The sequence below is a fragment of the Arthrobacter sp. Leaf234 genome (assembly GCF_001422665.1).
Classification (GTDB): Bacteria; Actinomycetota; Actinomycetes; order Actinomycetales; family Micrococcaceae; genus Arthrobacter_D.
Genome location: NZ_LMLU01000007.1, coordinates 225,117 through 282,787, shown reverse-complemented (window position 1 = coordinate 282,787; position 57,671 = coordinate 225,117). Strand labels below are relative to the sequence as shown.

Here is a 57,671-nt window from a genome sequence, read left to right as displayed (position 1 = left end):
CGTCGCCAACGCACTCGCCGCGGCCGCCCTGGTCCGCGCCGCCGGACTGCCGGCCGCCGCGGTCCGCGACGGCATCCGGGCGTACCAGCCCGGGGAGCACCGCATCCAGGTCGTCGCCAACGAGGGCGGCGTGCTCTGGATCAATGATTCGAAGGCGACCAATCCGCACGCCGCCTCCGCCTCACTGGCGTCCTTCCAGTCGGTCGTGTGGATCGCGGGCGGGCTGTCCAAGGGCGTCTCCTACGACGATCTCGTGACCCGGCATGCGCGGCGGCTGCGCGCCGTCGTCCTCGTGGGACAGGATCCGGCGCCCCTGCAGGCTGCCCTCGCCCGACACGCACCCGATGTTCCGGTGTCCCTCCATCCGAGCCTTCACACTGGACACGGGCACGACGGCGGATCGAGCGATCCGGTCACCGGCGACGCCCTCATGCAGTGGGTCGTCTCCGAAGCAGCGGGGATGGCCCGTGACGGTGACACGGTGCTCCTTGCGCCGGCCGCCGCATCGATGGACCAGTTCTCCTCCTACGCGCACCGGGGGGCCGCCTTCATGGCGGCCGTCCGTGCACGTGGCGATCAGGGGACAACCGCGAAGGAGTCGTAGATGGTGACCACGCCAACCCGTGGAGGCGGACGCAAGCCCTCCGCCCGGGCGGCCCGGCCCACGGACTCGGGACGACCGGGCACGTCGAACGCTCCGACGGGCGCCGCATCCGGTAGCGCACCGGCCGGTCAGCGCGGCACGCGGGGCGGAGCGTCATCCGGCAGCAGATCCGGGACGGGTGCCCGCGCGAAGGCAGGAGCCTCCCTCGGGAGGGCCGCGGCGGCGACCCCGGAGAACGCCACCGAGGCGGACCAGGGCCGCGGGATCCGCGCGCGGCTCCGTCGCGGCTGGCGATTCCTCGAGGGCTCCGACCGGGCGCCCTCCGGCTCGAGCTACTACCTGATCCTCGGCTCGGCCCTCGCGCTGACCGCCATCGGCCTGCTCATGGTGCTCTCGGCGTCATCGGTCGAGGCGATCTCCGACGGCAAGGATTCGTTCGACCTCTTCCTCAAGCAGGCGGTCTGGGCGAGCGCCGGACTCGTCCTGATGCTCGTGCTGTCCCGGCTCGGTCCCCGCGCCTACAAGGCGCTGGCCTGGCCGAGCCTCGCCATCGCCGTCGTGCTGCTCGTGCTGGTGCTCGTCATCGGCGTCGAGATCAACGGCAACAAGAACTGGATCCAGATCGGCAGCCAGACCTTCCAGCCGTCCGAGCCGACCAAGCTGGCCCTCGCGCTCTGGTTCGCCGCCGTCCTCGAGCGCAAGAAGGCCCTCATCCGGGACTGGAAGCACGCGATGATCCCGGCCATCCCGTTCGGTGGACTGCCGATCGGACTCGTCCTGATCGGTGGTGACCTCGGCACCGGCCTCGTCCTCATGATGATCGCCGGAGCCGCCCTGTTCTTCGCCGGTGCTCCGCTGAAGCTCTTCACCTTCGCCGGTCTCGCCGCCCTCGCCGGATCCCTGCTGATGGTCGCCACCAGTTCCAACCGTGGCGGGCGCATCAGCGCGTGGCTGCGGCTGAACTGCGACGACGGCGCCGACCTGTGCCTCCAGTCGGACAACGGGCTCTTCGCCATGGCCTCGGGCGGCTGGTTCGGCGTGGGGATCGGGCAGAGCCGGCAGAAGTGGAACTGGATCCCGGAGGCCCACAACGACTTCATCTTCGCCATCATCGGCGAGGAGTTCGGGCTGCTGGGGACGCTCGTCATCATCCTGCTCTTCGGGATCCTCGCCGTCGCCACCATCCGCGTGGCGCTGCGCTACACCGACCCGTTCGTGCGGATCCTCATGGGGTCGATCCTCGTGTGGCTGATCGGGCAGGCCTTCGTCAACATCGGCATGGTCACCGGCCTGCTGCCCGTCATCGGCGTGCCGCTGCCCTTCATCTCCTACGGCGGTTCGGCGCTCACCTTCACGCTCGCCGCCGTCGGGGTGCTGCTGTCCTTCGCCCGCAAGACCCCGCATCCACCGAACCCCGTCCCGGCGGGCAGCAGTCCCGCCGTATCCACCGCCGGAAGAAGCCACACACCTTCATGACACACCCCTCCACGCCCGGGCGCACGCTGTCCGTGGTCCTCGCCGGCGGTGGCACCGCCGGGCACATCAGCCCCCTGCTGGCCATCGCCGGCGCGATCGTCGACCAGCGGCCGGGCACCCGCATCACCGCCGTGGGGACCGAGGCCGGCATGGAGACGCGGCTCGTCCCGGCGGCCGGCTACACGCTCCGGACCATCGACCGCGTCCCCTTGCCGCGGCGTCCGTCCATCGACCTGGTCAAGCTGCCGGCCCGCCTGCTGCGGGCCGTGCGGCAGGCGCGCGCCATCGTCGCGGAGGCCGGGGCCGACGTCGTCGTCGGGGTGGGCGGATACGTGTCCACGCCCGTCTACCTCGCCGCCTGGTCGCGGCGCGTCCCCGTGGTCATCCACGAGGCGAATGCCCGGCCCGGTATCGCCAACCGGGTGGGCGCCCGGATCGCTGCCACGGTCGCTGTCGCCTTCGAGGGGACGGGGCTGACCGACGCCGTGCTGGTCGGCATGCCGATGCGGCGCAGCATCGCCGACCTGGACCGCACAGCGGAACGGGGGACCGCCCGCGCCTCGCTCGGTCTCGATCCGGACCGGCCCACCCTCATCGTCACCGGCGGTTCCTCGGGAGCCGCAAGCGTCAACCGTGCGGTCGCCGGGGCTGTCCCGGACCTCGTCGCGGCCGGCGTGCAGGTCCTCCACATCACGGGCCGCGGCAAGGCGGTCCTCGGCGACGACGGTGCGCCGATGACGCTCGAGGGCTACCACCAGGTCGAGTTCGTCGACGGGATGGAGCGCGTGTACGCGGCCGCGGACCTCCTCGTCGCGCGTGCCGGGGCCGCGACGGTCAGCGAGGTCAGCGCTGTCGGCGTGCCGGCCGTCCTGGTGCCCCTTCCGCACGGCAACGGCGAGCAGCGGCTCAATGCGGCGGGGCTGGTCGCGGCCGGCGGGGCCCTGCTCGTCGAGGATGCCGACCTCGGCCCGGACTGGATCCGGCGGGAGGCCCTCCCGCTCCTGGCGGATCCCGCGCGGCTCGCCGCGATGTCGGCCGCCTCCCGCGCCCAGGGTGTCCGCGACGGTGACCGGCGGATGGCCGGACTCGTCCTCGCCGCAGCGGAGGACGGACGATGACGCCCGATCCGCACCGGCCGGGAGCGACGGCGGGACGGCACGGCAGCCCTGACAGCATTCCGCCCGCGGGCGGCACCTCGGAAGGATCCGGCATCAGCACGGACGAGACCACGGCATCGACGGGACCGACGGGACCGACGGCACCGACGGCGACATCGCCCGGGGGCGCAGGACAGGGCGGCGACCCCTCGCCGGCCGTGGCCGCTCCCCGGCACGCCGGGGGACTGCAGGAGCCCGTGCACTTCATCGGGATCGGGGGCGCCGGCATGTCCGCCGTCGCCCGCGTGCTCCTCGGCCAGGGGGTTCGCGTGTCCGGTTCGGATGCCGCCGAGTCGAAGGGCCTGCGCGCCCTCGCCGCGCTCGGCGCCGTCGTCCACGCGGGCCACGAGGCGGCGGCGGTTCCGGACCGGGGGACCGTGGTGGTGTCCTCGGCGATCCGCGCGAGCAACCCGGAACTCCAGGAGGCGCGCCGGCGGGGACTTCCCGTCATCCACCGTTCCGAGGCACTCGCCGCGGCGATGACCGGCCGGCGTGTCGTGGCGGTGGCCGGAACGCACGGCAAGACGACGACGACGGCCATGATCACGGTGCTCCTCCGGCAGGCCGGGCTTGCACCCTCCTTCGCCATCGGGGGCGACGTCGCGGCCCTGGGCGTGAACGCCGAGTGGGCCGGCGGGGACGTCTTCGTGGCGGAAGCCGACGAGTCGGACGGCTCGTTCCTGAACTACGACCCGAGTGTCGCGGTCGTGACCAACGCCGAGGCCGACCATCTCGACCACTACGGCACGGCTGAGGCGGTCCACGAGGCGTTCCGCCGGTTCGCGGGGAGGGTGTCCGAGGACGGACTGCTCGTCGCCTGCGCCGACGACCCGGGGTCGGCAGCGCTGGCCGCAGCCGTCCCGACCACGCGACGCGTGCGAACCTACGGCTACGCCGGGACGGCGGACATCAGGATCAGCGACACGAGGGCGCTCGGCAGCACGACGAACAGCATCCTCTCCTTCGCCGTGGACGGCCTCGACGCGCAGCAGGAGCTCCAGCTCGGCGTGCCGGGCCGGCACAACATCCTCAACGCCGCGGCGGCCTTCACGGTGGCCCTGGAGCTGGGCGTCGACCCGGCTGTCGCCGCTGCCGGGCTGTCCCTCTTCTCCGGTGCCGCCCGCCGCTTCGAGGCCCGTGGCGAGGGCGACGGCGTCCGGGTGTTCGACGACTATGCGCACCACCCCACGGAGGTGCACGCGGCCCTCACCGCGGCCCGCACCGTCGCGGGGGAGCGGCGCGTGCACGTCCTGTTCCAGCCGCACCTCTTCTCCCGGACCCGCGAGTTCGCCGCCGGTTTCGCCGACGCCCTCTCGCTGGCCGACACGACGACGGTCCTGCCCGTCTACGCCGCGCGCGAGGACCCGGTGGACGACGTCGGCGGCTGGACCATCACGGAGCGCATGACCGGGGCGGAGGCCGCCTACGTCGCGGATCCGGAGGAGGCGCTCCGGACCGTCGTAGGCCGGGCGGCGGAGGGCGACCTCGTGCTCACCATCGGGGCGGGGGACGTGACCCAGTACGGCGTGCGGCTCGTCAGCCTGCTGCGGGACCGTGCTGCTGCGGCGGGAACCGGTGGGGTGTCCGGATGAAGCCGCGCAGGCCCACGGTGGCGAGGGTCACCACGCCCTCCGGTGGCAGTCCGTCCGGCCGGGGGAAAGTGTCCCTGCTCGAGAAGCCCGACGGCGCGCTTCCGGTGGGGAAGGTGCTCGACTTCCCCGCCCCGCGCCGCTCGCACCGGCTGCGCAACGTCATCCTGGCGGTCACGGCGGCCGCCCTCGTCCTCGGCGGGGTCGTCGCCTACGTCGTGTTCTCGCCGGCCCTCGCGCTCAGGACCGTCGTGGTGGAGGGCAACACGCTGGTGTCGACGGAGGAGATCCACGCCGCGCTCGCCCCGCTCTCGGGGACCTCGCTGACGCAGATCTCACCCGACCGGGTGAGGGGGATGCTCGAGGACAAGGCGCCGATCGAGGACGTCAGGATCGCGGCCGAGCCGCCGTCCACCCTGGTCGTGACGGTGCAGGAGCGGATCCCCGTCGCGGTCCTGCAGAACGGCGCGGACGTGGTACTCATCGACGCCGAGGGCCGCCAGCTCGCACGCGTGGCCGATCGTGCCCAGGTGAAGCTCCCGCTGATCGACGGCGGGACGAACGCCGTCAACTCCGAGGTGTTCTCCTCGATCACCGCAGTCCTCGCCGAGCTCCCGGTGTCGGTGCTCTCGCGACTGAACAGCGCCTCCGCGGCCAGCGTCGACTCCATCAGGCTCTCCCTGACGGGGGACCAGCGCATCTTCTGGGGCAGCTCCGAACGCAGCGCGGAGAAGGCCGAGGTGCTGGAGGCCATGCTGGCGATGCCTGCGAGCGATCCGCCCGTGAAGGAGTTCGACGTGAGCACCCCGGACCGGCCGGTCACCCGCTGAGGGGTCCGGTGAGTCCGGGAGCGGACTGCACGGACGGCTGCTCCGGACACGGCGACACGCCCGACACGCGGAGGCCGGTGGTTGCAACGCGTTGCGCATGCACTAGCGTCGTCCATAGAAGTTACTTGACATAACGTTAACTCTCAACCTGAACGTTAACGTTGTCTCGGGTGAAGGTTGAAGCCGGATCAACGGCAGCCCCCGTACAGCACACAGATTCGAACAAGGGACACAGGACGTGGCAGCACCTCAGAATTACTTGGCCGTCATCAAGGTCGTCGGCATCGGCGGCGGCGGCGTCAACGCCGTCAACCGGATGATCGAGGTCGGGCTCCGCGGCGTGGAGTTCATCGCCATCAACACGGATGCCCAGGCGCTGCTCATGAGCGACGCGGACGTCAAGCTCGACGTCGGACGCGAACTGACGCGTGGGCTCGGCGCCGGAGCGGATCCCGAGGTGGGCCGCCGGGCCGCCGAGGACCACTCCGAGGAGATCGAGGAGGTCCTCCGCGGGGCCGACATGGTGTTCGTCACCGCGGGCGAGGGTGGCGGGACCGGAACCGGTGGAGCGCCGGTCGTCGCGCGCATCGCGCGCTCGCTCGGCGCCCTGACCATCGGCGTGGTCACGCGCCCCTTCACCTTCGAGGGCCGGCGTCGCTCGAACCAGGCCGAGAGCGGCATCGACACCCTCCGCGAGGAGGTCGACACCCTGATCGTCATCCCGAACGATCGCCTGCTCTCCATCAGCGACCGCAACGTGTCGATGCTCGACGCGTTCCGCTCCGCGGATCAGGTGCTCCTCTCGGGTGTCCAGGGCATCACCGACCTCATCACCACCCCGGGCCTGATCAACCTCGACTTCGCGGACGTGAAGTCCGTGATGCAGGGTGCCGGTTCGGCACTCATGGGCATCGGCTCCGCCCGTGGCGAGGACCGTGCCGTCAAGGCCGCGGAGCTCGCCATCGCGTCGCCGCTGCTCGAGGCGTCGATCGACGGCGCACACGGCGTGCTGCTCTCCATCCAGGGTGGATCGGACCTCGGCCTGTTCGAGATCAACGAGGCCGCACGCCTCGTCCAGGAGGTCGCCCACCCCGAGGCGAACATCATCTTCGGTGCCGTGATCGACGACGCCCTCGGCGACGAGGCGCGCGTGACCGTCATCGCCGCCGGCTTCGACCAGGTGGACGCCACCTCCCAGCCTGCTCCCGCCTCCGTGCCGTCCTCACGGCCGGCATCGGCGCCGAGCGTCGGCGGTGATGCGCAGCGCACGTCCGGTGCAGCGACCGCGGGCCTCGGTGCCTGGTCGCAGCAGCGCGCCCAGAGCGTGCAGGCAGTCCCGGCCGACTCCGGTTTCGACGTCGACCTCCCGGCGATCGTCGAGCCCGATATCTCCGCAGGCCGTTCCGACGACCTCGACGTCCCCGACTTCCTCAAGTAGTCCGTGGACAGAACCGTCGATCCCGGCCGGACCTCCCCGTTCCACTGGAACGAGGAGGTCCGGCCGGGGTTACGGGTGGCCTTCACCGCGGTGGGGGCCGGGAATCTCGCGCTGCATGTCGGTGACGACCCCGATGCCGTCCGGCAGAGCCGGCGCCGCCTCGAGGCTGCGCTGGGAGTTCGCCCCGACACGCTGCGCTTCATGAGCCAGACGCACTCCGACCGGGTGGCGCTGCTCGGGGCGTCGGACAGTGCCGAGCGCGTGCCGCCGGACGCGGACGCCATGGTCTCGGCGACGGGCTCCGAGCCCCTCGCGGTCCTCGTGGCCGACTGCGTCCCGATCGTCCTGGCGGACGCGGACCCCGACGACGGCGGCACCGGCGCGACCGCCGTCGTCCATGCCGGCCGCGCAGGCGTCGCGAACGGCATCGTCGTGAAGGCGGTCGAGGAGCTGCGGCGCCGTGGCGCCGCGACGATCACCGCCTGGATCGGCCCGTCGGTCTGCGGATCCTGCTACGAGGTGCCCGACGCCATGATGACCGAGCTCGCGCGGGAGATCCCCGTGGCTGCGTCCCGTACCCCCGCGGGGACGGCAGCGCTGGATCTTCCCGCCGCGGTCCGGCACCAGCTCGCCCAGGGAGGCGTCACCGTCGAGGAGCTGCGGGGTGCCGCGCCGTCCTGTACACAGGAGAACACGGCGCTGTTCTCGCACCGGCGTGAGCCGGGGGCCGGTCGTCTCGCCGGGCTGGTCTGGCGCCCATGACCGGCGACGGACAGGACGGGGACCGCGGATCCGCCCGCGCCCAGGACCTCGAGCAGCGTCTCGCCGCCGTTCGCGCGAGGATCGGAGCTGCCTCCGCGGCAGTCCGGCGCGAGGAGCCGCGCCTGATCGTCGTCACCAAGTACTTCCCCGCCTCCGATGTGCGGATCCTCGCCGGGCTCGGCGTCACCGACGTCGGTGAGAACCGGGACCAGGAGGCGGCCGCCAAGGCGGAGGAGCTCGAGGCGCTCCCGCTCACCTGGCACTTCATCGGACAGCTGCAGACCAACAAGGCCAGGTCAGTCGTCCGCTATGCCCACAGTGTCCACTCGGTGGACCGGGCCACCCTCGTCACGGCCCTCGGCAAGGCCGTCCGGGGAGAGCAGGAGCGCCGTGCGGAGGCGGGGGTCGCGCCGCGGCCGGACCTCGAGTGCTTCCTGCAGTTCACGCTCGAGCCGGACGCCGCACCGGGCGGCAGGGGAGGAGCGCTCCCGGCCGACGCGCACGCGCTGGCGGAGGCCGTCACCGCAGCCGACGGCCTCCGCCTGGCGGGCGTCATGGCCGTCGCCCCGCTGGGCGCGTCGGCGCCCGAGGCCTTCACCCGCCTGCTGGAGATCTCGGCGTCGGTCCGTGCCGTCGACCCTGCGGCGACCGCCGTCTCCGCGGGCATGAGCGGTGATCTCGAGGACGCCGTCGCCGCCGGAGCGACACACCTGAGGATTGGTTCTGATGTCCTCGGTCCGCGTCCGGCCGTGGGGTAGCGTTCGAGCTAGAACGGCGGAATATCAGGCGTCCGGGCCCTGTGCGACGGGCCCCCGGAGCCGCACCTCATCCACTCTCATGACAGGAGCCACCATGGCCGGCGCACTGCGCAAGACGATGATCTACCTTGGGCTCGCCGATGGTGACGAGCACTACGAGCCCGAAACGAAGAATGCGCAGAGCAGGAACGAGGACTACACAGTGGACTACGACCGCGACGAACGACGCCTCGAGCCGGCTCCGGCCGTGAGCCGCGTGGCCCCGGCGGAGGAGTACCGTGCTCCCGTGACCCCGATCAAGCGGGCGCCCTCCTCACGCGAGGACTCCGCCGCCCTGCGGCAGATCACCACGATCCACCCCCGGTCCTACAACGATGCCAAGCTCATCGGCGAGAGTTTCCGCGACGGTATCCCGGTCATCATGAACGTGACGGACATGGGGGAGTCCGACGCCAAGCGCCTCGTCGACTTCTCCGCAGGGCTGGTCTTCGGCCTCCACGGCAGCATCGAACGGGTCACCAATAAGGTGTTCCTGCTGTCGCCGTCGTATATTGAAGTCCTCGGCGAGGATCTGAAGGCAAGCGAAGCACAGACCAGCTTCTTCAACCAGAGCTGAGCCCCGCGGCCGTGACGGTCGCACGAGACCCATCACGGCCCGAAGGACTGGAACAGCCCTGTGAGTTTGGTATTCGCCCTGATCTACCTGGTACTGATGCTGTTCCAGCTCGCCCTGATCCTGCGGATCGTCTACGACGCCGTGCAGGGCTTCGCGCGGGACTGGCGTCCCCAGAAACTGGCACTCGTGCTCGCCACCGGCGTGTACTCGGTCACCGATCCGCCCATCAAGGCGCTGCGCCGACTCATCCCGCCGCTCCGCCTCGGTGGCGTGCAGCTCGACCTCGCGTTCCTGGTGCTCTTCATCCTCGTCCTGATCCTGATGTCCGTGTCCAGGAGCCTCGCCGCATAGCGCCGAGTCCGTTTCGTGATGGACTTCCCGACCGGATACGCTGGTCCACAGTTCGACGCGAGCCCCGCCGGTCGCGTCCGCAATCCGGTACCGCAGCACTGTCCGCCTCTTCGGCGGGCCGGCATCTACCAGTATGAGGTGACCCCATGGCCCTGACGCCAGATGACGTTGTCAACAAGAGGTTCCAGCCCACCAAGTTCCGTGAGGGCTACGACCAGGACGAGGTCGACGACTTCCTCGACGAGATCGTCGTCGAACTCCGCCGCCTGAACCAGGAGAACGAGGACCTCCGCCGCAAGCTCGCTGACGGTCCGTCGGACACCCCGCAGGCCACGACCGTGCCGGCCCCCGTCGCCGCGAGCTCGCACACCGAGGACGCCGGAGCCGAGGGCACGACGCCGGACAGTGTCCCCGCCGAGGTCGCCGCGGACGTCGAGGAGCCGAACCCCGCTCCAGCACCGGCGGCGCCCGCCGCCGCAGCACCCGCCGCCTCGACCGCCAGCGCGGAGTCCGCCGCTGGCGTCCTCGCCATGGCGCAGCGCCTGCACGACGAGTACGTGAACGCCGGCGTGGAGCAGCGTGACAAGATCATCGCCGAGGCCCAGATCGAAGCCAACGGCCTCGTCAACGATGCGCAGGAGAAGAGCCGCAAGACGCTCGGGGATCTCGAGGAGCAGAAGACGGTGCTCGAGCGCAAGGTCGAGCAGCTGCGCGGCTTCGAGCGCGACTACCGTGCACGCCTCAAGGCCTACATCGAGGGCCAGTTGCGCGATCTCGACTCCCGCGGATCGCTGGCGTCGGACGCTCCGGCCTCCTAGCAGGACCGTCGGCCCGATCGCGGGCCGCCGGGTGAAGGGCCGGTGACCGGGGCATGGACCCCGGGAGCCGGCCCTTCGCCGTCCGGGCCGCCGTCCCAGGTGGCCGTCGTCGCACCTAACCCCTGGATGGACCGTGAACGAGCACCAGCCGATCGACCCCGCTGCCGAGATGACGCCCTCCGGGGAGCGCGACACGGCAGGCCAGCACGGGGCCGCGCAGGGCGCCGACTCCCGCCACGCCCGGCAGGTCCCGTGGCGCTACGGCGTCGTGATGCTGCTGTGCACGCTGGTGGCGTACACGCTCGATCAGCTCACCAAGTGGTGGGTCGTGTCGACGATGAGCGAGGGCCAGGTGACGCCCGTGATCCCGCCGGTCCTCTCCTGGCGCTTCATCCGCAATCCCGGCGCGGCGTTCTCGATCGGCACCGACTACACGTGGGTGTTCACCATCATCATGGTGGTCGTCGCGACGGCCATCGTGCTGCAGGTCCGCAAGGTCGCCTCGTGGGGCTGGTCGGTGGCCCTGGGGCTGGTCCTCGGCGGCGCGCTCGGCAACCTGACCGACCGGCTCTTCCGTGAACCGTCCTTCGGGCAGGGGCACGTCGTCGACTTCATCGCCCTGCCGAACTTCGCCATCTTCAACATCGCGGATTCCGCCGTGGTCAGCGGCGTGGTGCTGATCTGCCTCCTGACGCTGCGCGGTATCGGCATGGACGGTCGCCGCACCTCCGACGACGCCCCGGATGCCTCGGACGTGTCGGACACTCCGGCCGACGCGGCGACCGCCGGGTCGGAGCCCGCGACAGATCCGGGCACGACGCCGGGCACGACGTCAGGGTCGACCCCGGGCACCACGTCAGGTCCGACGCCGGAGCAGGCGACCCCGGGTGCGAAGCCGGCCCCGGAGACGACGTCGGGCACGACGACGACCGGCACTAGCCCACAGGACACCGACGACGACGGCGCCGGCCGTGGCCGCTGAGCACCGCGACGTCGTCGTGCCGGCGGACGAGGCCGGCGCCCGCGCCGATGCCGCCCTGTCCCGGCTCCTCGACGTCTCCCGTTCCGCCGTCGCGCAGTGGTCCGCCGACGGTCGGATCCTGCGCGGAGGGGTGCGGCTGGCGAAGTCGGACCGCGTGCACGAGGGTGACGTCGTGGCAGTCGATCTCCCTGATCCGGACGATCGCCACAGGATCATCCCCGAGGCCGTGGACGGCATGGGGATCCTGCTCGACGACGAGGATTTCGTGGTCGTCGACAAGCCCGTCGGCGTGGCAGCGCATCCATCGCCGGGATGGGTGGGGCCGACGGTCGTCGGGGCTCTGGCGGCTGCCGGGTACCGCATCTCGACCTCGGGCGCACCCGAGCGCGTCGGGATCGTCCACCGGCTCGACGTCGGGACCTCCGGCGCCATGGTCGTCGCCAAGACGGAGCCCGCCTACACCGCCCTGAAGCGCGCCTTCAAGGAGCGCACCGTGGAGAAGGTCTACCACGCCGTGGTCCAGGGCCTGCCGGAGCCGCTCAAGGGCACGATCGACGCGCCCATCGGTCGGCACCCGCACCACGAGTGGCGCTTCGCGGTGATGGAGGACGGACGGGACTCGGTGACGCACTACGACGTGCTCGAGGCGTTCGGCAGGGCGAGCCTCGTCGAGGTGCATCTCGAGACCGGGCGGACGCACCAGATCCGCGTGCACTTCTCGGCCCTGCGGCATCCCTGCGCGGGAGACCTGACCTACGGCGCGGACCCGCGCCTGGCTGCCGAGCTGGGCCTCACCCGCCAGTGGCTGCACGCACACCGGCTCGGCTTCGCGCACCCGAGGACCGGGGAGCCGGTCCTCGTCACGAGCCCCTATCCCGTGGACCTGGCCTACGCCCTGACGGCGCTGCAGGACGGCCTGGTCTGACACACCGGGACGGCGCGGTGTGACACGCCGTCGAGCTCTGCCCCGACACGCCGGAACGGCCCGGTGCGGCACGCCGGGACGGCTTCGCGTGACACGCCGGAACGACCTCGCGCGATGCTGCCGGAGGCGGTCCGGACCCCCGTCCGCCACTAGACTCGGACGGTGGCTACTCCTGCATCGACCGATTCGTTCGTCCATCTCCACAACCACACCGAGTACTCGATGCTCGACGGCGCGGCCCGCCTGACGGACCTCTTCAGCCATACCGAGGAACTCGGGATGAAGGCCCTCGCGACCACCGACCACGGCTTCGTGTTCGGGGCCTTCGACTTCTGGAGCAAGGCCAACAGCGCCGGCATCAAGCCGATCATCGGCGTCGAGGCGTACCTGACGCCGGGGACCGCACGCAACGACCGCACGCGCGTCCAGTGGGGCGGCGGCGGGCGCGACGACGTCTCCGGTGCCGGTGCGTACACCCACATGACCCTGTGGTCCGAGACCACCGAGGGCATGCACAACCTGTTCAGGATGTCCTCGCTGGCCTCCCTCGAGGGCTATCTCTACAAGCCCCGCATGGACCGCGACCTCCTGCAGACGTACGGCAAGGGCCTGATCGCGACCACCGGCTGCCCGTCCGGCGAGGTGCAGACCAAGCTCCGGCTCGGCCTCTACGACGAGGCGCGGCAGGCGGCGTCGGACTTCCGGGACATCTTCGGTGCGGAGAACTACTTCTGCGAGCTGATGGACCACGGCCTCGACATCGAGCGGAACGTGAAGGCCGACCTCATCCGGCTCGCCAAGGATCTCGGCCTGCCGCTCGTCGCCACCAACGACCTCCACTACACGCACGCCGAGGACTCCAAGGCCCACGCCGCGCTGCTCTGCGTCCAGTCCGGCTCCACCCTGGCCGATCCGAAGCGGTTCAAGTTCGACGCGGACGAGTTCTACCTGAAGTCGCCCGCCGAGATGCGCGCCATCTTCCGGGACTACCCGGAGGCGTGCGACAACACCCTGCTGATCGCCGAGCGGTGCGAGGTCGAGTTCAACACCAAGGCGAACTACATGCCGCGGTTCCCCGTCCCGGACGGGGAGAACGAACAGTCCTGGTTCGTCAAGGAGGTCGAGACAGGCCTGCAGTTCCGCTACCCGGCAGGCGTGCCCGACGACGTCCGGAAGCAGGCCGAGTTCGAGGTCGGCGTCATCACCCAGATGGGCTTCCCCGGCTACTTCCTCGTCGTCGCCGACTTCATCAACTGGGCCAAGAACAACGGCATCAGGGTGGGCCCGGGCCGTGGCTCGGGTGCCGGGTCGATGGTCGCCTACGCGATGCGCATCACCGATCTGGACCCGCTCAAGCACGGCCTCATCTTCGAGCGGTTCCTCAACCCGGAACGCGTCTCCATGCCCGACTTCGACGTCGACTTCGATGATCGTCGCCGGTCCGAGGTGATCCGGTACGTCACCGAGAAGTACGGCGACGAGCGCGTGGCCATGATCGTCACCTACGGCACCATCAAGGCCAAGCAGGCGCTGAAGGACTCCTCCCGCGTCATGGGGTATCCCTTCTCCACGGGGGAGCGCCTCACCAAGGCCATGCCGCCGGACGTCATGGGCAAGGGCCTCGCCCTGGCGGACGTCCACAACAAGGGCGCGAAGCGCTACTCGGAAGCCGAGGAGCTCCGCGAGCTGCTGAAGACCGACGCCGACTCCGAGAAGGTCTTCGAGACCGCCCTCGGGCTCGAGGGACTCAAGCGCCAGTGGGGCGTGCACGCCGCCGGTGTCATCATGTCCTCGGACCCCCTGATCGACATCATCCCGATCATGCGCCGTGAGCAGGACGGCCAGATCATCACGCAGTTCGACTACCCCACGTGCGAGGGTCTCGGGCTGATCAAGATGGACTTCCTCGGCCTGAGGAACCTGACGATCATCACGGACGCCGTGGAGAACATCAAGGCCAACAAAGACACCGATCTGGTCCTCGAGGACCTGGAGCTCGACGACAAGGACTCCTACGAGCTCCTGGCGCGGGGCGACACCCTGGGCGTCTTCCAGCTCGACGGCGGTCCCATGCGGTCACTGCTGAAGCTCATGCGTCCCGACAACTTCGAGGACATCTCGGCGGTGCTGGCGCTCTACCGGCCGGGCCCCATGGGCGTGAACTCGCACACGAACTACGCGCTGCGGAAGAACGGGCTGCAGGAGATCGAGCCCATCCACCCCGAGCTCGAGGGTCCGCTCGAGGAGATCCTCGGCGGCACCTACGGCCTGATCGTGTACCAGGAGCAGGTGATGAGCGCCGCGCAGAAGCTGGCGAACTTCACGCTCGGCCAGGCGGACATGCTCCGACGCGCGATGGGCAAGAAGAAGAAGTCCGAGCTGGACAAGCAGCAGGCCGACTTCTTCGCGGGGATGAAGGCCAACGGCTACTCCCAGGCGGCCATGGACAAGCTGTGGACCGTCCTCGAGTCCTTCTCCGACTACGCGTTCAACAAGGCGCACACCGCGGCCTACGGGCTCGTGTCCTACTGGACGGCCTACCTGAAGGCGCACTACCCGGCCGAGTACATGGCCGCCCTCCTGACGAGCGTCGGCGACGACAAGGACAAGCTCGCCATCTACCTGAACGAGTGCCGGCGCATGGGGATCACGGTGCTGCCGCCCGACGTCAACGAGTCGAGCGTCAACTTCACCCCGGTCGGCAAGGACATCCGCTTCGGCATGGGGGCCATCCGGAACGTCGGCGCGAACGTCGTGGGAGCCATGGTGGGCGCGCGCGAGGAGAAGGGCGCCTTCTCCTCGTTCAGCGACTTCCTGCAGAAGGTCCCCGCCGTCGTCTGCAACAAGCGGACCATCGAGTCGCTCATCAAGGCGGGCGCCTTCGACTCGCTGAAGCATCCGCGCCGGGCGCTGGCGATGATCCACGAGGAGGCCGTCGACTCCGTGATCGTCCTCAAGCGCAACGAGGCGGCGAACCAGTTCGACCTCTTCAGCGCGTTCGACGACGACGGCGGCGGGCTGGGCGCGGGCGGACTGTCCGTGGAGGTGCCGGACCTGCCCGAGTGGGACAAGAAGGACAAGCTGTCCTTCGAACGGGACATGCTCGGGCTCTACGTCTCGGACCATCCGCTCCAGGGGCTCGAGGGCATCCTGAGCAACCATGCGGACTCCTCGATCCCCTCGATCATCAGCGAGGAGGGCCCGGCCGACGGTGCGATCGTGACGATCGCCGGCATGATCACGTCCCTGCAGCGCAGGATCGCCAAGAACAGCGGCAACGCCTACGCGCGCGCCGAGGTGGAGGACCTCGCCGGATCCATGGAGGTCATGTTCTTCGGCCAGGTCTACGGGCCGATCTCGGGTGTCCTCGCGGAGGACCTGATCGTCGTCGTGCGCGGGCGCCTGCAGCGCAGGGACGACGGCGCCGTCATGCTGAACGCACAGGAGCTCTCCGTTCCTGACCTCAGCGAGGGCCACTCGGGGCCCGTGGTCATCTCGATGCTGCAGCACAAGGCCACCGAGACGGCGGTGACGGCCCTCGGTGACGTCCTGCGGACGCACCCGGGGACCAGTGAGGTCCTGATCCGGCTGAACGGTTCACGCAAGGTGGAGGTCATGAAGCTCGGGGTCGACCTCAGGGTGAATCCGACCCCGGGCCTGTTCGGCGACCTCAAGGTCCTGTTCGGACCGGCCTGCCTCGATGCCTGAGCCGCATCCGCATCAGATGACGTAGTCGGTGGCCGTCGGGGTCCCGTAGCTGCCGCCGTGGTAGAGCAGGGGGGCGCCGTCGGCGCCGATGCTGCCAGCGACCACCTCGGCGACCACCACGGCGTTGTTCTCGAACGAGAGCCGCATGCTGATGCGGCCCACGAGCCACCCGGCCACGTCCCTGAGGATGGGGACCCCCTCGGGTCCGGGCTCCCAGTGGTCGCCGGTGAACCGGTCCTTCGTGCGCGCGAACCGGTTCGCCAGGCCCTCGTTCTCGGTGCTGAGCATGTGCACGCCCACGAAGTTCGTGTTGGCGACCGCGGGCCACGAGGAGGACGTCCGTGCCATGTTGAACGAGAACCGTGGCGGCTCGGCCGAGAGCGACGCGACGGAGGTGGCGGTGAAGCCGAACGGTACGCCGTCGTACGTGGCGGTGATGATGGCCACTCCGGCGGCGTGCCGGCGGAACACCTCCCGGAAGGACTCGGCGTGGGGTTCGGCGACGGCGGGCAGGCCCGCCGCTGTACTCGGGTTGGTCACGTGGTTCCTCCGGGGTTCGACGGCGGGGACGGCACGGGTGCTGATGGTCCCGCCGCGGAGGCGGGTACGTCGCGCTGCCACCACCACCCTAGGCGCGGTCCCCGGCGGCGGGAGGGTTTGTTAATGTAGAAGTCATGCGCGCCAGCCAGGGACCGGATACGGGTTCGAGCAGTTACCCTCCTCCCGTCTACGCGGTCGCCGAGGACCGGCGGTCGGTACCGCCCGCGGGAGTCTTCTGGTGGCTCGGTTCGACGATCCTGCTCGGAGCGGTCCTCGGCGCGGCCTGGTGGCTGCTCGCTCCGACGGGGCGCCTCTTTGGTGATCCCGAGGACGCCCAGCAGTGGGTGCTGCGCGATCTGACCCTTGCGGGACTGCAACTCCTGGCCGGCATCGCCGTCGGGACCGTCGTCGCCGTCCGGCTCCGGTTGCCGGGCGTGGTCGCGCGGATCCTCGCTGCCGTCGGCGGCTCCGTCCTCGGGTCGCTGCTGGCCCTCGGCGTGGGGGAGGGACTGGCGCTGATGCTGGGACCCCACGGCCGGGAGGATCTCCCCGGGTCCGCCTTCATGCTGCACTCCTACGGAGCGCTGGCGCTCTGGCCGGCCGTCGCCGCCGTCATCATCTTCGTGACGGCGCTGATCGGGCTCGCGCGCCGGAAGGCCTGACCACCGGCTCCGCCGCGCCGCGCCGCCACCGCTCCCGATAGACTTCACGGGTGACTTCCGCGCCCAACACCCCGACCACCGTCGCCTTCCGCACCATCGATCTCCGCGGCCGGGCGCTCAGCCCGGGGGAGCTGAAGAACGCCATGCCACGGGCCGCCGCCAACGCCTCATCCTCCGAGAGTGCCGTCCAGGCCATCATCGACGACGTGCGCGCCCGGGGTCTCGAGGCGCTGCGCGACTTCGCGCTCCGCTTCGACGGCGTCGAGCAGGACCACCCGCGCGTGCCCGCCCATGTGGTCGAGGCGGCCGTCGCAGGCCTCGACGACGACGTCAGGATCGCCCTGCAGGAAGCCATCCGCCGCGCACGGATCTTCGCGAAGGCCCAGGTGCCCGCGGACGTGGAGGTCGCGATCGCGCCCGGCGCGACCCTCAGGTCCCGGTGGGTCCCCGTCGACCGCGTCGGTCTGTATGTCCCCGGTGGCCTCGCGGCGTATCCGTCCTCCGTGGTGATGAACGTCGTGCCGGCCCAGGCCGCCGGCGTCGGCTCGATCGCCCTCGCCTCGCCGCCGCAGAAGGAGTTCGGCGGCTGGCCGCACCCCGTCATCCTCGCAGCGGCGTCCATGCTCGGCGTCACCGAGGTGTACGCCATGGGAGGGGCCCAGGCCGTCGCGGCCCTGGCCTACGGGGTTTCCGGAGTACCCGGCCTCCCCGACGGGTCGGACGCGAGCGTGGCCGGCTCCGGGGCGATCGACCCCGTGAACGTCATCACCGGCCCCGGCAACGTCTTCGTCGCGACGGCCAAGCGCCTCGTCCTCGGCGCGGTGGGCATCGATTCCGAGGCCGGTACCACCGAGATCGCCATCCTGGCGGACGCGGGTGCGGATGCCGGCCTCGTGGCCGCGGACCTGGTGAGCCAGGCCGAGCACGACCCCCAGGCGGCATCGGTCCTCGTGACGGACTCGGAGGACCTGGCGACGGCGGTGGTCGAGGCCCTGCAGGTGCGGGCCGCTGCCACCCGGCACGCCGATCGGGTGAGGGCCGCCCTCTCGGGGCAGCAGTCCGGCGTGATCCTGGTCGACGACGTCGAGCACGGCATCGCGGTCTGCGACGCCTACGCGGCGGAGCACCTCGAGATCCAGACCACGGACGCCGCGCGGGTCGCCGACCGGATCCGGAACGCCGGTGCCATCTTCGTCGGTGCCTACAGCCCCGTGAGCCTCGGCGACTACTGCGCCGGTTCCAATCACGTCCTGCCGACCAGTGGCACGGCGTCCTTCGCGTCCGGGCTCAACGTCACCACGTTCCTGAAGGTCGTGCAGATCGTCCACTACGACAGGGACGCGCTCCGCGAGGTGTCGGCGTCCATCCTGTCCCTCGCCGAGGCCGAGAACCTGCCGGCGCACGGCGAGGCCGTCTCGGCGCGCTTCCCGGCGGCGGATGGGGCGGTCTAGAACCCTGCCCACGGTGCAGCTGCCACTACATGTGGTAATGACACGGTTGTAGTTTCCCCACATCTAGTCCTAGACTGATCCGGTCGAGCGTCGACGAGAGGAAAGGGGAGCCGTGTACTGTCCGTACTGCCGCAACCCGGACTCCCGCGTCGTCGACAGCCGACTGGCCGACGACGGGTCGGCGATCCGCAGGCGTCGCCAGTGCCCGCAGTGCGGCCGCCGCTTCAGCACGGTCGAGACCACGAGCCTCAGCGTGATCAAGCGTTCCGGCGCCGGCGAGCCCTTCAGCCGCTCGAAGATCATCAACGGCGTCCGGAAGGCGTGCCAGGGCAGGCCCGTGACGGAGGACGATCTCGCCCTGCTCGCCCAGGAGGTCGAAGAGAGCGTCCGCGCCAGCGGCGTGGCGGAGATCGACGCCCATGAGGTGGGGCTCGCCATCCTCGAACCGCTGCGCAAGCTGGATCAGATCGCCTACCTGCGCTTCGCCAGCGTCTATCAGGGCTTCGAGTCCCTCGAGGACTTCGAGGAGGCCATCGGTACCCTCCGCCAGCAGGCGAAGGACAACGCGCGCGTCCCCTCGGGAGCGCAGAGGCCGTTGACGGCGCAGTAGCGCCCATCAGACCCCGGTGGTGGCTGCGGAGGGGAAGCCGACGCCACCACCGGTTCCACGTCCGGTTCCGCCCCTCCAGGCGGCGGACGCACAGGAGCCCGGTACGGATCACGTCCGTACCGGGCTCCTGTGCTGTCGGGCAGGGTCCTCCATGCCGTTCCTGCCCGCGCAGGCAGGAACGGGGCTCAGGCCTTCGGCGTGAAGAGCAGTGCCGCCTGGAGGGCGCCGCCCACGATCCCTGCGTGGTTCTTCAGCTGTGCGGGGATGATCGGGGTCCGGAGCTCGAGCGAGGGCAGGTACTCGCTGCTGCGCTTGGAGATCCCGCCGCCGACGATGAACAGCTCGGGGGAGAAGAGGAACTCGACGTGCGAGAAATAGCGCTGGAGCCGCACCGCGTACTCGTCCCAGTCGATGCCGTCCCGCTCGCGGGCGACGGCGGACGCCTTCGTCTCGGCGTCGTGGCCGTCGATCTCCAGGTGACCGAGTTCCGCGTTCGGCACGAGCTTGCCGTCGAAGATGAAGGCCGAGCCGATGCCGGTGCCGAGCGTGATCACCAGGACCGTGCCCATCTTGCCCTTGCCCGCACCGTACCGGACCTCCGCGAGTCCGGCCGCGTCGGCGTCGTTGATGACGTGCACGTCGCGTCCGAGGACCCTCGTGAAGAGGGCGTCGACGTCGGTGTCGACCCAGCTCTTGTCGACGTTCGCGGCGGAGCGGGCCACGCCGTGCTGGATGATCGCCGGGAAGGTCACGCCGACCGGGACCTCCGCCGCCGGTCCCTCGGGGCGCGAGGACAGCTCCGTGACGATCTGCGCGACGACGTCGGCGACGGCTTCGGGAGTGGAGGGCTTGGGTGTCGGGATACGGTACCGCTCGCCGACGATCACGCCCTTCTCGAGGTCGACGATGCCGCCCTTGATCCCGGTCCCGCCGATGTCGACGCCGATGACGGTCGCGGGGAGCTTCTTCGACTTCTTCTTCTCGATGTCCTTGGCCATGATTCTCCGTTGAGGTGGTTCGGCGCGAGCCGGAGGGGTGGGGTACAGCGTGCAAGCAGGACCAGCGGTGCGGCTGCGCTAGGGCAGGGTGAGGATCTCCGCACCGCGGTCGGTGACAACGAGCGTGTGCTCAAACTGCGCTGTCCTCTTCCGGTCCTTCGTGACCACGGTCCAGTCGTCCGCCCACATGGTCCAGTCGATGGTCCCGAGGGTGAGCATCGGCTCGATGGTGAAGACCATGCCGGGCTCGATGACGCGGTTGTAGGCGGGAGCGGCGTCGTAGTGCGGGATGATCAGGCCCGTGTGGAACGCTTCTCCGACGCCGTGCCCGGTGAAGTCACGGACAACACCATAACCGAAGCGCTTCGCGTAGGACTGGATGGTCCGGCCGATGACGTTGATCTCGCGCCCGGGAGCGACGGCCCGGATGGCCCGCGCGAGCGACTCCCGGGTGCGCTCCACCAGGAGGCGCGACTCCTCGTCGACGTCCCCGATGCAGAACGTGTGGTTGGTGTCCCCGTGGACGCCGTCCTTGTAGGCGGTGATGTCGATGTTGAGGATGTCCCCGTCCCGGAGCTCCGTGGAGTCGGGGATGCCGTGGCAGATGACCTCGTTCAGCGAGGAGCACAGGGACTTCGGGAACCCCCGGTAGCCCAGCGTCGACGGATAGGCACCGTGGTCGAGGATGAATTCGTGCCCGATCCGGTCGAGGAAGTCGGTGGTGACGCCGGGCTTCGCATGCCTGCCGACCTCGACGATCGCCTGGGCGGCGATCCTGCCGGCCGTACGGATCTTCTCGATGACCTCGGCGGTCTTCACCTCGGAACCGGTGAACGGGGCGGGTGCTGCCCGGCCCACGTATTCGGGCCGTGCGATGCCCGGCGGGACGGGGCGCTGCAGCGAGACCGTACCGGGCGTCAGGGTCCCGAGGGGAGCGGTGACGGAAGACTGGGGCATACCCTTGATCCTATAGCGGGCCCGTCGGGACGGCCGCCCCGACAGGTGGTGCGGCACGGTCACTGGGCATCCCGGCGCCGGGGCCGCGACGCCGCACACCGATCCGGACCAGCGATGGCCGGGGAGAGCAGGAGGTCGACATGACGGAGTACTGGTTCAACGTCCGCACCCGCGAGGTGGAGGAGGACCGGCAGTCGGACTGGTCCCAGCTCATCGGGCCCTACGCGACGCGCGCCGACGCCGAGAAGGCGCTCGAGAAGGTGCAGCAGCGCAACGACGCCTGGGATCGGGACGACGAGTAGTCCGGGAGGCCGCGCCTAGAAGGTGTGCTCGGGCCCGGGGAACGTCCCCGAGCGCACGTCGTCCGCGTAGGAGCGGGCCGCATCGGTCAGGACGCGGCGCACGTCGGCGTACTGCCTGACGAATCTCGCCTGCCGCCCGCCGCGGAGTCCGGCCATGTCCTGCCACACCAGCACCTGGCCGGTGGTCCCCGGTCCGGCCCCGATGCCGATCGTCGGGACCCGCACCGCGGCGTCCACGGCGTCGGCGGTGGCGGCGGGCACCATCTCCATCAGGACGCAGAAGGCACCCGCCTCGGCGAGGGCGACGGCGTCGTCCACGATCCGCTGCGAGGCGTCGCCCCGGCCCTGCACGCGGTACCCGCCGAGCGCGTGCTCGCTCTGCGGGGTGAAGCCGATGTGCGCCATGACGGGGATGCCGGCGCGCACCAGTGCCCGGACGGTCCCGGCGTAGTCGGCGCCGCCTTCCATCTTCACGGCGTGCACGAGCCCCTCCTTGAGCAGCCGTACCGAGGATTCGACGGCCTGCTGCGGGGAGACCTCGTAGCTGCCGAAGGGCAGGTCCGCGACGACGAGTGCGCGCCGGGCGGCCCGGCTCACGGCGCGGCTGAAGAGGATCATCTCGTCCAGGGTGATGGGCAGGGTCGTGGCGTGTCCGAGCACGTTGTTGGCCGCTGAGTCGCCGACGAGGAGGACCTCGATGCCGGCCTCGTCGAACACCTGGGCGGCGTACTGGTCGTACGCCGTGAGCATCGCGAAACGCGTGCCCTGCTCCTTGGCCTGCTGCAGGTGGTGGATCCGGACCCTGCCGGGCGCCTTCGGCCCGCCGACGGGACCAGCAGGCGCGGCAGGTGCAGGCGCGGCAGCAACGCCTTCTCCGTAGGGTGCTGGCAGTTCGGCGGATGTCATGCCACGAGACTAGCGGACCCCTGCCGCCGCTTCCCTCCGCCCATCCGCCGGTGGAAACCCCGTGTTAATACCGGCACGCCACACTGGGCAGGGCCGCACCTGATCTGTGCGACCGTGTCAGTAGAGTATTCACGGTGGTCCGCGCACCGGCGTCCCGGTCTCCGCACGGGCCGCACGCGCACGACGCCGGACAGGGACAGCCCGCCGCCCATCGGGGCGGCCCGGGCAACGAGGCAAGGAATGAGGGTGGTCATGGACCGGCAGCAGGAGTTCGTACTGCGCACCATCGAGGAGCGCGACGTGCGCTATGTGCGCCTCTGGTTCACCGACGTCGTCGGTTCGCTGAAGTCCGTCGCCCTCGCCCCGGCCGAAGTGGAGGGCGCCTTCGAGGAGGGCCTCGGCTTCGACGGCTCGTCGATCGAGGGCCTGGCCCGGGTCTACGAGTCCGACATGCTGGCGCAGCCGGATCCCTCGACGTTCCAGATCCTGCCCTGGCGCGGCGATAAGGAGCAGACGTCGCGCATGTTCTGCGACATCCTGACACCCGACGGGCAGCCCTCCACCGCCGATCCCCGCGGGGTACTGAAGAAGACCCTGGCCAAGGCGGCCGACATGGGCTTCACCTGCTACACGCATCCGGAGATCGAGTTCTACCTGCTGAAGTCCGCTGAGGTCGGTGCGGACGGCCAGCCCGTCCCCGTCGATCAGGCCGGCTACTTCGACCACGTACCGGGCGGCGTCGCCCAGGACTTCCGCCGCACCGCCGTCGCGATGCTCGAGTCCGTGGGGATCTCCGTGGAGTTCAGCCACCACGAGGCGGGGCCGGGCCAGAACGAGATCGACCTGCGCTACGCGGACGCGCTGCAGACCGCCGACAACATCATGACGTTCCGCACGATCATCAAGGAGGTCGCGCTCACATCCGGCAGCTACGCGACCTTCATGCCGAAGCCCTTCTCGGAGCACCCGGGCTCGGGCATGCACACGCACTTCTCGCTGTTCGAGGGTGACACCAACGCGTTCTACGAGGCGGGCGCGGAGTTCCAGCTGTCGCAGACCGCACGCCACTTCATCGCGGGCATCCTCCGGCACGCGCCCGAGTTCACCGCCGTCACCAACCAGTTCGTGAACTCGTACAAGCGCCTGTGGGGAGGCGGGGAGGCCCCGAGCCACCTCGCCTGGGGCCACAACAACCGCTCGGCGCTGGTCCGCGTGCCCCTGTACAAGCCGAACAAGGGGCAGTCCGCCCGCATCGAGTACCGGGGCATCGACTCCGCCAGCAACCCCTACCTGGCCTACTCCGTGCTGCTCGGCGCCGGGCTGAAAGGCATCGAGGAAGGCTACGAGCTGCCGCCCGCGGCCGAGGACGACGTCTGGAGCCTCACCGCGGCCGAGCGGCGCGCGATGGGCCACGACCCCCTGCCGGCCAGCCTGCACGATGCCATCCGTGTCATGGAGGACTCGGAGCTGGTGGCCGACATCCTGGGCGAGCAGGTCTTCGAGAACTTCCTGCGCAACAAGCGCGCGGAGTGGCACGACTACCGCATCCAGGTCACGCCCTACGAGCTGCGACGGAACCTCAACATCCTCTAGGTGCCGACGGGCCGTCGCTGCGTGGCTAGTGTTGCCTCATGAGCCTCAACCGCAAGCTGATCAGTCACGGGTTCGCGGACCTCGAGAAAAGCCGGCGGTTCCTCGACGCGCCGGAGCTGCAGGGGCTCAACGACGACGCCCTGTTCGCGGGCCTCGCGGTCGCCGCGAATCCGGATCTCGCACTCCAGTCCTTCGTCCGCCTCCTGGCTGCGCGCCGGACCCCGGTCGAGGCGACCTTCGCCGACGAGGGCAGGCGGTCGGCACTGTTCCGGCTGCTCGGAGCCTCCGAGGCACTCGGCGAGTTCCTCATGCGCCATCCCGAGCACCTCGATGTCGTCGTGCCCGGTTCGGCCACGCCCCGCGTCGTGGAGGCCTCGGACCTCCGGACAGTCCTCCTCCGGGCGGTCCAGGCGGACCCGGGGGAGGACAACCCGGTCGCAGGGGTCACCGGGGTGGACGCCCACCGTGCACTCAGGATCGCCTACCGGCGGCAGCTGACCGACCTCGCCGTCCGCGATCTCGGCCACTGCGCGCCGGTCGACTACCTGCCCGTCGTCGCGCGTGAACTGGCCGATCTCGCCGCTGCGGCGCTCGAGGCGTCGCTGGCCGTCGCCCGGGCCGAGCTCGAGGAGGTCCACGGGTCCGATGTCGTCCGGCGCGTACGCCTCGCCGTCATCGCCATGGGCAAGTGCGGTGCCCGTGAACTGAACTACATCTCCGACGTCGACGTCGTCTACGTGGTGGAGGGCGACGACCTCGACGACACGACACTGACCCGGATCGGGACCGGTCTGGCCTCCGGCATGTCCCGCGGTGTCTACTCGCCCGGCCCGGAACCGGCGCTGTGGGAGGTCGACGCGAACCTCCGTCCGGAGGGCAAGGACGGCCAGCTCGTCCGCACCCTCGAGTCCCACGTGTCCTACTACCGTCGATGGGCGAAGACCTGGGAGTTCCAGGCGCTGCTGAAGGCGCGCGCGGTGGCGGGCGATCTCGAGCTCGGCCGCCGCTACGAGGAGGCGATCGCGCCCTTCGTGTGGGCGTCCTCGCAGCGCGAGGGCTTCGTCGAGGCCGTGCGTGCCATGCGGCGCCGGGTGACCGACAACATCCCGCGGGAGGAGGAGGCCCGCCAGCTCAAGCTCGGCCCGGGCGGACTGCGCGACGTCGAGTTCACGGTGCAGCTCCTGCAACTGGTGCACGGCCGGCTCGACGATTCGCTCCGCGTCCGGGACACGGTCTCGGCGATCGCCGCGCTCAGCGCCGCCGGCTACATCGGGCGGTCCGATGCGCTGGACCTCGACGACGCCTACCGGTACCTGCGCGTGCTCGAGCACCGGATCCAGCTGGTCCAGATGCGCCGCACCCACCTGATGCCGGAGGACGAGACAGCGCTGCGCTCCCTCGCCCGGTCGTCGGAGGGGTGCATGGTGACGGTCCGGCCCAGCGCCCAGAGCCTGCACGAGAAGTGGCAGCGGACGCGGCGGCTCGTGAAGCGGCTGCACGAAGCCATCTTCTACCGGCCGCTGCTCAACAACGCGGCCACGCTCCGGCCGGAGGACGTCCAGCTGACGGCCGAGGCGGCACAGGCGCGCCTGGCCGCGCTCGGGTACCAGGATCCGCGCGGCGCCATGCGGCACATCGAAGCGCTCACGGGCGGCCTGCGCCGGCGGGCGATGCTGCAGAAGCAGTTGCTGCCCATCCTCCTGGCCTGGTTCGCCGACGGCGTCGATCCCGACGCCGGGCTCCTCGGCTTCCGGCGGCTCAGCGAATCGCTCGGTGAGAGCCACTGGTATCTGGGGATGCTGCGCGACTCCAACGCCGCCGCCGAGCGGCTCTGTGCCGTCCTGTCGAGCAGCAGGTTCATCACGGACCTCCTCGAGGTGTCGCCGGAGTCCACCCAGTGGCTCGGCTCGGACAGCGCGCTGGTACCCGACACCTTCGAGGCGCAGTGGCAGGAGATCCAGTCCAAGATGTCCCGGCATCCGGAGCCGGGCGAGGCGATCCGGCTGATCCGGCTGATCCGGCGGCGTGAGCTCCTGCGCATCGCCATCGCCGACAGCTCCAGCCTCCTCACCCAGGCGCAGGTCGGGGAGGCCCTGGCCGATACCGATCGCGCCGCCGTCCTCGGCGCGCTGCACGTCGCCGAGAAGGAGCTCACGGCCCGCGGTGAACCGCGGCTCACCGACGTCGTCGTCATGGCTATGGGACGGCAGGGCGGCAGGGAGATCACCTACGGGTCCGATGCGGACGTCATCTACGTCCACCGACCCCTCGAGGGCGCGGACGCGGCAGCCGCGCAGCGGCAGGCCGAGGGGATCGTGGCCCGGCTGGCCGCCCTCCTCACGCAGCCGTGCAAACCTCCCGTGCTGGCCGAGCGCGTGCTGGAGATCGACACGGCGCTCCGCCCCGAGGGCAAGCAGGGCGCGATGGTGCGGTCCATCGACAGCTACCGCGAGTACTACCGCCGGTGGTCGCTCGTGTGGGAGGCGCAGGCCCTGCTGCGGGCGAGGCCGCTCGCCGGCGACGACGGACTCGCTGCCGAGTTCGTGGCCCTCATCGACCCCGTGCGCTACCCGCAGGACCTCGGCGAGACGGAGGTGCGGGAGATCCGGCGCGTGAAGGCCCGGGTGGAGGCGGAGCGGCTCCCGCGCGGGGCCGACCCGTCGCGGCACCTCAAGCTGGGCAGGGGAGCCCTCAGCGACGTCGAATGGCTCGTGCAGCTGCTGCAGCTGCAGCACGCACACGCGGTACCGGGCCTGCGCGTGCAGTCCACCCTCGCAGCCCTGGACGTCATCGCCGCGGAAGGACTCCTGCCCGCTGACGACGTCGACACCCTCCGTGCCGGCTGGAACCTCGCCACGCGCATCCGCGCGGCGAACGTCATCTGGAGCGGCCGCGGCTCAGACCTCCTCCCGTCCCCGCGCCGCGACCTCGAGGCGGTGGCGCGCTGGTGCGGGTACGGTCCGGGCAGCGGCTCGGACCTCGAGGAGGACTACCTGCGGATGACACGGCGCAGCCGGGCCATCTTCGAGCGGCACTTCTACGGGTACTGAGTAGCACTGCCCGGACACGACGACGGCGGCTCCCGTCCGGGAGCCGCCGTCGCGGTCGATCAGGTGGTGCGGCGCGGATCAGACGCCGTAGTAGAGCTCGAACTCGTAGGGGTTCGGGCGGAGCGAGAGCGGCTTGATCTCCATCTCGCGCTTGTAGTCGATCCAGGTGTCGATCAGGTCCTGCGTGAAGACGTCTCCGGCCTGGAGGAACTCGTTGTCGGCCTCGAGGGCCAGCAGTGCCTCCTCGAGGGACCCCGGCGCCTTCTGGATGTCCTTGGCCTCCTCGGCAGGGAGCTCGTAGAGGTCCTTGTCGATCGGCTCGGCCGGCTCGATGCGGTTCTTGATGCCGTCGAGGCCGGCCATGAGCTGCGCGGCGAAGGCGAGGTACGGGTTCGACGAGGGGTCCGGCGCGCGGAACTCGATGCGCTTGGCCTTCGGGTTCGAGCCCGTGATGGGGATGCGGATGCCGGCGGAGCGGTTGCCCTGCGAGTACACCATGTTGACCGGGGCCTCGAAGCCCTTCACGAGGCGGCGGTAGGAGTTGACCGTCGGGTTGGTGAAGGCGAGGACGGCGGAGGCATGCTTGAGCAGGCCGCCGATGTACCAGCGGGCCGTGTCCGAGAGCCCGGCGTAGCCGCGCTCGTCGTAGAACAGGGGCTGGCCGTCAGCCCACAGCGACTGGTGGCAGTGCATGCCGGAGCCGTTGTCGCCGAAGATGGGCTTCGGCATGAAGGTTGCCGACTTGCCCCACGCGTTGGAGACGTTCTTGACGATGTACTTGAACTTCTGCAGGTCGTCGGCTGCATGTGTCATGGTCGTGAACTTGTAGTTGATCTCGGCCTGCCCGGCACCGCCCACCTCATGGTGCGAGCGCTCGACCTCGAGGCCTGCCTTGTCCAGTTCCACGCAGATGGCGTCGCGGAGGTCGGCCTGCTTGTCGACGGGGGAGACGGGGAAGTACCCGCCCTTGAAGGGGGTCTTGTTGCCCAGGTTTCCACCGACCTCCTCGCGCCCGGAGTTCCACGGTGCCTCGATGGAGTCGACCTTGTAGAAGCTGCCCTGGGGGGAGGACTCGTACTGCACGTTGTCGAAGATGAAGAACTCGGCCTCGGGTGCGAAGAACGCCGTATCCGCGATACCGGTGGAGGACAGGTACGCCTCGGCGCGCTCGGCCACGCTGCGGGGGTCGCGGTGGTAGGGGTCACCCGTACGGGGGTTCACGATCGAGAAGTTCAGGGCGAGGGTCTTCTCGGTCCGGAACGGATCGACGAATGCTGTCGTCACGTCCGGGATGAGCTGCATGTCCGATTCCGCGATGCCCTGGAAACCACGGATGGAGGAGCCGTCGAAGAGCTGACCGTGGATGAAGAAGTCAGCATCGACCGACTTGGCGGGGACGTTGAAGTGCTGCTGCACCCCCGGAAGATCGGTGAAACGGACATCGACGAACTTGATGTCTTCATCGGCGATGAACTTGAGGACCTCGTCCGCATTCTTAAACATCGATTCATGCTCCTAACGCATGGCTGGGGTGGAATCCGGCGCCAGCGCGTGTCCCTGCACCGCACGGGAAGTCACGGGCTCTGGCAGGATGGAACGCTGCCGCCGACTCGTCACAACTGTAGGAGCGGGCAGTTTCTCGCTGGTATCGCTCGTGTTTCCGGGACGTTACGTGACAGGAACTGCGCTCCCCACCCTAGCGTCTCCGGTGCGGCAGGAGCATAATACGCCCCGCGCGGGACCGGTACGCTGGGGACGTGGTGAACAGACGAGACCTCGGTTCGTGGATGGAGGGGCCCTCGCCCTCCGGCAATCAGCAGTGGCCAGGGCAGCGCCTCGGGCGACCCGAATCCGGCCCGGGCTCCATCGCGCGGTTCGCCCCGCGGGCAGCGGCGCTCCTGATCGACTGGGTGCTCTGTTCCCTCCTGTCGGCTGCGTTCTTCGGCTACGACGGAGTCGCCACGCTGTACATCTTCCTGGTCGAGCAGGTCCTCCTGGTCGGGTTCTTCGGCTACAGCATCGGGCACCGGATCCTGCGGATGCAGGTGCAGACACTGGACGGGCAGCCGGCCGGGTATCTGACGGCACTGATCCGCAGCGTCCTGCTGTGCCTCGTCATCCCGGCACTGATCATCGACGTCGACCAGCGCGGCCTGCACGATCGCGCCCGTACCACGGGTCTCTTCCGGATTTGATCCATTGCGTCACCTCGGGCATCCGGCGCAGCCCGGGCGCAAAGCCGGATGTCGGTGCCGTGCCCGGCCCCCGATGCCCTGCGTGCGGCACAGGAAAAGCCCCTCCCGTTTCCGGGAGGGGCTTCCTCTGTCGTCAGGCGCGGGGTGCTCAGCGGCCGCGCATGGCCTTACGGTCCGGGCGAGCCTTGAAGGGGTCCACGCCCTTGGGGATGGGAAGCTTCGTGCCGAGGGCCGTCAGTCGCTTGTCCACGGCGTAGACCTCCTGCTTGGTCAGCGTCTTCTTCAGTTTCTGGACGGCCTTGGGGACCTTTGAGAGCGGCACCTGGCGCTCATCCCGCCCTGTCTCGATGACATGGACCGGGACGTTGGGGATGATGCGGGCCATTTTCCGCTTCTCCCCGTCCACGAGCTGCTTCACTCGCGTCGACGGACCTTCGGACACGAGGATCACTCCGGGCCGGCCGATGACACGGAAGACGGCATCCTGCGTGCGGGGATTCACCGCGACCGGCTGCTCCTGCAGGATCCAGCCTCTCCGGAGCACGCTGAGAGCCGCCCCTGCCGCCCCCGGGCGTCCTTCGATCTGCGAGAAAGCCGCCCTCTCGGCCCGCCTGGAGAGGATGAAGATCGCGGCGAGGAACGCCAGCGGCACCGCGATGATCATCAGCGTGATGACGTTGTTGATGAGCAGGCCGACGAGGAGGCCGACGGCGATGATGCCGATGAAGGCCAGCAGCATGAACCAGACGACGCTCGGGTCGTTGCGGCGGGTCATCGCGAAGACCTCGCGGATCTGCTTCATCCGCCCGGGCTTCTTCGGCCCCTTGTCCGCCTTCGGCTTGCGGGAGAACAGACGGCGCTTGGGCGTAGGTGAGCCTGAGGGATCGATCGCGTGTGACATAGTCCCTCGATTCTACGGGATGGGCGGCGCGCTCACCCCGACGCGCACGGACACGGGCACGGATCGGGTGTCACCCGGCGAGGAGAGAGGATGCTTCCTGCATCGCCGAGCCCGAATCGTCGAGGTGCGCGAGCTCGGCAGGGAGCTCGAGTCCCTTCCTGCGCATGGCACGCGCCCAGAGGCGGCCTGCCCGATAGGACGAACGGACGAGGGGTCCGCTCATCACCCCGAGGAAACCGATCTCCTCGGCCTCCTCGCTCAGCTCGACGAACTCACCGGGCTTCACCCAGCGGTCGACGGGCAGGTGGCGCTCGCTCGGTCGGAGATACTGCGTGATGGTGATGAGATCGCAGCCGGCGTCGTGCAGGTCACGCAGGGCTTCCGAGATCTCCTCGCGCGTCTCGCCCATGCCGAGGATGAGATTCGACTTCGTGACCATGCCGCGGTCCCGGCCCTGCGTGATGACGTCCAGCGAGCGCTCGTACCGGAAGGCCGGCCGGATGCGCTTGAAGATGCGGGGTACTGTCTCGACGTTGTGGGCGAAGACCTCCGGCGCCGCGTCGCAGATGGCGGCGATGTGCTCGGGCTTGCCGGAGAAGTCGGGAATGAGGATCTCCACACCCGTGCCGGGGTTCATGCTGTGGATCTGGCGGATGGTCTCCGCATAGAGCCATACGCCCTCGTCCGCGAGATCGTCACGGGCAACCCCGGTCACCGTCGCGTAGCGCAGGTTCATCGACCGCACGGACTGCGCCACCTTGAAGGGCTCGCTGCGATCCAGCGGCTGCGGCTTGCCCGTGTCGATCTGGCAGAAGTCGCAGCGCCGCGTGCACTCGGACCCTCCGATGAGGAAGGTCGCCTCGCGGTCCTCCCAGCACTCGAAGATGTTCGGGCACCCGGCCTCCTCGCAGACGGTGTGCAGCCCTTCCTTCTTCACCAGGTTCTTCATGGCGACGAACTCGGGGCCGATGTTCACCTTGGCCTTGATCCAGTCCGGCTTGCGTTCTACCGGCGTCTCGGCGTTACGCGCCTCGATGCGCAGCATGCGGCGGCCCTCGGGTGCAAGGCTCACAGTGAAGCTCCTTCTGGCTGGGTGTGACGGGCACGACCGATCGTGTCGGGGCCCGCTGTGTCTGCCGTCCCGGCGATCACGCCGGGGGTCGATCCGGATGGCTCGATGGCATCGTCGCCTACGAGCACCGCCTCATTCTTGCGCAGTTCGGCCTCGATGAGTGAAACGACGTCCGAGGGCTCGACGGGCCGTCCGCATTCCGCCGAGATCGAGGTGACCCCGGCGTCATTGATGCCACAGGGGACGATCTGCTGGAAGGGAGCGAGATCGTTGCTGCAGTTGACGGCGAAGCCGTGCATCGTCACGCGATCCTTGACCCGGATGCCGATCGCCGCGATCTTCCGGGCGGGCATCGTAGCGGACGCCGGCAGCCAGACGCCGGATCGGCCGGCGATCCGGACACCCTCGATGCCGAAGTGGGCGAGGGCGGAGATGATGACCTGCTCGAGGACGTCGACATAGTCGGCGATCCTCGCTGGATCACGCAACGCGAGGATGGGATAGCCGACGAGCTGACCCGGCCCGTGCCACGTGAGCTTGCCGCCGCGATCGACGGGGATGACAGGGGTTCCGTCGAAGGGCCGCTCGTGATCCTCGGTCCGTTTCCCGGCGGTGTAGACGGGGGTGTGTTCGAGCAGCAGTACGGTACTGGGTGCAGCGCCGGCGACGACGTCCGCGTGCAGCGCCTTCTGGATCTCCCAGCCCTGCGTGTACTCGATGTAGTCGGGAGCGAGGCCGACGCGCGACAGGACGAGAGTCATGACGCAAGCCTAGTCCTGTGCGGTGACACGAGTGCCGGGGTTCGAACGGCACAGCATCATTCCGGGACGGAGAAGGTCAACGCCAGGCGCGCCAGCCGCCATTCGTGCCCGGCGCTCCGCACCTCGAAATGCAGGAGGGGCCCGGCGGGGTTCGTCTGTGCGCCGAAGCGCCAGAAGTGCGCCGTCAACTCCCGCACGGGCGACGATCCGACGGCATCCGGGCCGAGGACCGGCAGTGCGCGCCAGGTCGTCCAGTGACGGGTGACTCCGATGACCCACCACTCCGAACCACGCCAGAGGATCCGTTCCGGTCGCTTCTCGCCATCGACCTGCGAGAAGTGCAGGACGAGGGGGTCGTCGAGCGCTCTCCAGGTCATCCCGCTCTCGGTGGTGCTGTTCCGCATGACGTCCCTGTCCCGATCGCCGGATGTATGTTAAAAATAGAACACATGTTCTATTCGGGCAAGCTCCGCAGATGGGCGAGGCCGGGAAGGCTGTGGATAACCTCCGGAACGACGCCGTGATCGCCTAGAACAGATGGATGGATGACCCCACCTCCTGCCCTCCCTCCCCGGACCCGGATGCAGACGATACCGCCCGGTTGCGCCAGGACGACCCGTGGCCGCACGACGAGCCCGCGCGTCCCGTGGTGGCGGGACTGTCGGTAGGACGCCTGCTCGGGCGGGGAGGCGCCTCCGTGGTGTGGCAGGTCACCGACGCCGCCGGCCTGAGCTTCGCCCTCAAGGTGCCGATGACGCCGTCGGATGTGGGTGAGCCGTCCCGCACGAGCCCCTGTCCGGAGGACGCCGGCGCGGCCGTGGAGGCTGGAGGAGGCCGGCGCGGCGAACGCCCGAACCGACGGGCGCGAGCTGGAAGCGGCGGATCGGCCGGCCTCCCACCCCGTTCTCTCGTGGGCGATGCCGCCGCGCCGAGCGCGTCGTCGTCCCCCGCCCGGCGCGGACGTCGCTCTGCCGGGACATCGCCCTCGATCTCCGCTGTGCGGAGGGCGCCGGCACCCGCGGAGCTGCCCACTTCAGTGTCAGAAGAGCCGACCAAGCTCTTCGGACGTGCGACGGAGGCGCCGTCGGCCCGGCGGATGGCGGGGACGCCTCCGGGGGCGGACGGGCTCGCGCGTGAGCTCGCCCTGCTGCAGCGCTTCACCCACGACCACCTCCTGCGCGTGCACCGGATCGTCCCGACGGACCAGGGCCCGGCCCTGCTGGCCGAGCTTGCGGCAGGGGGATCGATCCTCGCCCTGGTGGCGGGCCGGGGTCCGCTGCCCATCCCCGAGGTCGTGACGTCGCTGGTCCCCATCGCGCACGTCCTGCAGTACCTGCACGACGCCGGTGCTGTGCACGGCGACGTGACACCGGGGAACATCCTCTTCAGCCACGAGGGGAGGCCTATCCTCGCTGATCTCGGGACGGGTCAGCTGCTCGGAACGGATGCGTCGAGGTCCCGGGGGACGCCCGGTTTCATCGATCCCTCGGGTGGTGGCGGGTTCGACCCGGGAGCCGACGTCTTCGCCCTGGCTGCGGTGTCCTGGTTCGCCATGACCGGACGCGTCTCCGGCCCCACGGAGCAGCGACCTCCGCTCTCGCTGATGGTGCCCGAGGTCCCGGCGCCGCTCATGCACCTCATCGAGGACGGCCTGAGCGCTGATCGCCGACGCCGCCCGACCGCCGAGCAGTTCGCCCGGACCCTCCTCTCGAGTGCGGCGGCCCGACCGGTCGACCTGGTGCCCGCCGTGCACCCCAGTGTCCTTCCCGAACTCCTGACCCGCCGTGCGTCCGTCCCGTCGGACAGAAAGCCGACGGGCTGGCGGCGCCTGGTGGCGGTCCTGCGCCCGGCGTGGCGACGTGGGGCTCCGCAGGCAGATGCACGGCGCGCGCCCGGAGAAGAGCAGCGGATCGCCGGGCCAGGCACTCCGCGTCCCGGATCCGGCAGGGCGCCGATCAGGGCCCCGCGTGCCCGAGCAGGGGAGCGCGCCGCGGTGGCGGTCCGCCCCGGTTCCCTGATCGCCCCGGGCGTGGCCTCAGGCGCACGCGGTGGTGCGGCGCTGGTCGGCAGGCCCGCCACCGGCTCCCTCGGCTCCCTCCGGTCGCGTCCGCGCGATGGGCGGGACGGGATCCTGCGCGGCCGTGCCGCCCTGGTGGCGGGAGTACTCGCCCTGGCCCTGCTGGTTGCCGGGCTGGCACTGACCGTGAGCGGTCCGCTGCGTCCGGGCGTTCTGTCCGCGCCCGTAACGGTGACGGCGGACACACCGGGACGGGGCGGCGGCGAGGCGCGGACGAAGGATGGTCCGGAGGCCGGCGGGTCGGGGCGGAGTCCGGGGACGGGGGCGACGCGGGAGGACGGAGGCGCCCCGGCGACCGGCTCCGATCAGGGGCGGGAGGAGGGCGCGGATGAGGAGGAGATCGACGACCAGGTGGGGGAGGGCGATCCGGGTCGGGGGGTCCTGGAAGCAGCCGATCCGCGGGTGCCCGGCCGCGACGGTCCCGCCGGCGAGGACCCGCTGATCGCGCTCGGTGACCTCGCGAATCTGCGGGCGGAGGCCTTCGCGACCGCGGACCCGTCCCTGTTGTCGAGGATCGATGTGGAGGGATCTCCGGCGATGACGGCAGACCGCGAGGCGTTGGAGTCGTTGGCGACGTCCGGAATCACGTTCCCGGGCCTGACGATCAGCATCAGGGAGCCCCGGGCCCTCACCGGTGACGAGCAAGCAGCCATGACGGCGCTCGCGGACTCGCCGGCGGTCGGCGATGCTCCGTCGGGCACGACCGTGTCCCTGGTGCGGGCCACCGCGGCGCTGTCCTCCTACACCGAGGAACGAACCGTCCCGGCCGACGAACGCGGATCACCGTCGCTGATGGCGGCCGGCCGTCAGGACATGATCTTCGTCCTGTGGAATTCGGGCGGGGGCTGGCGGATCCACTCCACGATCGAGCCCCCTGCCTGAAGGATCCCGCTACTGCTTCGATCCGACGTTCCGACGGACCCAGGCGGCGAGCGCCTCCGGGGTCGGTTCGTCGAACGAGAAGCCCGACGCCGTGAGGGCGCGCGGCTGCATCCGGGTACTCACGAGGAGGAGCTCATAGCCGAGTTGTCCGATGGCCGCTGTGAGGATGAAGGCGGGGGCCCGCAGCCACACCGGTCGGTGGAAAGCCTTCCCCAGCTGCAGCGCGATGGTGTCGAGGGTCGCGGGCGTCGGGGCGCTCAGGTTGACGGGCCCCGCCAGGTCAGCCGTGAGGAGGAACTCGATGGCACGTATCTCGTCATTCAAGCTGATCCAGGGCCACCACTGGCGGCCGGACCCGAGCGAAGCCCCGATGAACGCCCGGATCGGGATCAGGAGGTTGGGCAGCGCGCCCCCCTCCGTGGCCATGACGATGCCGGTGCGGGGGAGGACCACCCGCACGGAGGAGGGAGCGGCGAGTGCCTCCGCCTCCCACCGACGGCAGATGTCCGCGAGCAGCGTCTCGCCCGAGGAGGCCTCCTCCGTCAGCACGTCGTCACCGCGGTCGCCGTAGTAACCGGACGCCGACTGGCTGATGAAGACCTCCGGCGGGTGGGCCGCCTGCCGCATCGCCCGCACCAGGGTCCTCGTGGGCATGATCCGGGAGGAGTACAGGGTCTCCTTGTAGCTCCGCGTCCACAGACCGCCGGCAATTCCCGCCCCGGACAGGTTGATCACGGCGTCGGCCTGCTCCACGGCAGCGACGTCCAGTTCACCCCGTGCAGGGTCCCAGCGGACCTCCCCGGCCCCCTTGGGAGCGCGCCGCACGAGGCGTGTCACCTCGTGGTTCTTCTCGAGCTGACGGACGAGGGCTGTGCCGATGGTCCCGGACGCGCCGGCGAGAAGGATACGCATGCTCCCATCGAACCACTTGTGCGCGACGAAAGGTATCGGGCCCCCAAGCGGACGCGGTGACGCCGCAACGCGGCGCACGGTGTCGGTCCCGCGCTGATGCGGTGACCCCGCAACGCGGCGAACGGTGTCGGCCCCCGCGCTGATGCGGTGACGCCGCAACGCGGCGCACGGTGTCGTGCACCGCGAACGCTCTGGCGTCCCGGCGTGGCGGGGCGTCATCGGCCTCACCGACCGCCGACGTCGCGCAGGTCGTACCACGGCGGACGAATCGACTCCGAACATGCGGGAGGCCCCCGAACGAATCCGGAGGCCTCCTCGTGCGGCCCGTGAGCGGACCTGTGAGCGGTCCTGGACCCGATGCGGGGCCGGACCGCCCGGGGTCAGCTGTGCAGTGTCGCCGTCAGGGAGATGTCCTTCACTCCGGCCAGCGCCTGGGACACGGGGCAGCCTTCCTTCGCGGCCTGCGCGACACGCTGGAAGTCCTCCTCGGAGAGATCCGGGACGGTGGCGTCGAGCGTGAGGCGGATCGCGGTGATCCCGGTGCCGGGCTGGAAGTCGACCTCGGCCTTGGTCTCGACGCGGTCGGGCGTCTTGCCCTCCTCGCCGAGCGCGTGGCTGAAGGCCATGGAGAAGCAGGCGGAGTGTGCGGCGGCAATGAGCTCCTCGGGGCTGGTCTTGCCCTCCGACTGCTCTGCACGGGCCTTCCAGGTCACGTCGTAGGTTCCGAGGCCGGAGGAATCCAGTGTGACCTGCCCCGAGCCCGAGGGCAGATCCCCGCTCCAGATGGTGTGGGCTGTGCGAACGGTAGCCATGGTTCTCCTTGCTGTCCGTCCGGACGCGGAGGTCGCGTCCGGTACTTCCCTCCCATCCTAGGAGCAGATCCGCGTCCTGCCCCGCCCCACCTGCGCCGGGCTGCGGGCTGCACCGGAGATGACGGCGGACGGGTACCCCGGGACGACGGAAGCCGCCTCCCCGGGGGGAAGCGGCTTCCGTGCGGACGCGACGGCCCGGGTTGCTGCTAGAGGCCGAGATCGGCCTCGAAGGCGCCGCCTTCCAGGCGAGCCTTGAGCGTCTGCAGGAAGCGTCCCGCATCCGCGCCGTCGACCAGTCGGTGGTCGTAGGTCAGGCTCAGGTACATCATCGACCGGATGGCGATGGTGTCGTCGCCGTCCGCACCCGTGATCACCACCGGGCGCTTGACGATGATGCCCGTGCCGAGGATGCCGACCTGCGGCTGGTTGATGATCGGCGTGTCGAACAGAGCACCGGCGGAGCCGATGTTCGTGATCGTGAACGTGCCGCCGGAGAGCTCGTCGGGACCGATCTGGCCGTTACGGGTCCGGGATCCGACATCGGCGATCTTCTTGGCGAGACCACCGAGGTTGAGGTTCCCGGCGTCCTTGATGACGGGGACGAGCAGGCCCTTCTCGGTGTCCACCGCGATCGCCAGGTGCTCGGCGTCGTGGTAGGTCACTTCCTTCTTCTCCTCGTCGAAGGAGGCGTTCAGCTTCGGGTGCTGCTTCAGGGCCTCGGTGACGGCCTTCGAGATGAAGGGGAGGAACGTGAGCTTCGCGCCGTTCTGCGCGAGGAAGGTGTCCTTCGACGCGGTCCGCAGCTTGGCGATCCGGGTCATGTCGACCTCGATCACCTGGGTCAGCTGCGCCGAGACCTCGAGGGACTCCCGCATGCGCTTGGCGATGGTCTGGCGGATGCGCGGGGCCTTCTCCACGGTGCCGCGCAGCTTCGAGGGCTCGACGGCTGGCGCCGCGGGCTTCGACGGCGCTGCGCCTCCAGCGGGAGCGGCGGGCGCCGGCGCGGCCTGCTGAGCGGGCTCCGCCTGCGCCGCCTTCCGGGCCTCGGCGGCGTCGAGGACGTCCTGCTTACGGATACGCCCTCCCACCCCGGTGCCCTTGACCGTGGACAGGTCGACGTCGTTCTGGTTCGCGAGGCGTCGCACGAGCGGGGTCACGTACGCGGACGCATCCGAACCGCTGGAGTCGGACGCCGTCCCGGCAGGCTTGTCCGCGGACTTCTCTGCGGGCTTCTCCACCGGCTTCTCAGCGGGCTTCTCAGCAGCGGCGGGCTGCGGAGCCGATGCGCCGCTCGCGTCGTCGTCGGGCTCCGACGTACCGGAGGCCCGCTCGGCCTCGTGGTGCGAGCCGGGCTTCTCCGTGGGGGCGTCCTCGCGCTCCTCGGCGGGCGCGGCCACGAGCGGCTCACCCGACGCGGCCTCGACCTTCTGGGGGGCGGAGGCCCCGGCACCGATGACGGCGAGGACCGCGCCGACCTCGGCGGTCTCGTCCTCGTTGACGCGGATCTCCTGCAGGGTGCCGGCCACGGGCGAGGGGATCTCCGTGTCGACCTTGTCCGTCGAGACTTCGAGGAGGGGCTCGTCGACCTCGACCTCGTCGCCGATGGCCTTCAGCCAGCGGGTGACGGTGCCCTCGGTGACGCTCTCGCCCAGGGCGGGAAGGGTGACCTCGGTGCCTTCGCCCGATCCGGCGTCATCGCTCCCTGCGCCGGTCCCACCGTCGGAGGACGAGGCCTCCGCCTGCGGTGCCTCCGATGTATCGGGCTGCGAGGCCTCGGCCGGTGCGGAGTCCTCGGCCGGAGCGGCATCTCCGGAATCGCTGCTGCCCGATCCGTCGCCGATCCGGACGAGCGGTGCGCCGACCTCGGCGGTCTCGTCCTCGGCCACCAGGATCTCCTCGATGACGCCGGCGATGGGCGACGGGATCTCGGTGTCGACCTTGTCGGTGGAGACCTCGAGGAGCGGCTCGTCCACCTCGACACGGTCACCGACCTGCTTGAGCCAGCGGGTGACGGTGCCTTCGGTGACGCTTTCACCGAGAGCGGGCAAGTTCACGGATTCAGACATAATGCGCCCGTTTCTCCTTCGTAGATCGTTCCTGACAGCTGATCGACGAGCGGGGCCCGCTCAGCTGGACGTGCGTGAGATTCCTGGTTCCGAGCTTAGTCCACGCCTCCGGGGCGTGGACCAGGCTCGTGGGACCGTGTGACGGCTCCCGGACGGGCGTCAGCCGTGCAGCGGCTTGCCCGCCAGCGCGAGGTGCGCCTCGCCGAGCGCCTCGTTCTGCGTGGGGTGTGCGTGGATCAGCGGGGCGACGTCCTCCGGGTAGGCCTCCCAGTTGACGATCAGCTGTGCCTCGCCGATCTGCTCGCCCATGCGGCTGCCGAGCATGTGGACACCGACGATGGGGCCGTCCTTCTCCCGGACGAGCTTGACGATGCCGCCGGTGCCGATGATCGAGCTCTTGCCGTTGCCGGCGAGGTTGTACTCGTGGGTCAGCACGTTCTCGTCACCGAACTTCTCGCGGGCGGCCTTCTCGGTGTAGCCGACCGAGGCGATCTCCGGATCACTGTAGGTGACCTTGGGGATGTTGAGATCGGCGACGACGACGGGCTTCAGGCCCGCGATCTCCTCCGCCACGAAGATGCCCTGCTGGAAGCCGCGGTGGGCCAGCTGCAGGCCGGGGACGATGTCGCCGATCGCGTAGATGGTGCCGACACCGGTGTGGAGGCGCTCGTTGGTGATGACGAAGCCGCGGTCCATGGTGAGGCCTGCCTCCTCGTAGCCGAGGTTCTGCGTGACCGGTCCGCGGCCGACGGCGACGAGCATGAGGTCCGCTTCGAAGGTCTTGCCGTCCTCGAGCGAGACGACGACGCCGTCGTCGTTCTGCTCGACCGACTTGAAGCGGGTACCGGTGTTGAACTTGATGCCGCGCTTCTTGAAGGCGCGCTCGAAGTTCTTGACGATCGACGCGTCCTCGTTGGGCACGAGCGAGGGCAGCGCCTCGACGATCGTGACGTCGACGCCGAAGGACTTCCACACGGAGGCGAACTCGCAGCCGATGACGCCGCCGCCGAGGATGATGACCGACTTCGGCACGAAGTCCATCGTCAGGGCCTGGTCCGAGGTGATGACCTTGCCGCCGATCTCGAGGCCGGGGAGGCTGCGGGAGAAGGACCCGGTGGCGAGGATGATGTGCTTTCCGGTGTAGACGGTGCCGTCGACGTCGATGGTGTTCTCCGACGCCAGCTTGCCCGATCCTTCGATCACGGTGATGCCCTTGGACTTGATGAGTCCCTGCAGGCCGCGGTACTTACCGGCGATGATGCCGTCCTTGTAGGCGTTGACCGCGTTCATGTCGATCGACTCGAACGTCGCCTTCACGCCGTACTTCTCGGCGTCGCGGGCGCCGTCGGCGATCTCCGCGGAGTGGAGGAGGGCCTTGGTGGGGATGCAGCCGTTGTGCAGGCAGGTGCCCCCGAGCTTGCCCTTCTCGATGAGCCCCACCGTGAAGCCCAGCTGCACGGCACGGAGTGCGGCGGCGTATCCGCCACTTCCTCCGCCGAGTACCAGGATGTCGAATTCTTGCGCAGTTGCCGATGCGGCCACTTGAACGCTCCCTCGCGTGGTCTGGGACGCGCCCTGCGCGTCGGTTGGTGGATCGTTTGCTCATGCGGTCGCGATGCGGTCGCTGATCGTTCGTGTGCTTTGTTTTTCACCCTATCCCCACGGTGCATCCGGCTTCTACTCGAAGTCGGCGCCGGACGCACCGTGGGGTCGTGATGTGCGCTTTCTCACGCGCCGGAGGGGCCGCCCGCCGGACGGACCCCCGGTCAGACCGTGCGGGCGAGGGTGTCCTCGACGTAGGCGAGGAGCGTGCGGACGCCGACGCCGGTGCCCGCCTTGGGCGTGTAGCCGTAGGGCGCACCCTCGTTGAAGGCGGGACCCGCGATGTCGAGGTGCGCCCAGGGGATCTTCTCGCCGTCGACCTGGCCGACGAACTCCCGCAGGAACACGGCTGCGGTCATCATGCCGCCGTTCCGCTCGCCGATGTTCGCGATGTCGGCGACCTGGGACTCGAGGCTCGGCCGCAGCTCCTCGGGGAGCGGCATCGGCCAGAACTGCTCGCCCGCGCGGTCTGCTGCGGCCTTGACGGCGTCACGTACGCCGTCGTCGCCCATGACGCCCGAGACCCGCGTGCCCAGGGCGATCATCTGCGCACCCGTGAGCGTGGCGATGTCGATGATCGCATCGGGTGCCTCCTCGCTCGCGGCGGCGAGGCCGTCGGCCATCACGAGCCGGCCCTCGGCGTCGGTGTTGAGGACCTCGACGGTGCGTCCGCCGTAGATGGACAGGACGTCCTCGGGGCGCTGCGCGGTACCCGAGGGCATGTTCTCGGCGAGGCAGAGCCAGGCCGTGACCTTGGCGGGAAGGCCCAGTTCGGCGACGGCCAGGAGGGTGCTGAGGACGACGGCGGCACCGGCCATGTCGAGCTTCATGGTCTGCATGCCCGCAGCGGGCTTCAGCGAGAGTCCACCGGAGTCGAAGGTGATGCCCTTGCCCACGAGGGCCAGGTGCACGGCGGGCCTGGCGGGGGAGTACTCGACCTTCACCATGCGCGGGGGACGCGACGAACCCTTGCCGACGCCCAGGATCCCGCCGTAGCCGTCCCGCTCGAGGCGCTTCTCGTCCATGACCGTGACCTTGATCGGCAGACCCCGCGTCAGGTCCTTGGCCGCCTGGGCGAAGGTCTCCGGGTACAGGTGGCTGGGCGGCTGGTTGACGAGGGAGCGCGTGGTGTTGACGTTCTTCCCGAGGATGGTGGCCCGCCGGAGGGCGGGAGCCAGCTGAGCGTCGTCGGCCACGGCCGTGTGGACGACGACGTTGCGCACGGCCGCTCGGTCGGTCGCCGGGGCGATCGTCCCGTCGGCCTTCATGCCCGACTTGTGGCCCTCGTAGCTGTAGGCGCCGAAGGCGGCGCCTTCCGCGACGGCTGTCGCCGCAGCCACCGTCGTGGCGGGGAGTGCGATGACCACGGTGTCGAGCCCGGTGAGCTGGCGGACCGCGGCTCCCGCCGCGCGGCGCAGGGTCTCGGCGGGCACCTCGGCGTCCGCGGACACCGGACCGACGCCGGACAGGACGAGCGAGTCCGCGCTGGTCTCCGGGAGGCCGGGGAGCCTGCGCACCTCGTCCGCCGCCCCGGTGATCCCGAGCACCTGCAGCGAGTCACCGAGGGCGCGCGCAGCCTTGGCGGGAAGAGGGTTCTCGAGCAGGACCGGTCCGTCCGTCCCCTTGGCGACCGCGATCACGAGCGCGTCGCTCGGGATCTTCTTGATGTCCTTCGCGGAAGCCGTCAGGTGTAGTTCGCTCGTCTTGATCACGGAATCTGTCTCCTCGTGTCCGGATGGGTTGTCCAGATGCTGCATGCTGCGTGGTTCCGGTATCTGGTGGTCCGGGAACCGTCCTGACGATCGTAGTCTCTGTGCCGCGGGTGCCCCGCAGCCGTTCGCAGGACGCATACCGCGCGATCCGCATCCGCCGCTTGCCGCCCGGCCCCGCGGTCCCCATCCTCCCGCTCCCCGGAATGAAGCCGGTCCGGGTGGCGTTGACGCCTGCAGGACCACGGAGCAAGGAGAGAGCCATGCTGGATCCAGGAACCCTCTACAACATCAACACCGACGTCTTCGACGACCCCGCGACCAAGGGCCTCCCGCTGCTCATGAGCCTCACCGGCTTCATGGACGCCGGCCAGGTGGTGTCCCAGGTCAGCGAGGAGCTGATGGAGGTGCTGGAGCACGAGCCCGTCGCCGAGTTCGATGCCGACCAGCTCATCGACTACCGCGGGCGGCGTCCGAGGATCACCTTCGTCGAGGACCACCTGACGGACTACCGGCCGCATCGCCTCGGCCTCCACCGCCTGTACGACGGCCTCGGCGAGCCGTTCCTCCTGTTGACCGGACTCGAGCCCGACCTGCAGTGGGAGCGTTTCTCGAGCGCCGTCGTCGGCCTGGTGAAGGACCTCGAGGTCTCGATCGTCTCCTGGGTGCACGCCATCCCCATGCCCGTCCCGCACACGCGCCCCCTCGGCGTGACCGTGCACGGCAACCGTCCCGACCTCATCGACGGCATGAGCGCGTGGCGGCCGACGGCGGAGTTCCAGGCGTCGATCGGGCACGTCCTCGAGATGCGGCTCATCGAGGCCGGGAACGACGTCGTCGGGCACGTCATCCACGTCCCGCACTACCTCGCCGAGGCGGAGTACCCGCCCGCTGCCGTCGCCGGACTCGAGTACCTCGGCGCGTCGGCGCGGCTCGTCCTGCCGACGGACAGGCTGCGCGAGACGGGCCGCGACGTCGAGCGGCAGATCGCCCGGCAGGTGGGGAACTCCACCGAGGTGCAGTCCGTGGTCACGTCCCTCGAGCAGCGGTACGACGAGTACGCCGACGGGGCGGCCCGCCGGTCGCTGCTCGTCAAGGAGAACAGCGAACTGGCGAGCGCCGACGAACTCGGTGCCGCCGTCGAGGCCTATCTCGCCAGCCCCCAGGCGGAGGAGGAGTCGACGCTGCTGTGGGACACGGAGTTCCTGGGGACGACGCCCATCGACTACGGCTCGCACGGCAGCGCTCCGGATGGAGCGGTATCGGGCGAGTCCGGTGCTGCGGGCGGGTCCGACGCCGCCGACGGGTCCGGGATCGGGGCTCCGGGGTCGACGGACGACGACGGCCCGTCCGGCACCCGCCCGCCCTCCTGAGCTGCCGCACGCGTCCCCGCGCCTCGATCCGGCGACCGGATCCCGCCTGATCCCCGCGGCCGGAACCCTGTCGGACAGACCGGTACCGCGCCGCCGATGCCCATCCGCCGACCAGGCGGGTGGGCATCGTCATAGGCGGCAGAGCCGCAGGACGGCGGTAGCGCAGGGGACGTCACGGGATAATGGGCAGCGTGATCTTCTCGAGAGCCGGACTGGTGTGGGCGGCGGGCGTGCTGGCGTACCTGGTGGCCGTGACGCAGCGCACCACGTTCGGGGTGGCAGGGCTCGAAGCGACGGACCGGTTCGGCGCGACGGCGTCCCAGCTGTCCGTCTTCACCGTGGTGCAGCTGCTCGTCTACGCGGGCCTGCAGGTCCCCGTGGGTGTCCTCGTGGACCGGTGGGGGCCGCGTACGCTGATCGTGGCCGGTGGCGTGCTGATGGCGCTCGGCCAGGCCCAGCTGGCCTTCGCGGACTCGGTCGGCGCCGGCATCGTCGGACGGTTGTTCGTCGGCGCCGGTGACGCGACGACGTTCATCAGTGTCCTGCGACTCCTCCCCGCCTGGTTCGAGCCACGGCGCATCCCGGTGCTCACCCAGTGGACCGGGATCATCGGGCAGCTCGGGCAGGTGGTGTCCGTCATCCCGTTCGTCGCCCTCCTGTCGGGCGTCGGCTGGCAGCCCGCGTTCCTGTCCGCTGCCGCGCTGTCGGTGGTCGCCGTCGTGCTGTCCGTCAGTGTGATCCGCGATTCCCCCGTCGCGGGCAGCGAACGACGATCCCAGACCCTCCGGGAGACCGGGACGTCGCTCGCCGAGGCCTGGAAGCAGCCGGGGACCCGGCTGGGACTGTGGTCCCACTTCACCATCCAGTTCCCCGGGACCGTCTTCGTGCTCATGTGGGGCTACCCGTACCTCGTCCGTGCGGAGAAGGTCGGTGAAGGCGCCGCGTCCGCGCTCATGACGTTGTTCGTGGCCGTGGGTATCGCCTGCGGGCCGCTCCTCGGGCGCTACGTGGGCCGCCACCCGCTCCGCCGCTCCACCATGGTGCTCTCCATCGCCGGCCTGATGGCGGCTGCCTGGCTCGCCGTCCTGCTCTATCCCGGGCCCGCACCCCTGCCTCTGCTGACCCTCCTGGTGGTGGCGCTCGCCGTCGGCGGACCCGGATCGATGATCGCCTTCGACTTCGCGCGCACCTTCAACCCCGCGGCCCGCATGGGCACTGCGACCGGGATCGTCAACATCGGCGGCTTCATGGCGTCGCTCCTGACGATGTTCGTGATCGGGATCGTGCTCGACCTCCTCCTCGCGGGTGGGTACTCGCGCGGCGACCTCTACGCCCTGACCTCCTTCCGCCTCGCGATGGCCGTCCAGCTCGTGGTGCTGGCCACCGGCGCGACGGCGGTGGTCATCGCTCGCGGGAGGGTGCGACGGCGGATGGCCGAGCAGGGCGTCGTGGTCCCGCCCCTGCGGGACGCGCTCGCCCGGGAGCGGCGGCTGCGCCGCCAGCGGAAGGCCGCCCGGAGGCAGGACGGCTAGGTCCGTCGGCGGGCCCGACCCGTTGTCCACATACCAGCGCATCCTCGCGCGTGGAGGCGCACACGCCACGAGGCTGGACCGCATGTCCTCCTCCACGAGCCCCGCAGCGGGCAGCCACGCGTCCCCGGCCTATGCCGTCACCTCGCCCGCCGACATCCTGTCCTACGTACCCCATGCCCTCGGATTCATGCCCGAGGAGAGCCTCGTCGTCCTGACCACCTCGGAGCGGCGACTCGGCGCCACGCTCCGGGTCGACCTCCCGTGCTCCGGCACGGACCGGCTGACCTTCGCGGAGGGTGTCCTGTCCTTCCTCGAGGGCGACACGGAGGCGGACGGCACGCTGGTCCTCGTGTATGCGGGCCAGGAGTGGCAGCGGCTCACCGCCCCGCCGGCGTCCGACACGGTGCGCGCCCTCGAGACCGTGCTCGGAGCTGCCGGTCTGCCCGTCCGCGCGGGCTGGCACGTGTCCCACGAGGCGTGGCGGGACTACTTCTGCCGCGACGAGGAGTGCTGCCCCTGGCCGGGCCGGCCGCTCGACACCGTGACAGACAGTGCTCTCAACGCGGAACTCGTCTACGGCGGCAGCGCCTTCGACGCGTCCGCTCCCGCCGCGGTGGAGCGGGCCACACCGTTTCTCCGGTCGGGGTCCGCGGGGACGGACGGGGCCCGCCCGGACATCGAGGAGGCCCGGGCCCGCGCCGGCGTCCGGTGTGCAGGCCGATGGGCGGACGAGGGCCGGTTCCGGGCGACGTCAGCGATGTGGGATGCCGTGCTCGAGGGCACTCCCGGAATCGACGTCGCCGCCGACGCGGGGCTCGCAGGCTTCCTGCTCGCCACCGTCGAGTCGAGGACGGTGCGCGACTTCCTCCTGGTCAGCGCGTGCCTGGGGTCCGCCGCAGCCCTGCAGGGCGTCGCGGCCTCCGGCCTGCTCCGACCGTCGCGGAGCCCGGGGGCGATGGCCCCTGCGGCGTCCCCTGCGGCGTCCCCTGCGGCGTCCCCTCGCGACGCCGGTCCGGCGCAGGTGCCGGAGCGCGTCGACCTTCCCGAGGCGCTCCGGGCGGCGCTGGATCACGGAGCGACGTCCTCGGCATCCGTGTCGGTCGGGCAGGAGGAGGATCCCGGCTCCCTCGGCCATCTCCTCGACGAGGCAGCCCGGCTGTACGGCGATCTCCTCGCCGGGCGCTACGCGGGGACCATCCAGTGGGCACGCGTCGATGCGATGAGCCATGTGCTCGGTCGCCTCCCTCTGGTCGGCGAGGGGGAGTCGAGGGCCGCCGCGCTGACGATGGCCGGCTGGTTCGACTACGCGCGGGGCAGGGGATCACGGGCGGCCGTCTACCTGGACGCCGCCGAGCAGGCGGTGCCGGGGTATCGTCTCGCCCGCCTGCTCCACGAACTCCTCCGGCGCGGTGGGATGCCCGCCTGGGCCAGGACCCGAAGGACGGCATGGACGGCGACGGCCGGGCAGGGTCGTGGGACCGCTGCGTGACGGGCACTCACGGGGGTAACGGGTGCATCCTGCCGCGCCCGTGGGTACCGACGGAAATTTCCGGCGCGACGGTCGGTCGTGAGACAATGAAATTTGAGACCCGGTTGGGTCCGTGCACCAGAACTCCATCGAGCATGCCCGTCCGTGCAAGGCCGCAAGGCACACGCCGGCAGGGAATAGCTCGGTCGGCGGAACCGTTCTCCAGGGAACGGACTCCGTCGGTATCGTCTGGGATCAGCGCGGACTTGACAGGGTCATAGTGGTGTTGTCCGTCTGATGACATCACACACCGCCGTATGAAAGGTCCCCTGTGCCGGTCAAGAAGACAGCAGCTCCGGCGTCGACAGACGCTGGTACCACCACTACCAAGCGACGGGTAGCGGCCAAGAAGCCCGCCACGAAGGCTGCTTCCTCCGCTGCGGCGGCGAAGGCCTCCGCCGCGCAGGGTTCGGTGGACACGCTCGAGCCGACGGATCCGGCCATCGAGGTCGCCGTCGACACTGACTCCGAGGACGCCAAGCCCGAGGCGGCCGAGGTCGGCACCACCACCGGTTTCGTCTACTCCGATGCGGACGACGACGACGCCCCCGCGCAGCAGGTCGTGTCGGCCGGCGCGACGGCCGACCCCGTCAAGGACTACCTCAAGCAGATTGGCAAGGTCGCGCTGCTCAACGCCGAGCAGGAAGTCGACCTCGCGCTGCGTATCGAGGCCGGCCTGTTCGCCGAGGAGAAGATCGCCGCCGATCCGGACATGGATCCGAAGCTGAAGCGCGAGCTCGAGTTCGTGATCCATGACGGCAAGCGCGCCAAGAACCACCTCCTCGAGGCGAACCTCCGCCTGGTCGTCTCGCTGGCCAAGCGCTACACCGGCCGTGGCATGCTCTTCCTCGACCTCATCCAGGAGGGCAACCTCGGCCTCATCCGCGCCGTCGAGAAGTTCGACTACACCAAGGGCTTCAAGTTCTCGACCTACGCCACCTGGTGGATCCGCCAGGCCATCACGCGGGCCATGGCGGACCAGGCCCGCACCATCCGTATCCCCGTCCACATGGTCGAGGTCATCAACAAGCTGGCTCGTGTCCAGCGACAGATGCTGCAGGACCTCGGCCGCGAGCCCACTCCGGAGGAGCTGGCCCTCGAACTCGACATGACGCCGGAGAAGGTCGTCGAGGTACAGAAGTACGGCCGCGAGCCCATCTCGCTGCACACGCCGCTCGGCGAGGACGGCGACTCCGAGTTCGGCGACCTGATCGAGGATTCCGAGGCCGTCGTGCCCGCGGATGCCGTCAGCTTCACCCTCCTGCAGGAGCAGCTGCACTCCGTCCTCGACACCCTGTCCGAGCGTGAGGCCGGCGTCGTCGCCATGCGCTTCGGCCTGACCGACGGGCAGCCGAAGACGCTGGACGAGATCGGCAAGGTCTACGGCGTGACCCGCGAGCGGATCCGCCAGATCGAATCCAAGACGATGTCCAAGCTGCGCCACCCCTCGCGCTCCCAGGTGCTGCGCGACTACCTCGACTGATCAGCGACGCCGGCATTGCCGGTCCTGCTCGGTCGACACAGGGCCCCTCCCTCGGGAGGGGCCCTGTGTCGTTCGAGCACGGCACCGGGCGTCCCGTCGGCTCCCGTGCCGTCACGCCTGCAACGCGCAGCAGCTCGCCCTGCGGAGGTGATGGCTGGGCCCGCACGCCAGGTGGCTCGTCCAGAAGCAGGAAAGGCCCCCTCCGATGGAGGGGGCCTTTCCTTGTCAGCTCCCTGTACACGGGGGGAGCCGGTGTCGTACGTCGGATGGGGCGGGATGATCCCGGTCAGTCGGCCGCGACGACGGGCTTCTCATGAAGCCGCTGGGTCTCGTCCTGCCACTCGGATGTGAGCGGCTTCAGGTTTGCTTCGACTGCACGCGCGTGGTGGCCGCAGAACAGAAGCTCTCCACCGGAGGACTGAAGGACCGCCCGCACGTAGGCCTGGGCGCCGCATCGGTCACAGCGGTCCAGGGCAGTGAGTTCGCGAGTTGCTACTGCAGTGGTCATGAATGCCTCCTCATGTGGATCGTGTACTCATATAACCACTATTCGTCGCAGCCTCTTCGCAGGCTGGGCCTCCTTTCGCTCCGGGCGTACCGGGGGTATGGGAGGCAGTCGCCGAGCCCCGGAACCAGGCCCCGATCGCGCCCTTCCGGCCGGTGTCGGTCACCCGTAATAAACTGACGGAGAGCCATCCCCACCATCACCCTCCTGACTCCTGTCCTGGATCGTGCCGTCCCGCCAAGGAGACCCCCGCACCGTGACACCTCCCACTTCGGACTACACAGCCCGGCACCTCTCGGTGCTCGAGGGACTCGAAGCAGTCCGCAAGCGCCCCGGCATGTACATCGGGTCGACGGACTCGCGGGGCCTCATGCACTGCCTCTGGGAGATCATCGACAACTCGGTTGACGAAGCCCTGGCCGGGCACGGACAGAGCATCACCGTCATCCTGCACGCCGACGGGTCCGTCGAGATCCACGACGACGGGCGTGGTATCCCGGTGGACATCGAACCCAAGACCGGTCTGACCGGGGTCGAGGTCGTCTTCACGAAACTCCATGCCGGAGGCAAGTTCGGTGGCGGCTCCTACACCGCCTCCGGCGGGTTGCACGGTGTCGGGGCCAGTGTGGTCAATGCCCTCTCCTCGAGGCTGGACGCCTTCGTGGACCGCGGCGGCAAGACGTACACCATGTCCTTCCGCCGCGGTGAACCCGGCACCTTCAAGGACGCGAGGACGCCGTCGCCCACATCCGCCTTCGAGCCGTTCCTCGACGGATCGCGCCTCGACGTGGTCGGGACGGCGAAACGGGGTGTCACCGGGACGCGCATCAGGTACTGGGCGGACCGCCAGATCTTCACCGCCGATGCGACCTTCTCCTACGAGGAGCTCCAGACGCGGGCACGACAGACGTCCTTCCTGGTCCCGGGACTCCGCATCGTGCTGCGCGACGAGCGGAGGATGCCGGGTACGCCCGGTGAGTCCGGGCCGGTGGAAGAGGTCTTCCAGCACGACGGCGGCATCTCGGAGTACGCCGAGTTCCTGGCCCTCGATGCCGCCGTAACGGACGTCTGGCGGATCCAGGGGTCGGGTCGGTTCAAGGAGTCGGTCCCCGTCCTCGACGAGCGGGGACACAGCAGGATGGCCGAGGTCGAGCGCGACTGCGACGTCGACATCGCCCTGCGCTGGGGCATCGGCTACGAGACCACCGTGCGCAGCTACGTCAACATCATCGCGACGCCGAAGGGCGGGACGCACCAGAGCGGCTTCGAAGGGGCCCTCCTGAAGACGTTCCGCAAGGTCATCGGGGACAACGCCCGCAAGCTGAAGGCCGGCAGCGACAAGATCGAGAAGGACGACGTCTTCGCGGGGCTCACCGCCGTGCTCACCGTGCGGCTCGCCGAGCCCCAGTTCGAGGGCCAGACGAAGGAGATCCTCGGCACGTCGGCGGTGAAGGCCATCGTGACGAAGGTCGTCGAGAAGGAGCTGCAGGCGCGGCTGACCTCCTCGGCGCGCAACGACAAGACGCAGTCCACGCTCCTCCTCGAGAAGGTCGTGGCGGAGATGAAGTCGCGCATCTCGGCGCGTGTCCACAAGGAGACCCAGCGCCGGAAGAACGCCCTGGAGACCTCGACCATGCCCGCGAAGCTCGCCGATTGCCGCATCGACGACCAGGAGCGTTCCGAGCTGTTCATCGTCGAGGGGGACAGCGCTCTCGGGACGGCCAAGAACGCACGGTCCTCCGACTACCAGGCGCTGCTTCCCATCCGGGGCAAGATCCTGAACGTGCAGAAGGCCTCGGTCGGCGACATGCTGTCGAACGCCGAGTGTGCTGCCCTTATCCAGGTCATCGGCGCCGGGTCCGGACGGAGCTTCCAGCTCGATGCCCGGAGGTACGGCAAGGTCATCCTGATGACGGACGCCGACGTCGACGGCGCGCACATCCGCACGCTCCTGCTCACGCTGTTCTTCCGCTACATGCGGCCGCTGGTGGAGGACGGGCGTGTGTATGCCGCGGTCCCGCCCCTGCACCGGGTCGAGGTGATCAACGGCGGGTCGAAGGCGAACGAGATGATCTACACGTACTCGGAGGCGGAACTCAACCGCCTGCTCGCGGCGATGGAGAAGCAGGGCAAGCGCTACAAGTCGCCCATCCAGCGGTACAAGGGATTGGGGGAGATGGACGCCGACCAGCTGGCCGAGACCACCATGGATCCGCGGCACCGTACGCTGCGGCGTGTGCGGATCCAGGAGGCGGAGTCCGCCGAGCGCGTGTTCAACCTCCTCATGGGGAGTGATGTCGCTCCGCGGAAGGACTTCATCGTGGCCGGAGCGTCGTCGCTCGACCGGGACCGCATCGACGCCTGAGACGTCTCTTCAGGAGACGCGAAGCCGCGGTCACGGCTCAGCCGAGCAGTTCCGGTGCCACCAGCAGGACGGGCGGGACCACGAGCAGCAGGCCGGCCGTCGAGAGGGCCAGACCCTGCTGGAATCTGCTCAGTGGTGGAAGCGGTGTGAGCAGCCGGCTCAGGCGGTGCGCCGTGGACCGCGTGTCGGCCGTCCCGCCGGTCACCTCGGCACCTGCACTCGTGTCGCGTCCGGGGTCGTCGGCAAGGGGGTCGTCCAGGACGTCCTCCGCCCGGGGGAGCGCCCCCGAGCCGACGATGGCGATCGCCCGCACGAGGGTGGGCTCGTCCACATGGCGCAGAGCCTCGTCGTCGGCGAGCATCTCGATGAGCTCACTCACGGCCCGCTGGGCGAGCCGTGACGTCGGAAGCCAGGGGAGCGCGGAGCGCCAGGCCGCGAACGCCCACAGCAGCAGGTGGTGGCGCTGGTGCAGGTGGGCGCTCTCGTGCGTCAGCACGGCGTCGAGTTCGGCGCGGGTCAGCAGGTCCATGAGGCCGTCGGACATGACGGTGACCGACCGGGCGCCACCGGGCAGGCAGTAGGCGACCGGAGCGGGATGGTTGATCACGAGCGTTGCGGGCTGATCCGCCGCAGGCGAACTCAGCAGGTTCAGCATGTCGCGGTGCCGGCGGCGCTGGCGCCGGATGCGCATGAAGGTCAGGACCAGGGTGCTGACCAGATGGGCGAACAGCAGGGTCGCCGCGCTGATGGCGAAGACGTGGACGACACCGAGTGTCTCAGCGGATTCGTCGTCGATCAGGATGTCGAGGAAACCCACGGAGGCGGAGACGAGGTTGTCCCCCAGGGGTTCGAGACCCCAGACGAGCATCGCCCCGATCATCGACAGGCCACCCGCCAGTGCAATCGACTGCCAGAGCACCATCGCCGTGAACGGCGCCCGGGCCGGCCAGGACGCACGTGACAGCGCGATCGGCGCAGGCCACGCGAGGATGATCGCGAGAGCCGCCAGGAGATAGGAGGCCCAGAACATCGGAGGGTCAGCTGCCGCCGAGCAGCTTGCGGAGGGTCTGCGCCTCGGTCTCCGAGACGCTGCCGATGAAGCGGGCGAGCACGGCCTCGCGGTCGGGGGCCGTCACGAGGACCTCGTGCATCAGCTCTGCCGTGTGGTCCTCGCGGCTGGTCACCGACCTGTACCGATGAGGGCGGCTGTCGCGCTCCCGCTCCACCAGGCCCTTCTTCTCGAGCCGGGACAGGACCGTCAGCACCGTCGTCACGGCCAGTTCACGTCCCACTTCTCCCGACGGTGCCTCGGCGATGGCGTCCCGCAGTTCATTGGCGGTGGCCGCCTCCGGCGTCGCCCACAGCAGATCCATCACCGTGCGTTCGAGGTCTCCGAGCGTTGCCATGTTCTTCCTTCAGTCATTCCGCGATCCCGGCCCGCCTCGGACGGGGATCCGCTCCCGGCAGGGAGCGATGAGGCGTGGTGCATCTAACGTACAGCGTCGAGCCGCACATTTCTACTCCACGTAGAAGTGCAGTCGGAATCGTTCTACACTGTGTAGAAGAACTCTTCTACACGCCGTAGAAGTCCCGTCCGGAGCGACGGTGGGCACAGCTGAGAGGGTCTCATGGAAGCCTTGGAGATCGCCAGGTGGCAATTCGGGATCACGACCGTCTACCACTTCGTCATGGTGCCCCTGACGATCGGTCTCGGGCTCCTGGTGGCGATGATGCAGACCATGTGGCATCGCACCGGTCATGAGCAGTATCTGCGCATGACCAAGTTCTGGGGGAAGCTCTTCCTCATCAACTTCATCGTCGGGGTGGCCACGGGACTTGTGCAGGAGTTCCAGTTCGGCATGGCGTGGAGTGAGTACAGTCGTTTCGTCGGTGACGTCTTCGGCGCCCCGCTGGCCATGGAGGCGCTGCTCGCCTTCTTCGTCGAGTCCACCTTCCTGGGCCTTTGGATCTTCGGCTGGGGCCGCCTGCCGAAGCGGCTGCACCTCATGTCGCTCTGGGCGGCGGTCCTCGCCTCGGTGTTCTCCGCCTACTTCATCCTGGTGGCGAACTCCTGGATGCAGCACCCCGTGGGCGTCGAGATGGTCGACGGCAGGCCGGTGATGACGGACGCGTGGGCCGTCTTCACCAACAACACGGCGCTCGTCGCCTTCCCCCACACGCTCTTCGGATGCCTCGCCGTCGCCGGGGCATTCCTCCTCGGCATCAGCTGGTACCACCTGTGGAGGCGTCGCCACGACGGGATCGACGCCGTCGGTGCGGACGGCAGGGTCGTCGTCGGCGCACGGACGGGGTCCCGGGACGCCGTCGACCACGCCGTGTGGCTGCGCTCGGCGCGCGCCGGGGCCGTCGTCGCGATGATCGCGTTCGCGGGTACCGGGATCACCGGCGACCTCCAGGGCAAGCTGATGTTCGACCAGCAGCCCATGAAGATGGCCGCGGCCGAGGCTGCCTGCCACGACGGCACCGGATTCTCCATCCTGTCCGTCGGCAACCTCGGGGCGCAGAGCTGCGACGACATCACCGCCGTGATCGAGGTCCCGGGGGTGCTCTCCTTCCTCGCCAATGGCGACTTCACCACCGAGGTCAAGGGTGTGAACACCCTCCTCCCGGAGTACCAGGAGAAGTACGGCACGAATCTGCCCGACGACCCCCGGTACGGCGACCTCGCCGGCACCGAGATCGACTACCTGCCCGTCATGGAGGTCACCTACTGGGGCTTCCGCATCATGATCGGCTTCGGTGCGATCGCGGCCGCTGCAGCCGCAGCCGCCCTGTGGGTCCTGCGCAGGGGCACCGTCCCGGAGTCGCGCTGGCTCATGCGCCTGGCGGTGTTCGGCATCCTCGCGCCCTTCGGCGCGAACATCGCGGGCTGGGTGTTCACCGAGATGGGCCGCCAGCCCTTCGTCGTCGCCCCCAACCCGGATCCGACCGGCGTCGACGGAGTCTTCATGTTCACCGCGGCAGCCGTGTCACCCGGAGTGTCCCTCGCCGAACTCGTCACCTCCCTCGTGCTGTTCACCGCCGTCTACGCCGTGCTCCTCGTCGTCGAGGTGAGGCTCCTCGTGACCTACGTCCGGGGTGGCACCGCATCCGCCATGCCCGAACTCGCCCACACCGACGACGACGAAGACCCGCGGAGCGGCAGGAAGGACGACGGCGATGTCCTCGCGTTCGCGTACTGACCGGCCCTTCGATCCTCGCGGGACCGCCATCGGTGCCCGTGCACCCCACCCGTCCGCACCCCGAAAGGCACCACGATGACCGAGGCCCTGCCCACCGTGTGGTTCGTCCTCATCGCCCTGCTCTGGGCCGGCTACCTCTTCCTCGAGGGTTTCGACCTCGGCGTCGGCATGCTCATGAAGCTCATGGCGCGAAGCGACACCCAGCGGCGCGTCCTGCTCAACACCGTGGGGCCGGTCTGGGACGGCAACGAGGTCTGGCTCGTGACCGCCGTCGGTGCAACCTTCGCCGCGTTCCCCCTCTGGTACGCCTCCCTCCTGTCCGCGCTCTATCTGCCGTTCATGCTCGTGCTCCTCGGACTGATCTTCCGGGCCGTGGCCTTCGAGTGGAGGGGCAAGCGTGACAGCGACGCCTGGCGCAACCGGTGGGACTGGGCCATCGCCCTCGGCTCCTTCACCGCGGCAGCAGGCATCGGGGCGGCCCTCGCCCTGACCACCACGGGACTGCCGCTCGACGCGAACGGCGACCGGGTCGGCGGGGCGTTCGCCTGGGCCACGCCACCGGCACTCCTCGGAGCGGTCGCCGTCGTGCTCTTCTGCCTCGTGCACGCGGCGGCGTTCGTGGCACTCAAGACCGAGGGTGGCGTCCGCCGCCAGGCTGATCGCCTGTTCCGGCGGCTGCTGCCGGTCGCCATGATCCCGTTCGTCGGGTGGGCGCTCCTCGTCCAGGCCGACGACGGCACCGTGGTCACCTGGTCCGCCGTCGTCCTCGGCGTGGTCGCCTTCCTGGCCTCCTACAGGTCCGCCGCGACCGGGCGGGACGGCCGGGCCTTCGCCGCCCTCGGCATCGGGATGCTCGTCCTCGTCGGGTCCATCTTCGGCGCCGCTTTCCCTGTGGTCCTGCCGTCCACGATCGACACCGCGTTCGACCTCACGGTGCAGAATGCCTCGTCCTCGCCCTACACGCTCGGCCTGATGAGCATCGTCGCCTGCATCGGATTACCCCTTGTCCTGGCGTACCAGGCCTGGACCTACTGGGTGTTCCGCCGGCGTGTCTCCGAGGAGAGCATCCCCGCGGCCCACGCCGTCCACGCCCTGTGAGCGGAGCCATCAGGACCGGCATGCGCGACTTCACGCCCACCGCGGACGTCCCCGCCGGTGACCTGTCGCAGGCGCCCGCTGCGTCGGCGCCTGCCGCGCGGAGGTCCCCCATCGCCTCCTTGAGGGCGGGCGGACCGGCCGGTGCGGCCGGATCGACGACGGCGGTCTATCTCCTCGGTGTCCTCGCCGCAGCACGCGCGCTCGGCCTGGTCCTCATGGCGCAGGCACTCGCTGTCGGCATCGCCTCCGTCGCCGCAGGCGATCTCGAGGTGGGGGCCGTCCTCGTCCAGGGCGTCGCGGGCGCGATCCTCCGGACGGTGGCGGCCTGGGGGCAGGACGCCACCGCCGCCCGGCTGGCCCTCGGCGTCCGCGAGCGGCTCCGTGAGGCGGCGCTGCTGCGCGTGCTCGACGACGGGGGGACCACCCGGGCGGCCCACGGCGGCACCGGCCAGGGCTCCCTCGCCGTGCTGCTCACACGCGGCCTCGACGGACTCGACGCGTACTACACGCAGTACCTGCCGTCGCTCATCACCTGCACCGTCGTGCCACTCCTCGTCGGCGCGCGGATCCTCGCCGCAGACTGGGTGAGCGCACTCATCATCGTCCTCACCGTCCCCCTCGTGCCGGTGTTCATGGTCCTCATCGGCCTGCACACGCAGGAGCGGACGCAGCAGGCAGCCACGGCGCTCGGACGGCTCTCCGACCATCTCCTGGAACTGGCCCGGGGGCTGCCGGTGCTCGTGGGCCTCGGCCGCGCGGGCGAGCAGACCAGGGCGCTGCGCGAGATCGCCGCAGATTATTCATCGCGCACCATGACGACCCTCCGGACCGTCTTCCTGTCCTCGCTGGCCCTCGAACTGATCAGCACCATCTCGGTCGCCGTCGTCGCCGTCTTCGCCGGTGTACGCCTCATCCACGGGGACCTTGGACTCGAAACCGCCCTGATCGCCCTGATCCTCGCGCCCGAGTGCTACGGGCCGCTGCGCGACGTCGGAGCCGCGCACCACGCGAGCGAGGACGGCGAGGAGAGCGGCGAGCGCGTGCGCGCCGTCATCGACGCCCCGCCGCCGTCGACGGCCGGTGCGGCTTTGGTCCGATCGGCGGTGGCGGACCCGGTGACCGCCAGGCTGGAGGACGTGACGGTCCGGTACGACGGCGTCGTCCCGCCCGTCGTGTCGGGCGTGTCCTTCCGGCTCGACCGGGGAACGGTCACCGCACTCAGGGGACCGAGCGGGACCGGCAAGTCGACGCTCATGCGCACTCTTGCCGGCGGGGCGGCGCTGCCGGCAGGGCTGCACCTGGAGGGGACGATCACAACACCGGCGGACGGCGCGGTGGCGTGGGTTCCGCAGCATCCGGAGCTGATCGCCCCGACGGTGCGCGCAGAACTCGCGCTGTACGGACGGACGGAGGAGGACGATCCCGCGATCACCGAGGTGCTCGCAGGCGTGGGCGCGGCGGACCTCGTCGACCGTCGGACGGGCGAGCTCAGTCCCGGCGAGCTGCGGCGCGTCGCCGTCGCCCGGGCTCTCCTGCGCGCGCAGGACCCTGCAGTCGGGCTGCTCCTCCTCGACGAGCCGACAGCGCACGTCGACGAAGGATCCTCCGCAGCCATCCGCGCCGCGATCGCGCTGCGTCGGCCGGGGCTGACGGTCCTTTTGATCGCGCACGACGACGCCACCGCGGCCATCGCCGACACGCAGGTCCACCTGGGAGCCGCGGCCGGCACCCGGGCCACCACGAGTGCGTCGGCCGTGGGTCTGCCGATCGCTGACAGGCCTGACGCGCCTGACGGGCCCGAGCTACGGGCATCGGCGGTCGCATCGTCGCCCACCCCGTCCGCCACGTCATTCGGCACCTCGACCGGCTGCCCGACCGGCTGCCCGACCGGCAGCCCGACCGACAGCCCGACCGATGTCTCGACGGATACCCTGACCAGCAGCTCGACCGGCGTCCCGACCGGTGCATCGACCGGTGTCCCGTCCGGTGCATCGACCGGCGTCCCGACCGGTGTCCCGTCCGGCGCATCGGCGCCGGCCGCTCCACGTGCTGCGTCCCGCGCAACGGAACGGACAGCAGGGCGGACGACGGGACGGATGACGGGACGGACGGCGGAGGATCCGTCTGCGGACCCGTCCACCGGCGTCCCGGGGACGCGACCGTCCGTCTCCGGGTGGCTGCATTCGGCGCGTCACGTGCTGGTCCTCGTGAAGCCGTGGGACCGGCGCTTCGTCGCCGCGACACTCCTCGGTCTCGGATCCGCCGTGTTCGCGGTCGCCCTGGCCGCGCTCAGCGGCTGGCTGATCGTCCGCGCATCGGAACAGCCGCCCATCCTCTACCTGCTCACGGCGATCGTCGGCGTGCGATTCTTCGGCATCGGCCGGTCGCTCCTGCGCTACGAGGAGCGGCTCTGGCTCCACCGGGCGGTCTTCCACCGGGCGGACGAGACGCGGCTCCGCCTCTGGACAGGCCTCCTCCGCGCAGGGCAGTCCTGGCGGACGCTGGCTCGCGG

General features: G+C 70.0%; 45 protein-coding genes and 2 pseudogenes (2 of these 47 cut by a window edge). 30 read left to right on the top strand and 17 right to left on the bottom strand.

Annotation, left to right across the window (positions count from 1 at the left end; translation table 11 throughout):
- From murD to dnaE, 14 genes and pseudogenes are all read left to right on the top strand, one after another.
- Window positions 1-604: the 3' end of a UDP-N-acetylmuramoyl-L-alanine--D-glutamate ligase gene (murD, locus tag ASF21_RS13590; RefSeq protein ID WP_055772276.1), read on the top strand. It extends 971 nt beyond the left edge of the window; 604 of the gene's 1,575 nt are visible here — the last part of the coding sequence; its start codon lies beyond the left edge, outside the window; the stop codon is at window positions 602-604.
- Window positions 605-2,080 (top strand): putative lipid II flippase FtsW, encoded by a 1,476-nt coding sequence (ftsW, locus tag ASF21_RS13585; protein ID WP_082471563.1) that lies wholly within the window; start codon window positions 605-607, stop codon window positions 2,078-2,080.
- On the top strand, window positions 2,077-3,198 hold the full coding sequence (murG, locus tag ASF21_RS13580) for an undecaprenyldiphospho-muramoylpentapeptide beta-N-acetylglucosaminyltransferase (protein ID WP_055772272.1): 1,122 nt from the start codon (window positions 2,077-2,079) through the stop codon (window positions 3,196-3,198). Before ftsW ends, murG begins: the two co-directional genes overlap by 4 nt.
- Before the next feature lie 266 nt (window positions 3,199-3,464).
- Window positions 3,465-4,829 carry a UDP-N-acetylmuramate--L-alanine ligase gene (gene murC / locus ASF21_RS13575; RefSeq protein ID WP_157365923.1) on the top strand — a complete coding sequence of 455 codons (1,365 nt, stop codon included), beginning with the start codon at window positions 3,465-3,467 and terminating at the stop codon, window positions 4,827-4,829.
- Window positions 4,826-5,656 carry a cell division protein FtsQ/DivIB gene (locus ASF21_RS13570; protein WP_082471561.1) on the top strand — a complete coding sequence of 277 codons (831 nt, stop codon included), beginning with the start codon at window positions 4,826-4,828 and terminating at the stop codon, window positions 5,654-5,656. The genes murC and ASF21_RS13570 overlap by 4 nt, the downstream gene beginning before the upstream one ends.
- Before the next feature lie 238 nt (window positions 5,657-5,894).
- The gene (gene ftsZ, locus ASF21_RS13565; RefSeq protein ID WP_055772266.1) at window positions 5,895-7,094 is read left to right on the top strand and encodes a cell division protein FtsZ; all 1,200 of its coding nucleotides are present in this window, start codon (window positions 5,895-5,897) and stop codon (window positions 7,092-7,094) included.
- 3 nt (window positions 7,095-7,097) lie between these two features.
- Window positions 7,098-7,856 carry a polyphenol oxidase family protein gene (locus ASF21_RS13560; protein WP_082471560.1) on the top strand — a complete coding sequence of 253 codons (759 nt, stop codon included), beginning with the start codon at window positions 7,098-7,100 and terminating at the stop codon, window positions 7,854-7,856.
- Entirely contained in the window at window positions 7,853-8,614 is a 762-nt protein-coding gene (locus ASF21_RS13555) for a YggS family pyridoxal phosphate-dependent enzyme (RefSeq protein WP_055772260.1), read from the top strand. The genes ASF21_RS13560 and ASF21_RS13555 overlap by 4 nt, the downstream gene beginning before the upstream one ends.
- A gap of 94 nt (window positions 8,615-8,708) precedes the next feature.
- Entirely contained in the window at window positions 8,709-9,230 is a 522-nt protein-coding gene (locus ASF21_RS13550) for a cell division protein SepF (protein WP_055772257.1), read from the top strand.
- Between the two features lie 60 nt (window positions 9,231-9,290).
- Window positions 9,291-9,581 carry a YggT family protein gene (locus ASF21_RS13545; RefSeq protein ID WP_055772253.1) on the top strand — a complete coding sequence of 97 codons (291 nt, stop codon included), beginning with the start codon at window positions 9,291-9,293 and terminating at the stop codon, window positions 9,579-9,581.
- A gap of 146 nt (window positions 9,582-9,727) precedes the next feature.
- Window positions 9,728-10,399, top strand: coding sequence for a DivIVA domain-containing protein (locus ASF21_RS13540; protein WP_055772251.1), 672 nt, complete (start codon window positions 9,728-9,730; stop codon window positions 10,397-10,399).
- 169 nt (window positions 10,400-10,568) lie between these two features.
- Window positions 10,569-11,135 (top strand): annotated as a pseudogene (lspA, locus tag ASF21_RS17385) (signal peptidase II); the annotation flags it as partial.
- Window positions 11,136-11,370: 235 nt separating this feature from the next.
- Window positions 11,371-12,306, top strand: a complete 936-nt coding sequence (locus tag ASF21_RS13530; RefSeq protein WP_055772248.1) for an RluA family pseudouridine synthase — start codon at window positions 11,371-11,373, stop codon at window positions 12,304-12,306.
- A gap of 162 nt (window positions 12,307-12,468) precedes the next feature.
- The gene (gene dnaE / locus ASF21_RS13525; protein WP_268753705.1) at window positions 12,469-16,014 is read left to right on the top strand and encodes a DNA polymerase III subunit alpha; all 3,546 of its coding nucleotides are present in this window, start codon (window positions 12,469-12,471) and stop codon (window positions 16,012-16,014) included.
- A gap of 12 nt (window positions 16,015-16,026) precedes the next feature.
- Here the strand turns inward: dnaE and ASF21_RS13520 are convergent, their stop codons facing one another.
- The gene (locus tag ASF21_RS13520) at window positions 16,027-16,527 is read right to left on the bottom strand and encodes a flavin reductase family protein (RefSeq protein WP_055772380.1); all 501 of its coding nucleotides are present in this window, start codon (window positions 16,525-16,527) and stop codon (window positions 16,027-16,029) included.
- Between the two features lie 161 nt (window positions 16,528-16,688).
- Here ASF21_RS13520 and ASF21_RS13515 point away from each other — a divergent pair, with 161 nt between their 5' ends.
- The 3 genes from ASF21_RS13515 (at window position 16,689) to nrdR (ending at window position 19,277) form a co-directional block, all read left to right on the top strand.
- On the top strand, window positions 16,689-17,216 hold the full coding sequence (locus tag ASF21_RS13515) for a hypothetical protein (RefSeq protein WP_055772242.1): 528 nt from the start codon (window positions 16,689-16,691) through the stop codon (window positions 17,214-17,216).
- Between the two features lie 50 nt (window positions 17,217-17,266).
- A complete protein-coding gene (hisD, locus tag ASF21_RS13510; protein WP_055772239.1) occupies window positions 17,267-18,667 on the top strand; it encodes a histidinol dehydrogenase in 1,401 nt (466 codons plus the stop codon).
- A 112-nt stretch (window positions 18,668-18,779) separates the two neighbouring features.
- Window positions 18,780-19,277 carry a transcriptional regulator NrdR gene (nrdR, locus tag ASF21_RS13505; protein WP_055772236.1) on the top strand — a complete coding sequence of 166 codons (498 nt, stop codon included), beginning with the start codon at window positions 18,780-18,782 and terminating at the stop codon, window positions 19,275-19,277.
- A 185-nt stretch (window positions 19,278-19,462) separates the two neighbouring features.
- Here the strand turns inward: nrdR and ppgK are convergent, their stop codons facing one another.
- Both ppgK and map read right to left on the bottom strand, forming a co-directional pair.
- A complete protein-coding gene (ppgK, locus tag ASF21_RS13500) occupies window positions 19,463-20,275 on the bottom strand; it encodes a polyphosphate--glucose phosphotransferase (RefSeq protein ID WP_055772233.1) in 813 nt (270 codons plus the stop codon).
- A 78-nt stretch (window positions 20,276-20,353) separates the two neighbouring features.
- Complete coding sequence (gene map, locus ASF21_RS13495) at window positions 20,354-21,232, bottom strand: type I methionyl aminopeptidase (RefSeq protein ID WP_055772230.1); 879 nt, start codon at window positions 21,230-21,232, stop codon at window positions 20,354-20,356.
- Window positions 21,233-21,372: 140 nt separating this feature from the next.
- On the opposite strand from map, the gene ASF21_RS16980 reads away from it, so the two are divergent.
- Window positions 21,373-21,534 (top strand): SPOR domain-containing protein, encoded by a 162-nt coding sequence (locus tag ASF21_RS16980; RefSeq protein ID WP_157365920.1) that lies wholly within the window; start codon window positions 21,373-21,375, stop codon window positions 21,532-21,534.
- 15 nt (window positions 21,535-21,549) lie between these two features.
- Here the strand turns inward: ASF21_RS16980 and panB are convergent, their stop codons facing one another.
- Window positions 21,550-22,440 carry a 3-methyl-2-oxobutanoate hydroxymethyltransferase gene (panB, locus tag ASF21_RS13490; protein WP_055772228.1) on the bottom strand — a complete coding sequence of 297 codons (891 nt, stop codon included), beginning with the start codon at window positions 22,438-22,440 and terminating at the stop codon, window positions 21,550-21,552.
- Between the two features lie 252 nt (window positions 22,441-22,692).
- Here panB and glnA (ASF21_RS13485) point away from each other — a divergent pair, with 252 nt between their 5' ends.
- Both glnA (ASF21_RS13485) and ASF21_RS13480 read left to right on the top strand, forming a co-directional pair.
- Window positions 22,693-24,033: a type I glutamate--ammonia ligase gene (gene glnA / locus ASF21_RS13485; protein ID WP_055772377.1), complete on the top strand. Its 1,341-nt coding sequence runs from the start codon at window positions 22,693-22,695 to the stop codon at window positions 24,031-24,033.
- A gap of 38 nt (window positions 24,034-24,071) precedes the next feature.
- Window positions 24,072-27,083, top strand: a complete 3,012-nt coding sequence (locus ASF21_RS13480) for a bifunctional [glutamine synthetase] adenylyltransferase/[glutamine synthetase]-adenylyl-L-tyrosine phosphorylase (RefSeq protein ID WP_055772225.1) — start codon at window positions 24,072-24,074, stop codon at window positions 27,081-27,083.
- 78 nt (window positions 27,084-27,161) lie between these two features.
- On the opposite strand, the gene glnA (ASF21_RS13475) is transcribed toward ASF21_RS13480, so the two are convergent.
- On the bottom strand, window positions 27,162-28,586 hold the full coding sequence (glnA, locus tag ASF21_RS13475; protein WP_055772222.1) for a type I glutamate--ammonia ligase: 1,425 nt from the start codon (window positions 28,584-28,586) through the stop codon (window positions 27,162-27,164).
- A 254-nt stretch (window positions 28,587-28,840) separates the two neighbouring features.
- Here glnA (ASF21_RS13475) and ASF21_RS13470 point away from each other — a divergent pair, with 254 nt between their 5' ends.
- Complete coding sequence (locus ASF21_RS13470) at window positions 28,841-29,278, top strand: RDD family protein (protein ID WP_055772220.1); 438 nt, start codon at window positions 28,841-28,843, stop codon at window positions 29,276-29,278.
- Window positions 29,279-29,426: 148 nt separating this feature from the next.
- On the opposite strand, the gene ASF21_RS13465 is transcribed toward ASF21_RS13470, so the two are convergent.
- The 4 genes from ASF21_RS13465 to ASF21_RS13450 form a co-directional block, all read right to left on the bottom strand.
- Entirely contained in the window at window positions 29,427-30,179 is a 753-nt protein-coding gene (locus ASF21_RS13465) for a DUF4191 domain-containing protein (RefSeq protein ID WP_055772217.1), read from the bottom strand.
- Between the two features lie 70 nt (window positions 30,180-30,249).
- Window positions 30,250-31,251 carry a lipoyl synthase gene (gene lipA / locus ASF21_RS13460; RefSeq protein WP_055772215.1) on the bottom strand — a complete coding sequence of 334 codons (1,002 nt, stop codon included), beginning with the start codon at window positions 31,249-31,251 and terminating at the stop codon, window positions 30,250-30,252.
- On the bottom strand, window positions 31,248-32,012 hold the full coding sequence (gene lipB / locus ASF21_RS13455; RefSeq protein WP_082471559.1) for a lipoyl(octanoyl) transferase LipB: 765 nt from the start codon (window positions 32,010-32,012) through the stop codon (window positions 31,248-31,250). Before lipB ends, lipA begins: the two co-directional genes overlap by 4 nt.
- Window positions 32,013-32,068: 56 nt before the next feature.
- Window positions 32,069-32,416, bottom strand: a complete 348-nt coding sequence (locus tag ASF21_RS13450) for a hypothetical protein (protein WP_055772212.1) — start codon at window positions 32,414-32,416, stop codon at window positions 32,069-32,071.
- Window positions 32,417-32,553: 137 nt separating this feature from the next.
- Between ASF21_RS13450 and ASF21_RS13445 the strand changes: the two genes are divergently transcribed.
- Window positions 32,554-34,971: a serine/threonine protein kinase gene (locus ASF21_RS13445; protein ID WP_082471558.1), complete on the top strand. Its 2,418-nt coding sequence runs from the start codon at window positions 32,554-32,556 to the stop codon at window positions 34,969-34,971.
- A 9-nt stretch (window positions 34,972-34,980) separates the two neighbouring features.
- Here the strand turns inward: ASF21_RS13445 and ASF21_RS13440 are convergent, their stop codons facing one another.
- The 5 genes from ASF21_RS13440 to ASF21_RS13420 form a co-directional block, all read right to left on the bottom strand.
- On the bottom strand, window positions 34,981-35,883 hold the full coding sequence (locus tag ASF21_RS13440) for a TIGR01777 family oxidoreductase (RefSeq protein ID WP_055772206.1): 903 nt from the start codon (window positions 35,881-35,883) through the stop codon (window positions 34,981-34,983).
- Window positions 35,884-36,263: 380 nt separating this feature from the next.
- Window positions 36,264-36,695, bottom strand: coding sequence for an OsmC family protein (locus tag ASF21_RS13435; protein ID WP_055772203.1), 432 nt, complete (start codon window positions 36,693-36,695; stop codon window positions 36,264-36,266).
- A 206-nt stretch (window positions 36,696-36,901) separates the two neighbouring features.
- Window positions 36,902-38,761: a 2-oxoglutarate dehydrogenase, E2 component, dihydrolipoamide succinyltransferase gene (sucB, locus tag ASF21_RS13430; protein ID WP_055772200.1), complete on the bottom strand. Its 1,860-nt coding sequence runs from the start codon at window positions 38,759-38,761 to the stop codon at window positions 36,902-36,904.
- Window positions 38,762-38,920: 159 nt separating this feature from the next.
- The gene (lpdA, locus tag ASF21_RS13425; protein WP_055772197.1) at window positions 38,921-40,303 is read right to left on the bottom strand and encodes a dihydrolipoyl dehydrogenase; all 1,383 of its coding nucleotides are present in this window, start codon (window positions 40,301-40,303) and stop codon (window positions 38,921-38,923) included.
- Between the two features lie 224 nt (window positions 40,304-40,527).
- Window positions 40,528-42,075 (bottom strand): leucyl aminopeptidase, encoded by a 1,548-nt coding sequence (locus ASF21_RS13420; protein WP_055772374.1) that lies wholly within the window; start codon window positions 42,073-42,075, stop codon window positions 40,528-40,530.
- A 203-nt stretch (window positions 42,076-42,278) separates the two neighbouring features.
- Here ASF21_RS13420 and ASF21_RS13415 point away from each other — a divergent pair.
- The 4 genes and pseudogenes from ASF21_RS13415 to ASF21_RS13400 all read left to right on the top strand — a co-directional run.
- Window positions 42,279-43,229: pseudogene (locus tag ASF21_RS13415) on the top strand (proteasome assembly chaperone family protein); the annotation flags it as partial.
- A 407-nt stretch (window positions 43,230-43,636) separates the two neighbouring features.
- Window positions 43,637-44,977 (top strand): MFS transporter, encoded by a 1,341-nt coding sequence (locus ASF21_RS13410; RefSeq protein WP_157365919.1) that lies wholly within the window; start codon window positions 43,637-43,639, stop codon window positions 44,975-44,977.
- A gap of 82 nt (window positions 44,978-45,059) precedes the next feature.
- A complete protein-coding gene (locus tag ASF21_RS13405) occupies window positions 45,060-46,466 on the top strand; it encodes a DUF4192 domain-containing protein (RefSeq protein ID WP_055772192.1) in 1,407 nt (468 codons plus the stop codon).
- Window positions 46,467-46,776: 310 nt separating this feature from the next.
- Window positions 46,777-47,988: an RNA polymerase sigma factor gene (locus tag ASF21_RS13400; RefSeq protein WP_055772189.1), complete on the top strand. Its 1,212-nt coding sequence runs from the start codon at window positions 46,777-46,779 to the stop codon at window positions 47,986-47,988.
- Window positions 47,989-48,274: 286 nt separating this feature from the next.
- Here ASF21_RS13400 and ASF21_RS13395 read toward each other — a convergent pair whose 3' ends face one another.
- Window positions 48,275-48,496: a hypothetical protein gene (locus ASF21_RS13395; RefSeq protein ID WP_055772186.1), complete on the bottom strand. Its 222-nt coding sequence runs from the start codon at window positions 48,494-48,496 to the stop codon at window positions 48,275-48,277.
- A 253-nt stretch (window positions 48,497-48,749) separates the two neighbouring features.
- Here ASF21_RS13395 and ASF21_RS13390 point away from each other — a divergent pair, with 253 nt between their 5' ends.
- Entirely contained in the window at window positions 48,750-50,858 is a 2,109-nt protein-coding gene (locus ASF21_RS13390; RefSeq protein ID WP_055772183.1) for a DNA gyrase/topoisomerase IV subunit B, read from the top strand.
- Between the two features lie 37 nt (window positions 50,859-50,895).
- Here the strand turns inward: ASF21_RS13390 and ASF21_RS13385 are convergent, their stop codons facing one another.
- Together ASF21_RS13385 and ASF21_RS13380 are read right to left on the bottom strand one after the other, a co-directional pair.
- A complete protein-coding gene (locus tag ASF21_RS13385; RefSeq protein ID WP_055772180.1) occupies window positions 50,896-51,888 on the bottom strand; it encodes a M56 family metallopeptidase in 993 nt (330 codons plus the stop codon).
- A 7-nt stretch (window positions 51,889-51,895) separates the two neighbouring features.
- Window positions 51,896-52,264, bottom strand: coding sequence for a BlaI/MecI/CopY family transcriptional regulator (locus tag ASF21_RS13380; RefSeq protein WP_055772177.1), 369 nt, complete (start codon window positions 52,262-52,264; stop codon window positions 51,896-51,898).
- A gap of 222 nt (window positions 52,265-52,486) precedes the next feature.
- Between ASF21_RS13380 and ASF21_RS13375 the strand changes: the two genes are divergently transcribed.
- From ASF21_RS13375 to cydD, 3 genes are all read left to right on the top strand, one after another.
- Window positions 52,487-54,061, top strand: coding sequence for a cytochrome ubiquinol oxidase subunit I (locus ASF21_RS13375; protein ID WP_055772173.1), 1,575 nt, complete (start codon window positions 52,487-52,489; stop codon window positions 54,059-54,061).
- Between the two features lie 75 nt (window positions 54,062-54,136).
- Entirely contained in the window at window positions 54,137-55,159 is a 1,023-nt protein-coding gene (gene cydB, locus ASF21_RS13370) for a cytochrome d ubiquinol oxidase subunit II (RefSeq protein ID WP_055772171.1), read from the top strand.
- Window positions 55,160-55,179: 20 nt separating this feature from the next.
- On the top strand, window positions 55,180-57,671 hold the 5' portion of the coding sequence (gene cydD / locus ASF21_RS13365) for a thiol reductant ABC exporter subunit CydD (RefSeq protein WP_157365918.1). The gene runs 1,330 nt beyond the window's last position; 2,492 of the gene's 3,822 nt are visible here — the first part of the coding sequence; its start codon is at window positions 55,180-55,182; its stop codon lies beyond the right edge, outside the window.

Coding starts and splice junctions, on each gene's coding strand:
- sucB (WP_055772200.1), bottom strand. CDS start 38,761: ATGTCTGAATCCGTGAACTTGCCCGCTCTCGGTGAAAGCGTCACCGAA.
- ASF21_RS13435 (WP_055772203.1), bottom strand. CDS start 36,695: ATGGCTACCGTTCGCACAGCCCACACCATCTGGAGCGGGGATCTGCCC.
- glnA (WP_055772222.1), bottom strand. CDS start 28,586: ATGTTTAAGAATGCGGACGAGGTCCTCAAGTTCATCGCCGATGAAGAC.
- ppgK (WP_055772233.1), bottom strand. CDS start 20,275: ATGGCCAAGGACATCGAGAAGAAGAAGTCGAAGAAGCTCCCCGCGACC.
- ASF21_RS13380 (WP_055772177.1), bottom strand. CDS start 52,264: ATGGCAACGCTCGGAGACCTCGAACGCACGGTGATGGATCTGCTGTGG.
- ASF21_RS13480 (WP_055772225.1), top strand. CDS start 24,072: ATGAGCCTCAACCGCAAGCTGATCAGTCACGGGTTCGCGGACCTCGAG.
- ftsW (WP_082471563.1), top strand. CDS start 605: ATGGTGACCACGCCAACCCGTGGAGGCGGACGCAAGCCCTCCGCCCGG.
- ASF21_RS13405 (WP_055772192.1), top strand. CDS start 45,060: ATGTCCTCCTCCACGAGCCCCGCAGCGGGCAGCCACGCGTCCCCGGCC.
- panB (WP_055772228.1), bottom strand. CDS start 22,440: ATGACATCCGCCGAACTGCCAGCACCCTACGGAGAAGGCGTTGCTGCC.
- ASF21_RS13440 (WP_055772206.1), bottom strand. CDS start 35,883: ATGCGTATCCTTCTCGCCGGCGCGTCCGGGACCATCGGCACAGCCCTC.
- ASF21_RS13375 (WP_055772173.1), top strand. CDS start 52,487: ATGGAAGCCTTGGAGATCGCCAGGTGGCAATTCGGGATCACGACCGTC.
- ASF21_RS16980 (WP_157365920.1), top strand. CDS start 21,373: ATGACGGAGTACTGGTTCAACGTCCGCACCCGCGAGGTGGAGGAGGAC.
- ASF21_RS13570 (WP_082471561.1), top strand. CDS start 4,826: ATGAAGCCGCGCAGGCCCACGGTGGCGAGGGTCACCACGCCCTCCGGT.
- murC (WP_157365923.1), top strand. CDS start 3,465: ATGTCCGCCGTCGCCCGCGTGCTCCTCGGCCAGGGGGTTCGCGTGTCC.
- ASF21_RS13555 (WP_055772260.1), top strand. CDS start 7,853: ATGACCGGCGACGGACAGGACGGGGACCGCGGATCCGCCCGCGCCCAG.
- ASF21_RS13385 (WP_055772180.1), bottom strand. CDS start 51,888: ATGTTCTGGGCCTCCTATCTCCTGGCGGCTCTCGCGATCATCCTCGCG.
- lipB (WP_082471559.1), bottom strand. CDS start 32,012: ATGACTCTCGTCCTGTCGCGCGTCGGCCTCGCTCCCGACTACATCGAG.
- glnA (WP_055772377.1), top strand. CDS start 22,693: ATGGACCGGCAGCAGGAGTTCGTACTGCGCACCATCGAGGAGCGCGAC.
- ASF21_RS13395 (WP_055772186.1), bottom strand. CDS start 48,496: ATGACCACTGCAGTAGCAACTCGCGAACTCACTGCCCTGGACCGCTGT.
- ASF21_RS13465 (WP_055772217.1), bottom strand. CDS start 30,179: ATGTCACACGCGATCGATCCCTCAGGCTCACCTACGCCCAAGCGCCGT.
- ASF21_RS13445 (WP_082471558.1), top strand. CDS start 32,554: ATGGATGACCCCACCTCCTGCCCTCCCTCCCCGGACCCGGATGCAGAC.
- cydB (WP_055772171.1), top strand. CDS start 54,137: ATGACCGAGGCCCTGCCCACCGTGTGGTTCGTCCTCATCGCCCTGCTC.
- murG (WP_055772272.1), top strand. CDS start 2,077: ATGACACACCCCTCCACGCCCGGGCGCACGCTGTCCGTGGTCCTCGCC.
- ASF21_RS13550 (WP_055772257.1), top strand. CDS start 8,709: ATGGCCGGCGCACTGCGCAAGACGATGATCTACCTTGGGCTCGCCGAT.
- map (WP_055772230.1), bottom strand. CDS start 21,232: ATGCCCCAGTCTTCCGTCACCGCTCCCCTCGGGACCCTGACGCCCGGT.
- ASF21_RS13515 (WP_055772242.1), top strand. CDS start 16,689: ATGCGCGCCAGCCAGGGACCGGATACGGGTTCGAGCAGTTACCCTCCT.
- ASF21_RS13540 (WP_055772251.1), top strand. CDS start 9,728: ATGGCCCTGACGCCAGATGACGTTGTCAACAAGAGGTTCCAGCCCACC.
- ASF21_RS13450 (WP_055772212.1), bottom strand. CDS start 32,416: ATGCGGAACAGCACCACCGAGAGCGGGATGACCTGGAGAGCGCTCGAC.